This window comes from Caenimonas soli, assembly GCF_013155545.1.
In the GTDB taxonomy this organism is placed as follows: Bacteria; Pseudomonadota; Gammaproteobacteria; order Burkholderiales; family Burkholderiaceae_C; genus Ramlibacter; species Ramlibacter soli.
Map to the genome: position 1 here is coordinate 1 of NZ_JABJVV010000016.1, position 55,838 is coordinate 55,838.

Consider the following 55,838-nt stretch of genomic DNA (forward strand, 5'->3'; position numbering starts at 1 on the left):
GCGCAAACATCATGCACAGCAACTGATCCCAATGCGAGAACTTCAGCGGCGCGTGCGAGCCCGAGTAACGCGCCACGCACCGATCAAAAACGGACCGCGGCAGATGCTCCTTCAATTGAGCAAATACCAGCTTGCCTTTGTGCATGGCCGCACCCCCGCAAATCCATACGAGTGTGCGGCTTCGGGAAGCTGAAATTCAAATCGACCCGGCCACGCCCGGCCGTTTAAATCAATCAAATCAACGACTTGCGATCCAAATGAGAACGCTTCTCCGGACAGTAGTGGGCTTGACCCGCAATTCAGGATTGTCGCGCCGGGCTTTGACCCGGCATCTATATCGAAACGCGCGCCAACACCTCGCGGCAAGGCTGTGCGCCGGTCGGCTGCGGCGCGCGGACCAGCCGTTCGGCGCTGGGAGCGCCGAAACGATGCGGAGGTCGAGTTTGCGGCCTTCGGACTAATCGTGGTCTGTCCCCGCGCTCCGGAGACGTCCTGCGCGCTGATCGCGCGCAAACGGCCGCAAACTCGACCTCCGCATCTCACCTGGTCCCGATTGCGCGCCGCAGCCGACCGGCGCACAGCCTTGCAAAAGCGTGGTTGGAGTGCAGAAGCCTCCGGCGCGCCAACCAAGTCCGAGCGAAGCCGCGTGTGGGCGGGCTGGGGCGCGCAATCAGGGCTGCCCGAGGCGTCGGGGAATGGACTTGCGGGCGTTGCGCGCGATCAGCGCGCGGGCCTCTCCGGGGTGCGAGGACAGTCCACGATGAGTCCGAAGCCCGCAGGTCCGTTCCCCGGCGCCGCTTCCGCGCCTTGAAAAGGCGCGGAACGGGCTGACCGCGCGTCACAGCCCGCCCGCACGCGGCTTCGCCGCCCACACGCAGGCCTGCAATGACTACGCCGCCAGCTTTTCGCCACCACGCTCCCGACCCCGGAACAGGTTGTTGAGTTTCAGGGTGAGGCAATAGGCCGCGCCGCCCGAGCGGTTGAACGACCCGAGCGGCACCACGTGCACGCGATAGCCGCGCCGCTCCAGGCTTTGGCGCAGGGCCTGGGAGCAGTAGCACATGACGATGTCGCGGCCCAGGCACACCGAATTCACCGCCAGGTGCTGCGCATCCTCCTGCGGCGCCTCGATCAGCTTGCCCGCGGCGAGGGCTAGGATCCGCTCGCGGCCTTCCTCTGTGAAAGCAGCCGGGTGATACAGGATCTCGCCGCCGGAGAGCAGGCAGAAGGCCGTGTCCAGGTGATAGAAATGCGGGTCGACCAGCTCCAGCGACAGGGTGGGAATACCGAACACCTGCTCCACCGTGTGGTGTGCGGCGCGGCTGGAGCGCTGGCCCCAGCCCATCCACATCAGTTTGCGCACCGGGTCGTAGATCGCATCGCCCGCGCCTTCGAAGTAGACGCCCTCCGGGGTGCGGAAGATGGCATCGATTTCGCCGCGCGCCTTGAGCTGCTCGAACATGCGCTGGCCGTGCAGTTCTTCGCCGGCTCGCTCGGACTTCAGGTAGCGCGCCAGGATGGCCTTGCCGTCCAGCACCACGGCGCAGTTGGCGGTGAACACCAGGTCGGGCCAGCCCTGGGCCGCCGGTTTCACCAGCACCCTGGCGCCCAGCGCCTCGTAGGTGGCGCGCAAGGCGTCCCATCCCGCCAGCGCGTCGCGCCGCAGGCGCTTGGCATCCAGCGACCATTGCTGCGGATTCATCCACGGATTGATGGCATAGGCCACCTCGAAGAAATCAGGCGGGCTCATGAGCAGCTGCGGCGCCGGCAATGCCGAATCGAGACCCAGTTCTTTCTGCTTGCCTTGCACGACTTGCCGGAAGATATCCACCGCTTTGTCGACCAGCGCCTTGCTGATGGTCAGGGGCGGCGCAAACCGGATCACGGTCTCATGCGTCTCCTTGGACAGCACGCCCTGGGCCGCCATGCGTTCCACCAACTCACGCGCGCTTGCATACGCCGGCTCGACGTCGACGCCGACCCACAGGCCGCGCCCGCGCACGCCGCGGATCAGCCCGCCACTGGACTGCATCACCTCGCGCAAGCGGGCGTTCAGGTACTCGCCCATTGCCGCGCTGCGGGCGACCAGGTTCTCGTCTTCGATCACCTGCAGCGCTTCGAGCGCAACCGCCGCCGCCAGGGCATTGCCGCCGAAGGTCGATCCATGGCTGCCGGGATTGAAGACGCTCATCACGCTGTCGTCGGCCAGGAAGGCGCTGACCGGCAGCAGGCCGCCGCCCAGGGCCTTGCCCAGGATCAGCCCGTCGGGCCGGATGCCCTCGTGCTCGAAGGCGAACCAGCGCCCGGTGCGGCCCAGGCCCGCCTGCACCTCGTCGATGATCAGGAGGATGTTGTTGCGGCTGCACCATTCGCGCAGTTCGGGGAAGAAGCCTTCGGGCGGCACGATGACACCGGCCTCGCCCTGGATCGGCTCGACGATCACGGCGCAGGTATTGGCGCTGGTGCCCGCGCGCACGCTGGCCATGTCGCCGAAGTCGAAGTGCACGAAGCCGGGCGCGAACGGCCCGAACCCGTCGCGGTAGTCGTCCTCGCTGGAAAAGCCGACGATGGTGCTGGTGCGGCCATGGAAGTTGCCCCGGGCCACCAGGATTTCGGCCTGGCCGTCGGCGATGCCCTTGACGCGATAGCCCCAGCGCCGCGCGCACTTGATCGCCGTTTCCACCGCCTCGGCCCCGGTGTTCATCGGCAGCGCCCGCTCGAAGCCCGTCACATGGCAGAGCTTCTCCAGGAACGGCCCCAGGGTGGTGCCGTGGTACGCGCGGGAAGTGACCGCCACCCGTTCCAGCTGCCGATGCGCTGCCGCCACCAGGCGAGGATGCAGGTGGCCGTGGCTCACGGCCGAATACGCACCCATCATGTCGATGTATTCGCGCCCCTCCACGTCCCACACCAGGCAATCGCGCGCGTGGTCGACGACCACCGGCACCGGCTGGTAGTTCCTGGCGCCAAAGCGCGCCTCTTTCCCAATGAAATCCTGAGTGGAAACTGTCGTTGTGGCGTTCATGGCTGCATCCCCGGTTGATGAGGTAAGTCTAGGCCGGACCCTGCTGCCGTGAACGTGAATCCGGCGTGCACACACAGCGGCAACGGCATGATTGAAGGTGCGGCACTTCCGAAACGGAAGTGGCGTAGGACGCGTTTTCTCGCCCTTGCAGGCGCAAGCGCCGTCTCAGGACTTGCCGGCGGCGGGCCCGAGCAACGGAAAGCCCGCGAACTCCTTGATGGTTTGGAGTTCGATGTTGGTGACGATCTTTTCCACGCCCAGGGAGGCATCGTCGAGCCAGGCGCTGATAAGCCGGTGGTAGTGCGCCAGGTGCGGGCAGGCAACGCGCACGAGGTAGTCGTAGCGCCCGCTGATCACGTAGCAGGCCACCACTTCGGGAGCGGCGGCCATCCGCTTTTCGAAGCGCTGCACCGACGCCTGCCGTTGGTCCTTGAGCGCGATCTCGGCGAACACGCAGATCTGCTCGCCCAGCACGGCGCGGTTGATCAGCGCCCGATAGCCCTCGATCAGGCCTTCGGATTCGAGCTTGCGCACGCGATTGAGCGTGGCGCGCGCCGACAAGTGGATCGCTTCGGACAGCGCCTGCACCGTGGTGCGGCCATCGCGCTGGAGCAGCTCGAGCAGCTTCAGGTCAGCGCGGTCGAGCTCCATGCTCTAGATAGTTTTGACCGCGGCCAGCCGCCGCATCAGCTGCTGCACGATGTCGGTCTGCATGTCGCGGTACATCAGGCCTTCCTCGGCCTCCTTGGCCAGCACCGCCGATTCGTTGAAGCTGATGTCGCGCTGCTGCAGCAACTCGGTTTCCGGGATCAGTTCCTTGCCCTGGGGCGTGCGCAGCTTGAACTTGAAGCGTGTGCGAAGCTGGAACTCGCGGACCTGTCCCGAGGCATTCAGCCCCACCACCACTTTCTCGCGCTGCTCCGTCACCACGTCCAGCACCACCTGCGCCGCGGTGATCGCGCCCTTGTCGATCACCGTGACGGCGTCGCCGGACGCGATGCTGCGCTTGAGTTCCCGACCCACCGGGGAATCGACGGCGATGTAGATCGAGCTGAAGGCGAACTTCGGCGCCTGGCGCAGCTGGAAGCCGCAAGCGGCCAGAAGCGATGAGGCGCTGGCCAGGACCAGGAGGTTTCGTCTTTTCATCAGACCACCACGTTGACGAGCCGGCCGGGCACCACGATCACCTTCTTGGGTGACGCGTCGCCGGCGTGTTTGATGAAGTCCTCGCTGGCGATCGCCAGCTTCTCGATCTGCTGCCGGCTGGCCGCGGCCGGGACCGTGACGGAACCGCGGTGCTTGCCGTTGATCTGCAGCACCAGCTCGATCTCGTCCTGCAGCAAAGCCTGCTCATCGATGCGCGGCCAGGGCGCGTCCAGCAGCTCGCCATGCGGCATGGAATAGCCCAGCGCCTTCCACAGCTCCTGGGCGATATGGGGCGTAGCGGGATAGAGCACCCGCAGCAGTATGCCGAAGCCCTCGCGCACCGCCGCGTCGGCACCCGCCTCCGATGCGCCCTTGAAGTCTTCCAGCGCATTGAGCAGCTTCATCGCACCCGAGACCACCGTGTTGTACTGCATGCGCTGGTAGTCGTAGTCGACCTGCCGCAGGACGGTGTGGATCTCCAGGCGCAGCGCCTTGGCCTGCTTGCCCGGCGCAGGGGCGGCGATGGCCCGGCCGGGGCCGAGCTTGTTCCCGAAATTCCAGACCCGGCGCAGGAAGCGGTAAGAGCCTTCCAGCGCGGCGTCGTTCCACTCCAGCGTGGCTTCCGGCGGCGCCGTGAACATGGTGTACAGCCGGGCCGTGTCGGCGCCGTACTTCTCGATCAGGTCCTGCGGATCGACGCCGTTGTTCTTGGACTTGGACATCGTGGTCCAGCCCTCGTAGGTGACCGGCTGGCCGTCGGACTTGGCCGTGGCCGAGAGCACCTTGGCGTGCTCGTCGCGCGCGATGTCCAGGTCGTGGGCCCAGTAGTACTGCTTGCCCGCCTTGTCGCCCACCCGCACGAAGGCCTCGTTGAGCACCATGCCCTGCGTCAGCAGCTTGGTGAAGGGCTCATCGACCTTGACCAGGCCGAAGTCGCGCATCACCTTGGTCCAGAAGCGGGCGTACAGCAGGTGCAGGATGGCGTGCTCGATGCCGCCGATGTACTGGTCCATCGGCATCCAGTAGGCGGCGCCCGCGGCCACCATCGCCATGTCGTTCTTGGGATCGCAGTAGCGCATGTAGTACCAGGCCGAATCCACGAAGGTGTCCATGGTGTCGGTCTCGCGCCGCGCGGGCTTGCCGCAGACGGGGCACTTGCACGCCAGGAAATCCTCGCGCTTGTTCAGGGGGTTGCCGGACCCATCGGGCACGCAGTCCTGCGGCAACACCACCGGCAGGTCTTTCTCGGGCACCGGCACGGCCCCATGCTCCTCGCAATGGATGATCGGGATGGGCGTGCCCCAGTAGCGCTGGCGGCTGATGCCCCAGTCGCGCAGACGCCAGGTGGTCTTCTTCTCGCCCAGGCCCTTTTGCTCCAGTGCATGCGCCACTGCATTCACGGCGTCCTTGTACGAGAACCCGCTGAAGATGTCGGAGTTGATGGTGACGCCATTTTCCTTGTCGGAGTACCAGTCGTGCCAGTGCTTGTAGTCGTAGTGCTCGCCGTCGACATGCACCACCTCCATGATCGGCAGGTTGTACTTGAGCGCGAAATGGAAATCACGCTCGTCGTGGCCGGGCACGCCCATCACGGCGCCGTCGCCGTAGCCCATGAGCACGTAGTTGCCCACCCACACGTCGATGGGCTCCTCGGTCAGCGGATGGAACACGACCAGGCCGGTGGACATGCCTTCCTTCTCGCGCAGCGCGAGCTCGGCCTCGGTGGTGCCGCCCTTCTTGCAGTCCTCGATGAAGTTGGCCAGCCGCTGGTTGTTGCGCGCCGCATGCACGGCCAGCGGGTGCTCGGGCGCGACGGCGCAAAAAGTGACGCCCATGATGGTGTCGGCGCGCGTGGTGAACACGTACATCTTGCCGCCGCCGATCAGCTCGCCGTTGAAGTCGCGGATGCCGTGGGTGAAGGCGAAGCGCACGCCTTCGCTCTTGCCGATCCAGTTCTCCTGCATCAGCTTGACGCGCTCGGGCCAGCCCGGCAGCTTGTGCTGCACGTGGTCCAGCAATTCCTCGGCGTAGTCGGTGATCTTCAGGTAGTAGCCGGGGATCTCGCGCTTCTCGACCTCGGCGCCGGTGCGCCAGCCCTTGCCGTCGATCACCTGCTCGTTGGCCAGCACGGTCTGGTCGACCGGGTCCCAGTTCACCACCTGGGTCTTGCGGTAGGCGATACCCTTCTCCAGCATCTTCAGGAACAGCCACTGGTTCCACTTGTAGTACTCGGGATCGCAGGTGGCGACTTCGCGGCTCCAGTCGATGGCCAGCCCCATCGCCTGCATCTGCTTCTTCATGTAGGCGATGTTGTCGTAGGTCCACTTGGCCGGCGGCACGCCGTTCTTCATGGCCGCGTTCTCGGCCGGCAGCCCGAAGGCATCCCATCCCATCGGCATGAGCACGTTGTAACCGTTCATGCGCAGGTAGCGCGTGAGCATGTCGTTGATGGTGTAGTTGCGCACATGGCCCATGTGCAGCTTGCCGCTCGGGTAGGGCAGCATGGAGCAGGCGTAGAACTTCTTCTTGCTCGCGTCTTCGGTCACGCGATAGGCGTCGTTCGCGTTCCAATGCGCCTGCGCCGCACGCTCTACCTCGGAGGGGTTGTATTTCTCTTGCATAAATGAGTGTGCCGGGAAGTAAGCCCCGGCCTGCGGCGATTTTACGGGCGGCTTCAGCGCGCCGCGGGCGGTTCGGCGACGAAACCGATACGGTTCAAGCCTGCTTTCTGCGCCGCGCCCATCACTTCGACCACCCGGCCATAGGGAACGGCCTGGTCGGCCCGCAGCTGGATTTCGGTTTCGGGGTTGTCCCGGGCAGCCTGGACCAGCCTTTCGGCCAGCTGGGCTGCGGTCACCGGCTTCTCGTTCAGGAAGGTCCCGCCCGTCTTGTCGAGGACCACGGTGACGAATTTGGGGGCGTCGTTGGGCTTGGCGGCGTCGGTGCGCGGCAGGTCCAGCCGGATCGAGCTGGCCAGGAGGGGCGCGGTGATGATGAAAATCACCACCAGCACCAGCATGACGTCCACCAGGGGCGTCATGTTGATCTCACTCATGGGCTGCGGCCCCTGGGTGCGCTCCAAGCGGCCGAAAGCCATCAGCTTGCCTTGTGAGTCAGAAGTTCGCGCAGATCGCGGGCGAAGCCTTCCAGGTCGGCCTCGATGCGGCCGATCAGCCGGCCGAACACGTTGTAGCCGAGTACCGCCGGGATGGCGACGGCCAGGCCGGCCGCCGTCATGATCAGCGCTTCACCCACCGGCCCGGCGATCTTGTCGATGGTGATCTGGCCGGCCGTGGCGATGCCGATCAGGGCGTGGTAGATGCCCCAGACGGTTCCGAGCAAACCCACGAATGGCGCCGTGGAACCTACCGTCGCCAGCAGAACCTGGCCGAATTGCAGCTTGTCCAGCACCAGGTGCAGGGCGTCGCGCAGCAGCCGCGTCAGCTGTTGGGAGCGGTCGCCGGCGGCTGCCAGCGAGCCCGGCGCGTCCAGCCGGGTGGCCGCGATCAGGGGCAGCACCAGGCGCTCGCGATCGAAGGCGCCCACCTTCTGCTGGGCCTCATCCACCGAGGGGGACTGCCAGAACGCCGCGGTGCTGCGGCTCACGTCGCCGGTCGCCCGGCGCAGCAGCCAGGCTTTCCACAGGATGACGACCCAGCTGGCCACCGACATCGCCAGCAGCAGCACCGCCACCACCTTGGTGACGGCATCGCCCTGGCTGAACAGTTCGTAAAAGCTCATCCGGGCTGGCTTACCGCAGGCCCAGCACGTCGAACATGTCGAACAGGCCGTTGCGCTTGCCGGCCAGGAAGCGCACGGCGCGCAGGCTGCCCTGGGCATAGGTGGATCGGCTGGCTGACTTATGGGTGATCTCGATGCGCTCGCCGGTGCCAGCGAACAGGACCGTATGGTCGCCCACGATATCGCCGCCGCGGATGGTGGCGAAGCCGATGGTGGAAGGGTCACGCTCGCCGGTGACGCCTTCACGCGCATACACGGCGCAATCCTTGAGGTCGCGGCCGAGCGCCTCGGCGATCACTTCGCCCATCTTGAGCGCGGTGCCCGAGGGCGCATCGACCTTGTTGCGGTGATGCGCTTCGACGATCTCGATGTCATAGCCGGTGGCCAGCGCCTGGGCCGCCATTTGCAGCAGCTTGAGCGTCACGTTCACGCCGACGCTCATGTTGGGCGCCATGACGATGGCGATGTCGCGCGCCGCATCGGCGATCTGCGCTTTATGCCCTTCGCCGAAACCGGTGGTGCCGATCACGGCATTGATGCCGAGTTCGCGACACACCTTGAGATGCGCCATCGTCCCCTCGGGACGGGTGAAGTCGATCAGCACCTGGGCATTGGCCAGGGCCGCGCGCGGGTCGGCGGAAACCGCAATGCCGCTGGCCATGCCGAGAAAGGCCGCGGCATCGTTGCCGATGGCGGGGCTGGACGGGATATCCAGCGCGCCGGCCAGTTCGCAATCGCCGGCGTCGCGGATCGCCTCGATCAGCATATGGCCCATGCGGCCGGTGGCGCCAGCCACGGCGACTTTGTGCAGGGATTTCCCGGTATCAGCCATGCCTGAACCCGCTCAACGAGCCGGCGCTTCGAGCGGCGGATAGCTAGTGGCGGGCGGCGGCTCGGCCGATTCCGGCTGCGCGGCCGCGGCGGCCGGGCGGCCCGACGAGAACTGCTTGAGCCTTTCCTCGCTGGCTTCGAGCACGGGCACCTTGGCATCCTTGCGCTTGTTGTCCAGCGTGGCCACGAACTCGGCCTCGCTGGGCATCTCGTCGCCTTCGAAGCGCTCCAGCTCGCTGCCCTTGAAGAACACCGCCAGCTTGCGCGCCTGCGGCGCCACACCCTGGCGTTTGATGGTGAAGACGTAATCCCAGCGGTCCTGGTGAAACACGCTGCTCACCAGCGGCGTGCCCAGGATGTCGCGCACCTGCTGGCGGCTCATGCCGGGCTTGAGGGCCTCGACCTGCTCCTTGGACACGAAATTGCCCTGCACGACCTCGACCTTGTACGGCGTGATCGAATCGGCCAGGCGGTGCGTGGCATTGTTCACCGTGCCGCAGGCGCCCACGGCCGCGCAGGCGGCCAGCGCCAGGACCAGGCGGGATGCGCGGGAGGGAGAAGCGGACATTGGGAAACCGGGTAGCGATATGATCAAACCATTGTAGCGGCTGCCCCGCCCCGGGGCCCCGCGGGGAAGACCATGGCCAACATCGACGAACTCAAGAGCACCGGCCTCAAAGCCACGCTGCCGCGGCTGAAGATCCTGGACGTGTTCCAGAAGGGATCGCAAAGGCACATGACTGCCGAAGACGTGTTCCGGGTGCTGCTGGAAGAGCGCTCGGACATCGGGCTGGCGACCGTGTATCGGGTCCTCACCCAGTTCGAGCAGGCCGGCATCCTGAGCCGCAGCCATTTCGAGAGCGGCAAGGCCGTCTACGAACTCAACGAAGGCACCCACCACGACCATATGGTCTGCCTGGATTGCGGAAAGGTCGAGGAGTTCTACGACGCCGAGATCGAGAAGCGCCAGCAGGCCGTGGCCAAGGCCAAGGGGTTTTCCATCGCCGATCACGCGCTGAGCCTGTACGCCCATTGCACCAAGAACCCCTGCCCCAACCGGCCGGAAGGGCACTCGTTCGTCCACCACCCCGACGGGCACCGGAGTTAGGTTGTCATTGCGGGCTTGACCCGCAATCCATGACTTCGGTCACTTGTCCTGCTCCATCGCGCGCCGGTGGCGCTCGACGAATTCTTGATAGGTATCCACGCCGCGCAGCTGCAGGATGGTGTTGCGCACCGCGGCTTCCACCAGCACGGCGATGTTGCGGCCGGCCACCACCTGGATCACGGCCTTGCGCACCGGCACGCCCAGCACGTCCTGGGTCAGCGGTTCATAGGGCAGGCGCTCGTATTCGCGCTCCAGGGTTTCGCGGCGCACCAGGTGGACGATCAGCTTGAGCCGCATCTTGCGGCGTACCGCCGTCTCGCCGAAGATGCCGCGGATATCCAACAGGCCGATGCCGCGCACTTCCAGCAGGTTCTGCAGCAGCTCGGGGCAGCGGCCCTCGATGGTGGTCTGGTTGATGCGGTACAGGTCCACCGCGTCGTCGGCCACCAGGCCATTGCCGCGCGAGATCAGCTCCAGGCCCAGCTCGCTCTTGCCGAGGCCCGATTCGCCCGTGATCATCACGCCCAGCCCCAGGATGTCCATGAACACGCCGTGCATGGAAGTGCGCTCGGCGAAATGCTTGGACAGGTAGGCGCGCAGCACGTCGATGACGAAGGCCGAGGGCTCATGGGTGGCGAACATCGGGATCTGCGCCCGCTCGCACATCGACAGCAGCGCGTCCGGCGCCACCTGGTTGTCGGTGAGGACCAGCACCGGCGGCTCCAGCGTGACGATGCGGGCAATGCGCCGGGCACAGTCTTCCGCCGTGGCGTTGGTCAGGTAGGCGATTTCCCGCTCGCCCAGGATCTGGACGCGATAGGGATGGATGTAGTTGAGGTAGCCCACCAGGTCGGCGCCGGAGCGCGCGGCGCGCACCGCGATCTCGTCGAAGCGGCGCTCGGAAGCCCCTAGGCCGGCTACCCATTCCCACTTGAGCTGCGCCCGATGGTCTTCGAACAGGACGTCGGCGCTGACGACGGTTGGTTTCACGCGGGTTGCGCGGATTGCCAGGTGGCGATCAGGCGGTGCAGTTCGGCCGCGTCGGTGCTGGCCTTGATCTTCTCGCGCAGCGGTGCGTCGCTGAGCAGCTCGGCGATCTCGGACAGGATTTCCAGGTGCTTCTGGGTGGCGGCCTCGGGCACCAGCAGGAAGATCAGCAGGACGACCGGCTGTTCGTCCGGCGCGTCGAAGCCGATCGGCTGGGCCAGCTGAAACAGGGCGGCCATCGGCGCCTTCAGGCCCTTGATGCGCCCATGGGGAATGGCGACGCCGTGGCCCAGGCCGGTCGAACCCAGGCGTTCGCGGGCGAACAGGCTGTCGGTGATCAGCGCGCGCGACAGGCCGTGGAGGTTCTCGAAAAGCAGCCCCGCTTCTTCGAAGGCGCGCTTCTTGCTGGTGGCGTCGACGCTCACGAGCACTTGAGCGGCGGGCAGGATGGACGCGAGGCGGTTCATGGTAGGGGTTTACGATTATGCACCTTGATGCAGCTTGGACGGGGTACCGCACCAAAACGCCGCCGAGCAGTGTTGCGCCGACACTCCCCAAATGACAAAGCGCCCCTGGGGGCGCCTTTTACTATCCGTTCACCTTACATCACTCGCTTGGGGGCGTCGTGATGGTGGTCCTGCAGCCGGGTCTTGTGGCGGCCGACCTGCCGATCGAGCTTGTCGACCAGCTCATCCAGGGCGGCGTAAAGATCCTCGTGGGAGCTTTCCGCGAACATGTCGTTGCCCTTGACGTGAATCTTGCACTCCGCACGCTGTCGTCGTTCCTTTTCCTTTTGCTTTTCCACTGTGAGCAGCACCCTGATGTCGACGACTTGGTCAAAGTGCCGTGTGATCCGATCAAGCTTGGTGGTCACGTAGTTGCGAAGTGCCGGGGTGACTTCGAGATGGTGACCGCTGATCGTCAAATTCATGAATGACCTCCTGTTTCACGCTGGGTTGAAATGGCCGCCCTGTTGAGCCTGCGGCCGGCGAATTGGATTCTTGGAAGGTCGAATCACTATGCTCGTGTTGACCTTGAAAAGCAACGCATTTCAGTCACGCCGCCGGCCAAAGTGAAACCCTTTGTCGGGCTGGCTCGCAAGTGCTTGAAAAACCTGGGTTTTCCTCTCGGCAGGACAAAAAAAGCGGCCCCTACGGGGCCGCCTTGCCACCTTCAGTGGCTTCAAGGCTCAGCGAGTGCGCCAAGCCATGATCGGGTCGGTGTAGCTGCTCCAGTTACGGGCGCGCGGGTGTGCCTGGGCTCCGGGCCGCTCGAGGTTGGCGTGCTCCGTGCGCTCGCCCATGGGCTTGTCGCGGGGGGTGTCCGAAAACTTGTTCGGGGTCTTGGATTCCTTGGCCATAAATGCTCGCTCCGTATAGGGGTGCCGGCTGTCAGCTTCCGCTGTTGCTTGCGGCAGGTTTCTGGGTGTCCTGCGGGGCGGGCCGCTCGGCATACTTGCTCAGGAAAGGCCAGGCGTGTCCGGTGCGGCCACGCTTGGCGCTGAAATCCGATCCCTTGGCTTCGCTGTGCTCAGGGCGGTAACTTGTCTTGCTTGCGTTCGGATCGTTCGCCAGCTGGATCATGAAAGCTCCTTGGGGTCCCGGCTTGTGGATGGGCCGGGAAGACAAATCGAATTTAGGGGCCTTGCCTCATCGGGTATGTCGGACAGGTCGGCCCAGATTTGTAGGACGCGTCCTGCCTCAGCGGTGTGGGCCCGGGCTTGCTCTACCATGGCCGGGCATGAGCCTGACCCGCCCCGCCCGACCCGTCCACGCTTTGGTGCTGATGGGCGGGGGCGCCCGCACGGCCTACCAGGTGGGCGTGCTGCAGGCCATGGCCTCCATGCTCCGGCTGCAGGCCCCGCACTCGGCCGCGTTTCCTTTCCAGGTGCTGGTGGGGACCTCGGCCGGAGCGCTCAACGCGGCCTACCTGGCCAGCGCCGCGACGTCGGGATTGCAGGCCTTCGACCACCTGGGGCAGTTCTGGAGCCGGCTGCGATCGTCCGACGTGTACGAACTGGACGTGCCGCGCTGGGTCCGCTTCAGCCGCCTGGCCACCGCCTACAGCCTGTGGCGCAACGCCCGCGGTCGGGGCGCCATCCTCAACAACATGCGGCTGGTCGACACCCTGCATCACGCGGTCTCGCTGCCGGGGATCGAGGAGGCGCTGCAGGCCAAGGCCATCGACGCCGTGGCGGTGACGGCCTCCAGCTACACCAGCGGCGTGCACTGGACCTTCTGCCATACCGCGCGCGACCGTCCGCCCGGCGGCTGGAACCGCCCGGGGCGGCGGTCCGAGTTCCAGCCGCTGACCATCGAGCACCTCATGGCCTCCAGCGCCCTGCCCTTCCTGTTCCCGGCGACGCCGCTGTGGGTGGACGGGCGGCGCGAATACTTCGGCGACGGCTCGATGCGCCAGGCTTCGCCGCTGTCGCCGGCGGTTCACCTGGGCGCGGACAAGATCCTGGTGCTGGGCGCCGGCCAGCCCCAGCGCGCCGGCCTGGTGGGCGGAACCCTGACCCTGGAGCGCGAGCCGACCCTGAGCGGCATCGCCGGCCACGCCATGGCCAGCGTATTCCACGACACGCTGCAAGCCGACGTGGAGCAGGCCCAGCGCGTCACCCGTACGCTGCAACAGCTGCCGCGCGAGGTCGCGGGCGTGCTGCCGTATCGCAGCGTCGATGTGCTTTCCATCCAGCCCACGCAGTCGCTCGATGCCCTGGCCCAGGCCCATGCCCACGAATTGCCGCTCTCGGTGCGGCGCGCCCTGGGGGGCCTGGGCGCGCTCAAGGGCGGCGGCGGCGCGCTGGCCAGCTACCTGCTGTTCGAGCCGGGCTTCGTGCAGGCCCTGATCGGTCTGGGCGAGCAGGATGCCTACGCGCGCAAGGAAGAATTGCTGGCTTTCTTCGGTACCGCCACGGCATAATCGCGCGGTCGCAATAGCTGGAGAGCGCTCCTTGGAAACCTACCCTAGTCGGTAGCTTTCAACGCCCGGACTCGGGGTTGAAAGCATCACCTGCCACAACGCCGAATCGAATAGTCACGGGAGTGAGCCATGCTCAACATCTTCACGCTCGCCAATGGGCGCCTCTTCCAGGAAGAGATCGAATCGCTGGAGGAGCTCTCCAAGTTCCAGCCTATCTGGGTCGACCTCGAGTCCCCCACCATCGAAGAAAAGCGCTGGGTCAAGCAGTACTTCGGCCTGTCCATCCCCGAAGACGCGATGGACGAGGACATCGAGGAATCGGCGCGCTTCTACGAGGAAGACAACGGCGAGCTGCACATCCGCAGCGACTTCCTGATCGCCGACGACGAGGAGCCGCGCACGGTGCGCGTGGCCTTCATCCTGAACCTGGTGAACGACGCGCTCAAGAGCAAGGGCGTGCTGTTCTCCATCCACGACGAGGACGTGCCGGTGTTCCGGCTGCTTCGCTTGCGCGCGCGCCGGGCGCCCGGCCTGATCGAGGACGCGAAGGAAGTGCTGCTCAAGCTGTTCGACGCCGATGCCGAGTACTCGGCCGATACGCTGGAAGGCATCTACGACGAGCTGGAGAAAGTCAGCAAGCAGGTGCTGGCCGGCGAAGTGACGGACACCCTGGCCGGTGAAGTGCTGGGCGCGATCGCCCGCCAGGAAGACTTGAACGGCCGCATCCGCCGCAACGTCATGGACACCCGCCGGGCCGTGAGCTTCATGATGCGCAGCCGCATGCTCAACGCCGGGCAGTTCGAGGAAGCCCGGCAGATCCTGCGCGACATCGAATCGCTGGACAACCACACGGCCTTCCTCTTCGACAAGATCAACTTCCTGATGGACGCCACGGTCGGCTTCATCAACATCAACCAGAACAAGATCATCAAGATCTTCTCGGTGGCCAGCGTGGCGCTGCTGCCGCCGACCTTGATCGCCAGCCTTTACGGCATGAACCTGAAGTTTCCGGAGCTCGAGCTGATGGGCCCCGGCGCTTACCCCTATGTGCTGACGATGATGGTGGCCAGCGCCCTGGTGCCGATGTGGTACTTCAGGAAGCGCGGCTGGCTGAGGTAGGCGCCAGCAAGGCCGCCACGATCGCGGCCGAATAGCGGCTGGCGACCTCCTGGATGAAGCGCGTGAAATCTCCGTGGGCCGCGTCGTCGGCGCGGTCGGAGATCGTGCGCACCGCGGCGAACGGCAAGCCGTAGTCGTGGCAGACCTGGGCGATCGCCGCGCCCTCCATCTCGACCGCGAGCGCCTCGGGCAGTGCCAATTGCAGCGCACGGCTTTCCGCCGTGGTGGCGACGAAGCGGTCGCCGCTGATCACCAGGCCGCGGTGCAGGGTGACGCCGGGCAGGGCCTCCTTGGCCGCAGCCGCGAGCTGGGCCGACAGTTGGGGGTCGGTGGCGAAGCGGCTTTGGCCATAGAGGGGCACTTCGTATCTGGGGAAGATCGGCGAGGCGTCCAGGTCGTGCTGCAGGAAGCTGTCGGCGACCACGATATCGCCCACCTTGACGCCGGGGCCCAGGCCGCCGGCCACGCCGGTGAAGACGATGCGCTCGACCCCAAAGCGCTCGACGAGCACCGTGGCCGTGGTCGCAGCCGCCACCTTGCCGATACGCGACAGCACGGCCACCACTTCCCGGCCATGCAGGTGGCCGCGCCAGAACTCACGTCCGGCGACGACTTCCTTGTGCTCATCAGGCATCAGCGCGAGGACTGCGGCCAGTTCCTCGTGCATGGCGCTGACGACGGCAATGGTCATGTGCTCCCCAGAAAAGAAAAAGCCCCGGCGCCGCAACAGCGCCAGGGCCGAGGATAAGCGAGGCCCGCCTATTCCTTGATGTCGACGCCGTAGAAGTTGTGGCGGCCGAACGGGCTGAGCTTGAAGTCGACCACTTCCTTGCGCACCGGCTTGAGCTGCACGGCGTGGGCGATGGTGAACCAGGGCGCCTGGGCCTTGAAGATCACCTGGGCCTGCTTGTACAGCGCGTCACGGTCCGCCGGCTTGGAAACCGTCTTGGCCTTGAGCACCAGGTCCTCGAACGGCTGGAAGCAGAACTTCGCGACGTTGGAGCCGTTGCCCTTGGTCGATTCGCAGCCCAGCAGCGTGTAGAGGAAGTTGTCCGGGTCGCCGTTGTCGCCGGTCCAGCCCAGCATGCCCATCTGGTGTTCGCCGGCCTGCATGCGCTTGCGGTACTCGCCCCACTCGAAGGTCTTGATCTCCGCCTTCACGCCGATCTTGGCCAGGTCGGCCTGCATCAGTTCGGCGATGCGCTTGGCATTGGGGTTGTACGGGCGCTGCACCGGCATGGCCCACAGGTCGGTCTCGAAGCCGTTCGGGTGGCCGGCTTCCGCCAGCAGCTTCTTGGCGGCGGCGGGATCGTAGGGATCGTCCTTGATCGCGTCGTTGTAGGCCGACATCGAGGGCGGCAGCGGGTTCTTGGCGGCCACGCCGGTGCCCAGGTAAACGCCGTCGATGATGGCCTTCTTGTTGATCGCCATGTTGATGGCCTTGCGCACGCGCGCGTCGTCGAACGGCTTCTTCTGCGTGTTGTAGGCCAGGTAGCCGACGTTCAGGCCGGGCTGCTCCAGCACTCGCACGTTCGGGTCCTTGCGGATCGCTTCCAGGTCGGCCGGGTTCGGATACGGCATGACGTGGCACTCGCCTTTTTGCAGCTTGGCCCAGCGCACCGATGCATCGGGCGTGATGGCGTACACCAGGTCGTCGATCTTGGCCTTGCCACCCCAGTACTGAGGGAACGCCTTGTAGCGGACCACGGCGTCTTTCTGGTACTGCACCAGGTAGAAAGGGCCGGTGCCGATGGGCTCCTGGTCGATCTTCTCGGGCGTGCCGGCCTTGAGCATGGCGTCGGCGTATTCCTTGGACTGCACGGCCGCATAGGGCATGGCCAGGTTCGAGAGGAACGGGGCTTCGGGCTTGTCCAGGGTGATGCGCACCGTGTAGTCGTCCACCTTCTCCACGGCCTTCAGGAGCTTGGGCATGCCCATGTCGTTGAAGTACGAGTGGTTGGTGCTGGTGACCTTGTAGTACGGGTTGTCTTCCTTCCACTGGCGCTCGAAGCCGAAGACGATGTCGTCGGCATTGACATCGCGGGTCGGCTTGAAGGCGCGGTGGCTGTGCCACTTGACGCCTTTGCGCAGATAGAAGGTGTAGGTCTTGCCGTCCGGCGCGATCTCCCAGCGCTCTGCCAGGCCGGGCACGACCTTCGTGCCGCCGCGCTCGAACTCGACGATGCGGTTGTAGATGGGCTCGTTGCCGTCGAAGGAGGTGCCGGTGGTGTTGACGCCGGGGTAGAAGTTTTCGGGGCTACCTTCGGAGCAGAACACCAGCGTCTTGGCGCCGGCGCCCGCGGCGGCCGCCAGCGCCAGCGCGGTGATCGCAAAGTGCTTGCGATATTTGGAAAGGTTCATGCGAGACTCCTTCAAAAAGTGGGTTCGGCCTCAGCCGGAGAGTGACGCATTATCAACAGACGCAACTCGGGGAAAACCCGCTTCCAGAAACTGCTCGGAAAAGTGGCAGGCAGCGATGCGCCCATCTACCACGCGGGGCAGCGGCCGCTCGGCCCGGCAGCGTTCCACCGCATAGGGGCAGCGGCTGGAGAACACGCAACCGCTGGGCGGATTGAGCGGCGAGGGCAGCTCGCCCTTGAGCACGATGCGTTGCACGTTGCGCGCGCCGACACCGGGCGTCGATGCAAGCAGGGCTTGCGTGTACGGATGTGCCGGGCGCGCGAAGAGCTCGGCCTTCGGCCCCTGCTCCATCACGTGCCCCAGGTACATCACCAGCACCTCGTGCGCGATATGGCGCACCACCGCCAGGTCGTGCGAGATGAACAGGTAGGCCAGCTTGAACTCATCCTGCAGGTCCGACAGCAGGTTGAGCACCTGGGCCTGGATCGATACGTCCAGCGCCGACACCGGTTCATCGGCGACCAGCAGTTTGGGGTTGAGCATCAGCGCGCGCGCGATGGCGATGCGCTGGCGCTGGCCGCCCGAGAACATGTGGGGGTAGCGGTTGGCGTACTCGGGCCGCAGGCCGACCTGGGCCAGCATGGCACGGGCCCGCTCGCTGCGCTCAGCCTGGTTCATGCTGGTGTTGATCGTGAGCGGGTCTTCCAGCACGGCGCTGATCTTCTTGCGCGGGTTCAGGGAACCATAGGGGTTCTGGAACACCAGCTGGACCGCCTGGCGCAGGCGCCGCTTGTCGGACGCCGGCGTGTCGACCGCGTCGGTGCCGTCGAGCATCAGGCTGCCCTCGGTCGGTTTCTCGATCAGGGACACCATGCGTGCCAGCGTGGACTTGCCGCAGCCCGATTCGCCGACCACGGCCAGCGTCTTGCCGGCCTCGATGGCAAACGACACGCCGCCGACGGCCTGCAGGTGCGCGGGGGCACGCAGCAGCCCGCGGCGGATCTTGTAGACCTGGCGCAGGTTCTTGGCTTCGACCACCACCGTCATGCGCTCACCTCGATCGGCACCGGCGTGTCGCGCTTGATGGCCTCCACACGCTGCGGATCGCCCAGCGGGTAGTGGCAGCGCACCTGGCCATCCTTCCAGGGGCGCAGCTCGGGCCGCACCGCCATGGAATGCGCCGTGGCATAGGCGCAGCGCGGCGCGAACAGGCAGCCGGTCGGCCGGTCGAACACGCCGGGCACCACGCCCGGTATGGTGGCGAGGCGATGCCCCGCGGGGCCGCGTTCGGGCAGCGCCGCCAGCAGGGCTTCGGTGTAAGGGTGCTGCGGATCGGCGAAGAGCTCGGCGACGAGACGCTGCTCCATCACCTGGCCGGCGTACATCACCGCGACGCGGCGCGCCATTTCGCTCACCACGCCCATGTTGTGGGTGATCAGCACCAGCGCCATGCCGCGCTCTTTCTGCAGGTTGCGCAGCAGGTCCAGGATCTGCGCCTGGATGGTCACGTCCAGCGCCGTGGTCGGCTCGTCCGCGATCAGGAGGCGCGGGTTGCAAGAGATCGCCATGGCGATCATCACCCGCTGGTTCATGCCGCCCGACATCTGGTGCGGGTAGTCGTTCAGCCGCGTGTGAGCGGCGGGAATGCCGACCTGCTCCAGCAATTCGATGGCGCGCCGCTTGGCGCTGGCCTTGTCCAGCGGCGAATGCAGCGTCAGGGCCTCGACCAGCTGGTAGCCGATCGTGAAGCAGGGATTCAGGCTGGTGGTCGGTTCCTGGAAGATCATCGCCATGTCCTTGCCCACCAGGCGGCGACGTTGCTTGTCCGAGATGCCCAGCAGGTCGTTGCCGGCGAAACGCAGCTTCTTGGCGCGCACGCGGCCCGGGTAGGCGATCAGGCCCATCAGGGCCATCATGGTCACGCTCTTGCCCGACCCGGACTCGCCGACGATGCCCAGCACCTCGCCTTCGTCCAGCGTCAGGCTCACGCCCTCCACCGCGTGCATCACGCTGCCCTGGGTGGGGAACTCCACGTGCAGGTCCTCGATTTCGAGAAGCGGTGTGCCCATTCGCTTATCTTTTCAGTTTGGGATCGAGCGCGTCACGCAGGCCGTCGCCCATCAGGTTGAACGCCAGCACGGCCACCAGGATCGCCAGGCCCGGGAAGGTCACGACCCACCAGGCGCGCAGCACGAATTCGCGGGCATCGGCCAGCATCGTTCCCCACTCCGGCGAAGGCGGCTGCGCGCCCAGCCCGAGAAAGCCCAGGGCGGCGGCGTCGAGGATGGCGGTGGAAACGCCCAGCGAGGCCTGCACGATCAGCGGCGCCGCGCAGTTGGGCAGGACCTCGCTGAACATCAGCCGCAACGTGCCGGCGCCGCTGATGCGGGCCGCTGTCACATAGTCCTTGGACACTTCGGCGATCACCGCGGCGCGCGTGATGCGAACATAGTGCGGCAAGACCACGACCGCCACCGCGAGCATCGCGTTCATCAGCCCGGGGCCCAGGATGGCAACGATCACGATCGCCAGCAGCAGGCTGGGCAGCGTCAGGATGATGTCCATCAGCCGCATGATCGTGATCTCGACGATGCCGCGCGCGAACCCGGCGATGAGCCCCAGCGCGATGCCGGCCGCCAACGAGATCAGCACCACGGCCACACCGATCGACAGCGACAGGCGCGCGCCGTAGATCAGGCGCGAAAGGATGTCGCGTCCGATCGCGTCCGTTCCCAGCAGGAACTGCGACGATCCGCCCGCCTGCCACGACGGCGGCCTGAGAAAGGCCGCGCTGTTGGTCTGATCGGGCACGTGCGGGGCGAGCCAGGGCGCGAACAGCGCCACCAGCAGCAGCCCGACCACCACCAGCAAGCCCATCACCGCGCCCTTGTTGGCGGAAAACGAAATCCAGAATTCGCGCAGCGGGCCGGGCGGCGATGCGGCCACTACGGTCGGTGCGGTCGCTGTCTGCGCCATCTCAATGCCCTCCCTGGCGGATGCGCGGGTTGATGATGCCGTAGGTGACGTCGACCAGCAGGTTGACCAGCATCACCACGCCGCCCAGGAGCAGCATGCCGCCTTGCAGGATCGGGTAGTCGCGCCGGTTGATGGCCTCGATCAGCCACTTGCCGACGCCCGGCCAGGAGAAGATGGTCTCGGTCAGGATGGCGCCGGTGAACAGCACGCCCACCTGCAGGCCGATCACGGTGACGACCGGGATCAGCGCGTTGCGCAGCGCGTGCACGCCCACCACGCGAAACGGCGGCAGGCCCTTGGCGCGGGCCGTGCGGATGTAGTCCTCGCCCAGCACCTCGAGCATGGCCGAGCGGGTCATCCGCGCGACCACCGCCAAGGGGTTTGTTCCCAGGACGATGGTGGGCAGGATCAGGTGCTTGACGGTCGACCAGAACGCGCCCTTGTCGCCGGTCAGCCACGAGTCGATCAGCAGGAAGCCGGTGGTCGGCTCTATGTAGTGCTGCACGGCGATGCGCCCCGACACCGGCGTGAGCCCCAGCTGCACCGAGAACAGCAGGATCAGCAGCAGGCCCCACCAGAAGATCGGCATCGAATAGCCGGTGAGCGACGTCGCCATCACCCCGTGATCGAACACGGAGTTGCGCTTGACGGCGGCGATGATGCCGGCCGGGATTCCCAGCAGGAGTGCGAACAGGATGGCGCACGTCGCCAGTTCCACGGTCGCCGGAAACAGCGCGAGGAATTCGCTCAGCACCGGCTCCTGCGTGATGATGGACTTACCCAGGTCGCCGCGCAGCACCCGGCCGATGTAGATGCCGTACTGCACCAGCACCGGCTTGTCCAGGCCGTACTCCTTGAGCAGCTGGGCATGGCGCGTCGCGTCGATGCCGCGCTCGCCCGCCAGGGTTTCGATCGGGTCGCCCGGCACCAGGCGAATGAGGAAGAACGCCAGCAGCGTCATCCCGATGAAAGTCGGGATGATCAGCGACAGGCGCGTGAGAATGAACCTGAGCATGGAAAAGCCGGCAGGACCCGGGCGCGGGTGTCGACCTGCCTTGCTATTACTTCTTGTCGCGCAGCTCGCGGCGCAGGATTTTTCCAACCGGCGTCTTGGGCAGGTCGGTGCGGAACTCGATCACCTTGGGCTGCTTGTAGCCGGTGAGGTTGACCTTGCAGTACTCGCGCACCTTTTCCTCGGTCAGGCCCTGGTCTTTCTTGACGATCACCAGCTTGACGGCCTCGCCGGTCTTCTCGTCGGCCACGCCGACGACGGCGCATTCCATCACGCCGTCGAGCTTGGCCACGACCTCTTCCACTTCGTTCGGGTAGACGTTGAAACCGCTGACCAGCACCATGTCCTTCTTGCGGTCGACGATCTTGAAGTAGCCGCGCTCGTCCTGCACGCCGATGTCGCCGGACTTGAAGAAGCCGTCGGGGGTCATGACCTTGGCGGTCTCGTCGGGGCGCTGCCAGTAACCGGCCATGACCTGCGGGCCCTTGATGGCGATCTCGCCGGGCTGGCCCAGCGGCACCTCGTTGCCGTCGTCGTCCAGGCACTTCATATAAGTACTGGGAAGCGGAACGCCGATAGTGCCCGTGTACTCTTTGTTGGTGGTCGGGTTGCAGCTGGCCGAGGGCGAGGTTTCCGACAGGCCATAGCCCTCGCAGATCGGGCAGCCCGTCTTGTCCAGCCACAGCTTGGCCACGGCGCCCTGCACCGCCATGCCGCCGCCCACGGACACCTTGAGGTTCCTCCAGTTGACAGTGTTGAAGTCGGGGTGGTTGGCCAGGCCGTTGAACAGCGTATTGACCGCCGGGAAGCTGTGAATGGTTTCCTTCGACAGCGTCTTGAGCACGGCCGGCAGGTCGCGCGGATTGGGGATCAGGATCAGCTTGCCGCCCGTGCGCATGGACAGCATCATGCCCACCGTGAACGCGAAGATGTGATACAGCGGCAGCGCGCAGACGCCGGTGGGCTGTTCGCCGGCAGGCACCTTGTCCATCACGGGCTGGTTGAAGGCCTCGGACTGGAGCACGTTGGCGATGATGTTGCGGTGCAGGAGCACGGCGCCCTTGGAGACACCGGTGGTGCCGCCGGTGTACTGCAGCACGGCCACGTCTTCGGGCCTGATCTCGGGCTTCTTGAAGCTGCCGCGCGTGCCCTGGGCGATCGCGTCATTGAAACGGACGGCGCCCGGCAGTTTGAAGGCCGGCACCATCTTCTTGACGTTGCGCACCACGTAGTTGACCAGCGCGCCCTTGAGCAGGCCCAGCTGGTCGCCCATGGAAGCCAGCACCACATGCTTGATCGGCGTGTTGGCGATGCACTGCTCCAGGGTATTGGCGAAGTTCTCGACAATGATGATGGCCTTGGAGCCGGAGTCCTTGAGCTGGTGCTCGAGTTCGCGCGGCGTGTACAGGGGGTTGACGTTGACCACCACGTAGCCGGCGCGCAGGATGGCGGCAACGGCCACCGGGTACTGCGGCACGTTCGGCATCATGATCGCCACGCGGTCGCCCTTGGCCAGGCCCAGGCCCTGCAGGTAGGCGGCCAATGCGCGGCTGAGCGAATCGGTCTGGGCAAAGCTGACTTCCTTGCCCATGAAACTGTAGGCCGGGCGGTTGGCGTACTTCTGGAAGGCTTCTTCCATCAGCTGCACCAGCGAGGCGTACTGCGTGGGGTCGATGTCGGCGGGAACGCCGGGTGAATAGGAACTCAGCCAAGGGCGGCCGGCTACGAGATCGCTCATATCGCTCATTTTGTCTTCTCCAGTTCCCAATAGCGGGGCTCGCGGATTGTGTCGCCCGGTTGTTGCAGGCGTTATTGTGTTTTCCCTAGGGTTTCCGAGAGTGGGCGCTCTAAACAAAAAGCGACCAATTGGTCGCTTTTTGTATTACTCGATCGCCTTGCCCATGTCCTCGACCACCTTCTTGGCATCGCCAAAGACCATCATGGTCTTGTCCATGTAGAACAGCTCGTTGTCCAGGCCGGCGTAGCCCGCGGCCATCGAGCGCTTGTTCACGATCACGGTCTTGGCCTTGTAGGCCTCCAGGATCGGCATGCCGTAGATCGGGCTGCCCTTGGTCAGCGCGGCCGGGTTGACCACGTCGTTGGCGCCCAGGATGATGGCCACGTCGGCCTGGCCGAACTCGCCGTTGATGTCCTCCATCTCGAACACCTGGTCGTAGGGCACCTCGGCCTCGGCCAGCAGCACGTTCATGTGGCCCGGCATGCGCCCGGCCACCGGGTGGATGGCGTACTTCACCGTGATGCCCTTGTGTTTGAGCTTCTCGGCCAGTTCGTTGACCGCGTGCTGCGCGCGAGCCACCGCCAGGCCGTAGCCCGGCACGATGATCACGGTCTCGGCGTTGGCCAGCACGAAGGCCGCGTCGTCGGCCGAGCCGCTCTTGACGGGGCGCTGCGCCGTGCTGCCCGTCGCGGCCTGCCCGGCCTCGCCGCCGAAGCCGCCCAGGATCACGTTGAAGAAGCTGCGGTTCATCGCCTTGCACATGATGTACGAGAGGATCGCGCCGGAGGATCCCACCAGCGAGCCGGCGATGATCAGCATGGAGTTGTTCAAGGAGAAGCCGATGCCCGCGGCCGCCCAGCCCGAGTAGCTGTTGAGCATGGACACCACCACCGGCATGTCGGCCCCGCCGATCGGGATGATGATCAGCACCCCCATCACGAAGGACAGCGCCAGCATGGCGAAGAAGGCCGGCCAGTTGCCGGTCGCCATGAACACCAGGCCCAGGCCGATGGTGAGCAGGCCGAGGGCCAGGTTGAGCTTGTGCTGGCCGGCAAACACCACCGGCGCGCCCTTGAACAGGCGGAACTTGTAGGTGCCCGAGAGCTTGCCAAAGGCGATGACCGAGCCGCTGAAGGTGATGGCGCCGATGGCCGCGCCCAGGAACAGCTCGAGGCGGTTGCCCGCCGGGATGGGCTGGCCCTTGGCCACGATGCCGAAGGCATGGGGCTCGGCCACCGCGGCCACGGCGATGAAGACGGCGGCCAGGCCGATCATGCTGTGGAAGAACGCCACCAGCTCGGGCATCTTGGTCATCTCCACGGTCTTGGCGCGCCAGGCGCCGTAGCCGCCGCCCACCAGCAGGCCCAGCAGCACCCAGACCATGCCGGCGCCGCTGCCGGAGAGCTCCACGATCAGCGCGGCGGTGGTGAGCATGGCAATGGCCATGCCGACCATGCCGAACAGGTTGCCGCGGATCGACGTGGTGGGATGCGACAGGCCCTTCAGGGCCTGGATGAAGCAGACGGAGGCGGCCAGGTACAGCAGCGTGACGACGTTCATGCTCATTTGGCCACCCCCTTGTCGGCGGCCAGCGCGGCGGGCGTGGCGGGGGCTTTCTTTTCTTTCTTCTTGAACATCTCCAGCATGCGTCTAGTCACCAGGAAGCCGCCGAAGATGTTGACGGCGGCCAGCGCCACGGCCAGCACGCCCATGGTCTTGCCCAGCGTGGTTTCGGTCAGGGCCGCCGCCAGCATGGCGCCGACGATGACGATGGCCGAGATGGCGTTGGTCACGGCCATGAGGGGCGTGTGCAGCGCCGGCGTGACGGTCCACACCACGTGGTAGCCCACGTAGATGGCCAGCACGAAGATGATCAGGTTGATGACGGTGTGTGAGACTTCCATATCTTCTCCAGTTGGGGACAGAGCTGAAGGTCTGTCCCGCAAAGTTACTTAGCTTTCTTGACTTCGCCGTCTTTGGTCATCAGGCAGGCCGCCACGATGTCGTCGTTCAGGTCGATGTTGAGCGCGGCTTCCTTGGTGACGATGAGCTTGAGGAAGTCCAGCACGTTGCGCGCATACAGCGACGAGGCGTCGGCGGCCACCAGGGCCGGCAGGTTGGTCTCGCCCACCAACGTGACGCCGTGCTTCATCACCGTCTTGCCCGGTTCGGTCAGCGGGCAGTTGCCGCCCTGCGGGGCGGCCAGGTCGACGATGACCGAGCCGGGCTTCATGGCCCGCACCATCTCTTCGGTGACCAGCACCGGGGCCGGCCGGCCGGGGATGAGGGCGGTGGTGATGACCACGTCGGCCTGGGCCACCCGCTTGGCGACCTCGGCCTTTTGGCGGTCCAGCCAGCTTTGCGGCATGGGCCGGGCGTAGCCGCCCACGCCTTCGGCGGCTTCCTTTTCTTCCTGGGTCTCGTAGGGCACGTCGATGAACTTGGCGCCCAAGGACTCGACCTGCTCTTTGACCGAAGGACGCACGTCCGAGGCCTCGATCACGGCGCCCAGGCGCTTGGCGGTGGCGATGGCCTGCAGGCCGGCCACGCCCACGCCCAGGATCACCACGCGGGCGGCTTTCACCGTGCCGGCGGCCGTCATCAGCATCGGAAAGAAGCGCTGGTAGAGGTTGGAGGCGATCATCACGGCCTTGTAGCCGGCGATGTTGGCCTGCGAGGACAGCACGTCCATGCTCTGGGCGCGGGTGGTGCGCGGGGCCGCCTCCAGCGCGAAGCCGGTCAGGCCCGCCCCGGCCAGGCGCTGCAGGCCTTCGGCGTCGAAGGGATTGAGCATGCCCACCACGGTGGTGGCCGGCTTCATCAGCGCCGCCTCACTGGTTGAGGCATTGCGCACTTTGAGCACCAGCTCGCAGCCGAAGGCGCCGGCCGCGTCGGTGATCTCGCAGCCGGCCGCCTGGAAGGCCTCGTCGGTGATGCTGGCCGAAAGGCCCGCGCCCGACTGGACCCGCAAGGTGTGGCCCTGGGCCTTCAATTTCTTGGCCGTCTCGGGGGTGACGGCAACACGGGTTTCACCCGCCGTGGTTTCGGCGGGAACGCCAATCTGCATGGACGTTGCTCCTCGGGGTGATTGAAACGGTTGTAAGTGGTTGCTGACCGCGAGCTTACATGAAAGAAAGGCGAGTCCCTGTTGCCTGGGTGCCAGCAAAAGCAAAACTACCCGTAGCGCTGCGCGCCCGCGCCGCGGCCATCACTCTTCCCTAAGACAAATCCGGCACCATCTCCCTTCCATGCCCCTTACCTACCTCCTCGGCCTGTCGGCCGCACTCCACCTGTACATCGGCGCGCGCATCGTCCCGCCCTTTCCCGGCGCGGGAATGGCGACCCTCTTCGCCCTGCTGCTGGTGGCTTCGGCGTTGATGGTGCCCGTCGGCATGCTTTCGCGGCGGCTGGCCAAACCGCCCGTGTCGGATACGCTGGCCTGGGTCGGCCTGCTGTTCCTGGGCCTGTTCTCCTCGCTGTTCGTCTTCACGGTGCTGCGCGACGCCGTGCTGTTGCTGGCCTGGATCGCAAGCCTGATCGCTCCCGCAGGCTTGGCCCTGGACGGCTTGCGCATGCTCACCGCCGCCGCCGTACCCGTGCTGGGCATTGCCGTGACGTTCGTTGGCTTCCTGAACGCGCGCCGGACCGCCCAGGTGAAGAGGGTGGAGATCCCGCTGGCCGGACTGCCGGCGGGGCTGCACGGCTTCACCATCGTCCAGATCAGCGACGTCCATGTCGGCCCGACCATCCGAGCGCGCTATGTGGAAGGCATCGTCGAAGCGGTCAACCGGCTCAACCCGGACCTGGTCGCCATCACCGGTGACCTGGTCGATGGCTCCGTGCTCGAGCTGGGCGCCCAGGTTGCGCCCCTCTCCCGGCTGGTGTCCAAGCACGGCAGTTACTTCGTGACCGGCAACCACGAGTACTACTCGGGTGTGGAGCCGTGGCTGGTCGAGCTGCACCGGCTGGGCATCAAGGTGCTGCACAACGAGCATGTCGTGATAGAGCGCGGCGGCGCCAAGCTGGTGCTGGCTGGAGTGCCGGACTACAGCGCCGGCCACTTCGATGAGGCCCACCGCAGCGATGCCCGGGCTGCGGTGGCCGGGGCACCGGCCGGGGCGGTGAAATTACTGCTGGCGCACCAGCCGCGCAGCGCCCCGGCAGCTGCCGAGGCAGGGTTCGATCTGCAACTGTCAGGCCACACCCATGGCGGGCAGTTTCTGCCTTGGAGGTTTTTCGTGCAGTTCCAGCAGCCTTTTACTTCCGGGCTGCATAAGGTGGGCCGGATGTGGATCTACGTCAGCCGTGGAACGGGCTACTGGGGCCCGCCCAAGCGCTTCGGTGCACCATCCGAGATCACCGAATTGCGCTTGGTGGCCTCCGCCGTCTGATTCCTACACGGACCCGGGCACTTGTCTGACATGGCTGAGGTTGGGGCGGGCCAAAAACTGCCTGTATGGCACGCCCAGCATCCCTCTCCACCCCCCTCACCGGCGCCCGCGCCGGCAACGTCAACTACCTCGGAGCCGCGCGTTCACGACGCAAATTCGAGCTGTTCTACCCTGATGGTTTCCAGGACGAGACCTATCAGATCGCCGAGCGCTCGTACAAGGAGCGCGCGCACCTGGAGTGGCAGGGCGAACTCGGCGCGGCCGACTTTCGCAAGCTGCTGGCGCGTGGCGAGTTCCGCCAGATCGCGGATGCCGCCGTGCGCATCGAGTCCCGCACCAACCTGCTGTTCTCGTTCGAGAAGATGGCTTTGCGCGACGCGGTGAAAACCCCGGCGGGGGCCCGCCTGTTTGCTACCGAGCTGTATGCCTTTCTCTGGGGGCGCGGCTCGCCCCAGAGAAAGTTCGAGGACTGGATCCAGGCCGTGGCCGATCTGCCGCGCAGGCAGACGCGGGTGCTGACCTGGCCGCTGGTGACGGTTTTTGGCTTCATCGCCCGGCCCGACAAGCACCTGTTTCTCAAGCCGATGGTGACCCGCAAGGCGGCCCAGGCCTACGGTTTCGATTTCCAGTACCGCTCGCAGCCGTCGTGGGCGGTCTACCAGTCGCTGCTGACCTTCGCGGCCATCATCCGCCGCGACCTGGACCGCAGGCCCGGCTTCAAGGCCCGCGACATGATGGACGTCCAGTCCTTTATCTGGGTGCAGGGCTCGGAGGAGTACGAGCCGTAGCCGCCGTCATCGCGGGCTCCGCCACGGGTTCCACGGCGGGCTCCAGCGTGGGTTCGATGGCCGGTTCATTGGGTTGATTGCCAGGCTGTCCGTCGGGCTGGGCCCTGGCCTTCGCCCTGACCCGGGGCTGCGGACTGCGCGCCCTGAGGCAGGAAAAGGTTTCCTGCAGCAGCGGCAGGGCGTTGAACACCCCGACCAGCAGCAGGCCGGCCAGGACGTAATTGCCCGGCAGCGGCTGCTCCTTCAGGCGCAGCGACCAGTCCGCCGGCCCTTCGCTCGCAGCCACCGCCATCAACAGCGCCAGGGACAGCAGCGGGAGCATCTCCAGGAAGCTGTGCACCATCTGCTCGAAGGGGCCGACGTCGCGGACCAGGGTGCTGTAGTTCAAGTCCCAGTAGACGGTGAGCTCGTGCACCACGAACACGATGAACACCAACAGCAGCACGGCGGCATTGATTTCCAGCAAGACCACCGCCGCGACGCCCACCCCGATCTCGCCGAACATCAGCAGGTGCAAGAGGTTTTCCTTCAGGCCGCTGGTCTGGGCGAGGCCGGTGCGCAGGTGGCAAATCCAGTCGGCGAAGCCCGCTGCCACCCACAGCGGGAACGCAACGTAGGCAAGGAAAAGACTGGCCGGCTCCTGCATGGGTAAGAGCTTACGGCCAATCGCCCGCGAACTGGTATCGCGATAATCGAGCCCATGCAAACACCCTGGAAACCCAGCGTCACGGTCGCGGCCATCATCGAAAAGGATGGCCGGTTCCTGCTGGTGGAAGAGGAAACCACCGACGGCCTGATGCTCAACAATCCGGCGGGCCACCTGGACCCGGGCGAAACGCCGGCCGATGGCTGCGCCCGCGAAGTGCTGGAGGAGTCGGCCTATGCGTTCCGGCCCACCGCCCTGGTCGGCATCTATCTGGCGCGCTCCAGGCGCTCCTCGACCGGGCTGGACACCACCTACCTGCGCATTGCGTTTTGCGGCGAACTGGGTACCCATGACCCGACTCGCCCGCTGGACAAAGGCATCGTGCGGACCTTGTGGCTCACGGCCGAAGAAGTGCGCGCCAGTGCGGCGCGGCACCGCAGCCCGCTGGTGCTGCAATGCATCGAGGACTACCTGGCCGGGGCGCGCCATCCCTTGTCCGCGATCTACACGCATCCCAGCGTGATGGTCGGGCGGGCATGAGCCGGAAGCCGCGCGTCGTCGTCGGGCTGAGCGGAGGGGTGGACTCCGCGGTTACCGCGCACCTGCTCAAGGCGCAGGGCTTTGACGTGGTCGGCATCTTCATGAAAAACTGGGAAGATGACGACGACAGCGAGTACTGCTCATCCAACGAAGATTTCATCGACGCCGCCAGTGTCGCCGACGTGATCGGCATCGAGATCGAGCACGTCAACTTTGCCGCCGAGTACAAGGACCGGGTTTTCGCCGAGTTCCTGCGTGAGTACCAGGCCGGGCGTACCCCCAACCCGGACGTGCTGTGCAATGCCGAGATCAAGTTCAAGGCCTTCCTCGACCATGCGATGCGCCTGGGTGCCGGGAAGATCGCCACCGGGCATTACGCGAGGGTTCGCGAGCACCAGGGAAAATTCCAGTTGCTCAAGGGCCTGGATGAAACCAAGGATCAGAGCTACTTCCTGCATCGCCTGAACCAGGCCCAGCTGTCCAAGACGCTGTTCCCGGTGGGCGAGCTGCGCAAGAGCGAAGTGCGGCGCATCGCCGAGGAGATCGGCCTGCCCAACGCGAAGAAAAAGGACTCGACAGGCATCTGCTTCATCGGCGAGCGGCCGTTCCGCGATTTCCTCAACCGCTACATCTCCAAGGAGCCGGGGCCGATCAAGGACGAGCGCGGCCGGGTGATCGGCCAGCACCAGGGCCTGTCGTTCTATACCCTGGGCCAGCGCCAGGGCCTGGGCATAGGCGGCGTCAAGGAGAAGGGCGCGCAACGCGGCGGCGGCGAGCACGAGCCCTGGTTCGTGGCGCGCAAGGACATGGAGAAGAACACCTTGTGGGTGGTGCAAGGGCATGACCACCCCTGGCTGCTGTCGAAGTCGCTGGAGGCGGATGACGCCAGCTGGGTGGCGGGCGAGGCGCCCGCGCCGGGAGCCTACGCGGCCAAGACACGCTACCGGCAGGCCGATGCGCGCTGCACGCTGGCTTCCTCAGCCAGCGCCGCCTTCGAACTCGATTTCAGCGAGCCGCAATGGGCGGTGACGCCCGGGCAGTCGGCCGTGCTGTACGACGGCGAGGTGTGCCTGGGCGGTGGGGTGATCGCGGCGGCCCGTTAGGCGCGCGAAAGCCGGCCTTCCGGTTGCCGCTTGGCGCGACCGAGACTGGCGGCGATCAGCGCGGCGCCCAGCGTGACGAGCCACGAAAAGTACACCCACAGCAGGAAGACGAGGAAGGGGGCAAATGCGCCGTACACCGTCTTGTAGGTCGGCACCTGAAGGAGGTAAGCCGCGAAGGCATGCTTGCCGAGCTCGAACGCGATGCTGGCCAGCAAACCGCCCGCGATCGCCTCGCGCCGCCGCACCTTGGCATTCGGCACGAAGTAGAACAGGCTGGCGAATCCGGCCGTGCCGAGAATGACCGGTCCCAGGTTCAGCACGAAGCGGGCCGACGGCGGCAGGCCGCCGAGCAGGCCGGCCGATGCCGCCATCAGGTACGAAGTCGCCCACAGGCTCGCACCCAAGAGGGCGGGGGCCACCGCCAGCATCAGCAGGTAGAGGCCCAGGCGGGCAAAGATAGTCCGGTTCTTCCTCACCTGCCAGATCCGGTTGAGCACGGTCTCCACGCTGAAAAGCATCGACAGGGCCGTGGCGAGGATGAAGAGCGACCCTACCAAGGTCAGGCCGCTGGTGTTCGCAGCGAACTGGCCAAGGTACTTCAACACTATCCGGGAGATGTCGGCGGGCAGCAGGCCCTTCAACAGGTGTGCCCTGATCGCTTCACCAGCGCCCCGGAACACCGGAAACCGGGTGAACAGCGCGAAGCTCACCGCCAGCAGCGGCACGACGGAAAGCAAGGTCGTGAACGTCAGGCTCCCGGCCACCTGGGCCAGGCGCTCTTCCCTGGCCCGCCGGACCGTGAGCCGAATCAAGATTTGCGCTCGTTAGAACGGATATTCGGACAAAAAGCCGTGGGTTGACGGCTCAGTGTGAGTGAGTGGAGTCATGACCGGTCCTTGCATTTGTGGGTACATCGGGGTTTTGGGCGGAAGTGGCCCTGCGGTTCCGATTCTGACCGAAATTGTGGGTAGGCCTACGCTGACGCGTTCGAGGAGCGTGGGGCTCGCCTCCCCGCGTTGCGCAACTCAGGCGGGCAGGACCTTGCCCGGATTCAGGAGTCCGCGTGGGTCCAGCGCGTTCTTCAGCAGGTGCATCACACGCAACTGGTGGCCGTCCTTGTAGCGTCGCATCGCGCCGAGCTTGAGCTGGCCAATGCCGTGCTCGGCGCTGAAGCTGCCGCCGTGTGAGGAGACCAGGCCGTACACCAGGTCATCGAGGAATTCGACTGCGCTGTCCGCGGTGCCCGTGGGCGCCACGACGTTGACGTGGAGGTTGCCATCGCCCACATGCCCGAAGACGAACAGACGCAGCGATGGCTCGCGCGTGAGGCCCGGCGCCAGCTCGGTCAGGAACTGCGGGATGCGCCGCAGTGGAAGCGAGACGTCGAACTTTTGCACTCGTCCGATGCCGCGCAGCGACTCGGTGATGTTTTCGCGCAGTGCCCACAAGGCCTGGGCCTGGGCGCCGCTCTGTGCCACGCAGGCGTCATTGCAGATGCCGTCTTCCAGCAACTGCATCACCAGCGCCTCGGCCTGCGAGGCAAGTGACGAAGTCGCCAGCGTGTCTTCGAGCTGTACGAGCACAGCGAAAGGAGTGGCGTGCTCGAAGGGCACGCGCGCGCCCGGGATGTGATGGACAACCGCATCGACCGACGCTGCATCGAGCAGCTCAAACGCCACCACGCGGGCGCCGAACGTACCGGCGATTCTCTCGAACGCGGCCATCGCACTACCCGCCGATTCGACGGCCGCCATCAGTGTCACCGTTTCAACGGGCAGCGGATGCAGCGCGAGGCTGACCTGGGTGACGATGCCGAGCGCGCCCTCGCTGCCGATGAAGAGCTGCTTGAGGTCGAAGCCGGTGTTGTCCTTGCGAAGCGGTGACAGCATGTCGAGCCGCGTGCCGTCGGCCAGCACGACTTCCAGGCCGAGCACGAGTGAGCGAATCGAGCCGTAGCGCAGCACCGACACGCCACCTGCATTGGTGGCGACATTGCCACCCACCTGGCAACTCCCTTCCGCCGCAAGCGACAAGGGGAACGTGCGTCCGGCTTCGGCCGCCGCCTGCTGCACCTGCTGCAGCACACAGCCGGCTTCCACCAGCATGGTGTTGGCGACAGTGTCTACATCGAGAATGCGCCGCATGCGCGCCAGCGATACCACCACTTCACGATCAGGCTGCGACGGCACTGCGCCACCGCATAGCCCGGTGTTGCCGCCCTGCGGCACGATCGGGAGTCCCTCCCGCGCGAGCACGCGCACCACGGCGCAGACTTCCTCCGTGCTGCCCGGTCGCACGACCAGTGCGGGAACCTGCTGAACCCTGCCCGGCCAGTCCGTTCCGAACACCACGAGACGTTCGTCGCCGGGCACGATGACATTGGCCGCCCCGACCACGGCAGCCAGCTCCCGGACAACGTTCGGGGATACCGCGGGCGGCATGCTACCGCTCGCCGGAAACGTTGCCGACAATGCGCTCCACGCTGCAAGCCAGGGACAGGAAGCGCGGGTCTTCCTTGACGAAGCCCACCAGTTGCAGGCCAACGGGCAGGCCGTTCGGCCCGCGCGCCACCGGCAGGCTGATGGAGGGGTTGTGCAGTAGCGACCAGATGCGGATGAATGCCGAGCTGCCGGTCGAAGATGCCGGCGGCGCTTCGCCCAGGCATGCAGGCATGGCCAGCACGTCCACACCGCGCAGTTCGTCCGGGAACGCTCGGCGGCACGCGTCCGCCAGGTCCAGCGCGCGTGCGTAGTCCTTGTCGGTGTAGGTTGCGCCCAGGTCCAGGTAGGCAATCAACTCGGGATCACATTTGTCCGCGTGGTAGCGGCGCAGTTCCGCGTATTCACGTGCCAGGTCGTACGCCATGATCACGTCCTGCGCTTCACCGATCTCGTCGAACATGCCGGGCAGGCGCAGTTCGCGCAGCTTTACACCCGCGCGCGACAGGCTTTGCAGATTGGCCTCGAAGGCATGCTGCACGCAAGGCTCAGCGTCCTTCCAGTGGGCGGAGCGCCAGACGCCCGCGGTGAAGTCCGTGCGGTGCGCCGCCTGGCTGTCATATCGTGGGTCCGACATGAATACGCGCATGAACAGCGTCACGTCTTCGACGGATCGTGCCAAAGGCCCGACCACGTCCAGCGGCCGCGAGTAGGTGCGGATACCGAAGTAGGGAATCGCATCCAGCGTGGGCTTGAAGCCTACGGCGCCGTTGAAGGTTGCGGGCCGTAGGATGGAGCCGGCCGTCTGCGTGCCGATCGAGATCGGCGTCATGAAGTCGGCCACGGCCGCACCCGAACCGGCCGACGACGCGGCCGGTGTGCGCGTGATGTCGTGCGGATTGCGGCAGGGTCCGGGCAACATGATGGCGTGGCGCGACACCGTGTTCTTGCCGAGGATGGAAAAGCCGAGGCGGCGCGCCATCGTCACCACAGGCGCATCGATCGTCGGCTGCCTGCCATTGAAGATCTCCGGCTCGCCCAGTTCGGTGGGCATGTCCGCGGTGTCGATCGTATCCTTGACGCCCAGCGGCACACCGTCGAATATGCCTCGACGCCCCTGCTTGTCGACAGCACGCGCATGGGCCAATGCGGAGTCGGCGGCGACATGTACCCAGGCCTTGACGTCGCCGTTGCGTTCGGCAATGCGTTCGAGGCAGGCTTGCACCCACGCTTCGCACGTCAGGTTGCCGGTGTCGAGGGCGCGGATGCCTTCAGCTGCGGACAGTGCCGCCAGGCGCGAGGGCGCGGGTCGGCGGGGGGAAAGAAGGGGGGTGGACGACAGGACCGTGCTCACGAATCGACTCCTTGGGGATGGGGTGTTTCGGCCTTGCGGCCGCGACCGATGTAGAGATCGGCCATGTTCTTGTTGCTCAACAGGTTCTGGCCGGTATCGGTCAGCACGATGCGGCCCTGGTCCAGGATGTAGCCGCGGTCGCTGAAGGCCAGCGCCTGGCGCGCACGCTGTTCGACCATGAGCACGGCGACGCCGAGTAGCGGCAACTTGCGCACTTCGCCGAACACCTGCTCGGTGAGCCCGGGCGACAGTGCCGCCGACGGCTCGTCCAGCAGCATCAGCCGCGGCGACGACATCAGGGCGCGCGCAAAGGCGAGCTGCTGGCGTTCACCGCCGGAAAGGTTCTCGGCATTGGTCTTGCGGCGTTCGGCAAGCGCCGGGAACAGATCAAACATTTCGCGGATGCGCTCGGGCAGCCGCTTCACATGCTCGACCACCTGCAGGTTCTCCAGCACGGTGAGCGAGCCGAACACGTTGCGCACCTGCGGCACGTAGGCAATGCCTTCCCCGACGCGCCGCTCGGGCGGCGTGCCGACCAATTGCTTGCCCTCGAAGTCGATGCTGCCGGACAGGCGCGGCAGCAGCCCCATAACAGCCTTGATCAGCGTCGACTTGCCTGCGCCGTTGGTGCCCGCAATGGTGACGATTTCGCGGTCGTTCACGTGCATCTCGATACCCGACACAATGTCGACCTCGCCATAGCCGGCGCTCAGGCCGGAAAGACGCAGCACGCTCAAATCACACCTCCCATGTAAGCTTCGCGTACCTTCTCGCTCTCCAGCACTTCGTCGGGCGTTCCATGCGCGATCACCTGTCCGCGATCCATCGCGTACATCTCGGGGACGATGCGCGACAGCTCCTCAAGGTTGTGCTCGATGACCAGCACGGCCATGCCCTGCCGATTGAGTTCGACAATGCGCTCGGACAGCTCTTCGATCAGGACCGGGTTGACACCCGCGAATGGCTCATCCAGCAGGATCGCGGCGGGCTTGAGCATCAGCAAGCGGCCGAGCTCCAGCAACTTCTTCTGCCCGCCGGAGAGCCGCCCTGCGCGTTCATCGGCCACGCGTTCCAGATTGAGGAACCGCAGCAGCTCGCGCGCACGCTGGCCGACTTCATCTTCTTCGCGCCGCACGCGGCTGCGCGCGAACACGAGTGCCGCAAGATATTCGCCCGCCTGCCCGGGGGCTGCGGCCATCATGTTGTCGAACACCGTCAGTTCGGAAAACTCGCGCGGCACCTGGAATGTGCGCGCGAGGCCGCGCTGCACCCGCTTGTGGATCGGCAGGCGTGACACGTCTTCACCGCGAAAAGAGACTGAGCCCGAGTGCAGCGGGATGTAGCCGGTGATGGCGGAAAACAGCGTGCTCTTGCCTGCGCCATTCGTGCCGATCATTCCCACCAGCGCGCCCTCGTTGAGCGTGACGTCGACGTTGTCGAGCACCTTGAAGCCACCGAAAGCGGCGCTCACGCCCTGGACGGAAAGGAGCGCCATCTCAGCGCTCCTTCCCGGCGCTCTTGGCGCCGAATAGGCCCTGCGGGCGATACAGCATCACGCAGATCAGGCACATGCCGATGATCCAGAAGCGCACGCTGGCCAGTTGTACTTCGGACACGCCGACGACGAAGTCGCGCAGGAAGCGTGAGCCTTCCAGGAAGCCGAGCAGCACGACGGTGCCCAGCACCACGCCGCTCAGCCGCCCGACGCCGCCGACGATGATGGCAATCCACACGTAGAAGGTGATCAGCGGCACGAACTGCTCCGGGCTGATGAATGTGAGGTAGTGCGCCTGGAAGGCGCCGGCCAGGCCGGCAAGCCCCGCGCCGATCATCAGCGAGCGGGTCTTGAAGCGCGCCGGGTCCTTTCCCAATGCCTGCACCGCGACTTCGTTGTCGCGGATGGCGCCTATCAGGCGGCCGAACGGGCTGCGGATCAGGCCCAGCGACAATGCCAGCACTGCTGCGTTGACAACGATCAGCGTGATCAGAATCCAGAAGTCCGCCGACGTGCCGGCCACTTCGCCATAGAGCCGCGGGATGCCGGGCACACCGTGCACACCACGCGTGAGCCACTCTTCCTTCTGCAGCACCATTCGCACCGATTCGGAAAAGCCTAGCGTGACGATTGCCAGGTAGTCGCCGCGCAGCCGCAGCGCGATCATGCCCAGCGGCCAGGCGCAGGCGGCGGCGAGCACCACCGCCACGGCCATCGAGATGCCAATCGGCACGCCTTTGAGGGCCAGCAGCGCGGAGGTATAGGCGCCGATCGCGAGAAAGCCGACGTGGCCGAAATTGATCAGCCCGGTAAAGCTGTATTGCAGCGAGAGGCCTGCCGACAACAGCAGGTACGTGAGGATGGCGATCCCGATGGTTACCAGATAGGCGTCCATGCTTTACCTCGCAGCCAGCAGTTGCCCGCGAATTCCCTGGGGCCGCACCAGCAGCACGCCCAGCAGGACCGCGAAGGCGAGCACGATCTTGTAGGCCGGGCCGACGTAGAGCGTTGCCACTTCCTGCGAGATGCCGAAGACCAGCATCCCGATCACGGCGCCCACAGGGTCCCCGATGCCACCCAGGATGACGGCAGCGAAGATGGGAAGCAGCAGTTCCCAGCCCAGTTCGGGCACCACCACCGCCTTCACCCCGAGCAGGTAGCCGCCCAGGCCGCAGAACAACCCGACGATGGTCCATAGCAGCAGCATGACCCTGCGTGCATTGATGCCGCTGGCGCTGGCCAGCTCGGGGTTGTCGGCGACTGCGCGCATGCGGCGGCCCACAGGCGTGAAGTGCATCATGTAGAAGACGGCCGCGAGCGCAAGCGCCGCCGTGAGCACGATCCAGACATCGGTCGGCAGGATGCGGATGCCCCCGAAATTCCATGCGCGCACGATAGGCGTCTCGATCGTGTACTGGGACTGACCCGCAAAGAACGTGATCGTGCTGCGCACCGTAAAGGCCACGCCGATCGAAGCTATCAGCCGGCTCACCAGCGGCCGCGATGCCAGCGCCCTGAACACCCACATGTAGAAGAACAGGGACAGCAAGGCCGTTGCGAGCGATGCGGCAATTCCGCTGAGGATCAACGCTGCGCCGCCAAACGACTGCGCGAGCACCGCGGTGTAGGCGCCGAACGTCATGTAGTCGCCGGTGGCGGCGTTGGGGAAGCGAGCGATCCCGAACACCAGGGTCACGGCCAGTGCCGGCAAGGCCAGCAGCAGGCCGACCACGACCCCGTTGATGGAAGCGTTCGCGATGGCGATCCAGTCCATGGAAATATCTGCGTTGGATAAATCAGGTTGCAGAAGTGCGGCCGGGAATCACTTCCTTGGCGACCAGCTGTCCCTTGCGGATTTCGTAGACGCCGAAGTCCGGCACGGTCTCGCCGTAGGTCCCGAACTCCAGTGCCGAGGAAGCGCCGTCGTAGTCGATCTTGGCTTTCTTGCGCAGCAGGTCGCGGCCTTCGACAAACGATGCAACCTTGGTGCCGGGCGCGTTTGTCACGGTGCGAATCTTGGCATTGATTGCCATCGTGTCGGCCGTGGGGCCAGCTGCCTCGATTGCCAGTGCCAGGCTGATGACCATGTCGTAGGCCTGGGCGGCGAAGATCTCCGGGTCCTTACCTGTCGCCTTGCGGAACGCGGCGTCGAAACGCTTGTAGGCCGGCTGCGTGGTGGCTGCGACGTTGGACACCGCGATGATGCCCTCGGTCACTTGCGGGCCCAGCGCTTTCACCAGTTCCTGGTTGGCCGACCAGCCCGGCATGATGAACGTGCAGTCCTGGCCCGACTGATACCACTCCTTGAGGATGATGGTGGCGTCCGGTGTGTAGGCGCTCAGCGAAATGATGTCCGGCTTGGGAGCCAGTGCTCGGCCCAGTTCGGTGCGGTAACTGGTCTGGTTGGGCTCGTAGATCACGAAAGCCTCGACCTTGCCGCCGCCCTGTTCCCAGGCGCGCTTGAAGTAGTTGGCCTGCCCGACGAAGGTGGAGTTGTTGAAGGCCATCACGGCCGGGCGCTTGAAGCCGCGGCGGCGTGCGATCTCCGCGAATGCGTTGCCGAACACCGCGTTAGATGCCTGGTATTGCCACGCCAGGTCGCGCTTGTCCTCGGTCAGCAGGTCAGGCGAGCCGCATGTGTTGAGCGAGATCACGCCGGCGGCGTTGGTGATCGGAAGCGTGGCCAGCGCCACGGACGACGACCAGATGCCGATGACGGCTTCGACCTTGGTGATTTCCACCAGCTTCTTCGCTGCCAGCACTGCCGCATCCGGGCGAGTCTGGTCATCTTCGGCGTAGAGCTGGAGTTGCCGTCCGGCGGCGCCTCCAGCTGCGTTGACCTCGGCGACCGCCAGCTTGATGGCTTCGAGCATGCCCGGGCCGTAGGTGCCGCCTGTGCCAGTGATCGAGTTCAGCGAGCCGATCTTGAAAGGCGCACTGGGTTGTGCAAGGGTCAGCCCCGGGAGGGCCGCGCCAGCCAGGCCGGCGGATGCCGCGAGGGCAAATTGCCGGCGGCCGATGTTGATGGGTTGTTCCATGATCGTGTCCTTCCGTGGTGAGATGTCGCTGGGGTTGGTATACGCTTGCTGCGACAGTTTGCAAGTGGGGTGGGTGAATTGGAGTCCGTCCGCGGGCGGTCTATTGGACCGCGCCGCGTGAGCGCATTTCGCGGATGGTGTCTTGCGGCACGCCGAACTCGCGCAGGACCTCATCGGTGTCCTGCCCGAACGTGGGCGCCGCGCGGTGGATGCGCCCGGGTGTCTTCGAGAATCTGGTGGGAATGCCGATCATTTTCATGCGGCCCAGCGTGGCATGGTCGACCTCGGCCACCATGCCGCGAGCGAGGTAGTGCGGATCTTGCATCGCCTGGCCGAAGTCATTGACCGGCCCGCACGGAACATTGGCCGCCTCGCAGCGCGCAATCCACGTGGCCGCGTCGGTCTTGCGGAATTCTGCTTCGAGCAGGGACTCGAGTTCTTCGACATGATCGAGCCGGTCCGAGTTTGTGATGAAACGCGGATCGTCCATCAGCTCGGCGCGGCCCAGCACGTCGGCGCACAGCCGCTCCCAGGTGCGCTGGTTGGCTGCGCCGATAACAATGTAGCCCTCGGCGGTGTTGAACACCTGGTAGGGCGCCGACACGCGATGCCGGCTGCCCGTTGCCTGCGGTACCGTGCCCTCGCTAAAGTAGGCGGCGGCCTCCCAGATGAACCACGGCAGGCCGCACTCGGCCAGCGAGATGTCAATGTGCTGGCCTTCACCCGTGCGCATCTGGTGCATGCAGGCCGCCAGGATGGCGTAGATCGCCGTCAGTCCCGCGCCCACGTCATAGATGGCGATGCCCGACTTCAGGGGCCGCCCTCCGGGTTCTCCAGTCATGCTCATGATGCCTGTCATCCCCTGTGCAACCAGGTCGAAGCCGCCTTTCCCGGCGTACGGGCCGGTTTGTCCGTAGCCGGAAATCGAACAGTACACGAGGCGCGGGTTGATGCGGCTCAGGGTGTCGTAGTCGACTCCCAAGGACTTGGTGACGCCCACCCGGTAGTTCTCCACCACCACATCGGCCCAGTGCACCATGTCGTACAGGATCTCCCGCGACTCGGCGTCCTTCAGGTTGAGAACGATGCCGCGCTTGTTGCGGTTGATGTGGGCGAAGCAAGTCGATTCGCCATTGACGTACGGCCCCATTTCACGCGAGTCGTCGCCGGTTCCGGCCTTCTCGACCTTGATCACTTCCGCGCCCAGGTCGGCCAGCACCATCGTGCAATAGGGCCCGGCCATGATCTGCGACAGGTCCAGGATCTTCAGGCCGGCCAGCGGCGTATTGGCGTGCGTGTTGTTGCTTGTCATGGTGTTCTTCAGCGTCCGGTGAAGACGGGCCTTTCCTTGCTGGCGAAAGCGGCGCGGCCTGCCTTGTAGTCCTGCGTGTCGAAGCACGCGTAGGCTTCGTCGCGCTCTTCGAGCGTGAGCGGGCGAGGGTCACGCAGCCGCGTGACGAACTTCTTGTGCCAGCGGTTGACCAAGGGGGCGCCGGCGACGATGCGCCCTACAGTCTGGGCGACGTTCTGCTCGAACTCGCCGTCATCGACGACTCGCGTCACGAGTCGTTTCGCGAGGGCTTCCTCGGCACCGAACACGTGGCCTTCGAGCAGCATTTCCAGCGCCGCGGTGTGGCCGGCAACCTGGATCAGGTCGCCCAGTTCGTCGTGGTCGACAGTCAGGCCGATGCGATTGATTGGCAGCCCAAAACGGGAACTGCGTGCGGCGATGCGGATGTCGCACATGGCCGCGATCTCCAGGCCGCCGCCGACGCAGGCGCCCTCGATCGCAGCCACTGTGGGATGCCGTGTGTTCTTCAGGCGGTCAGTCATCGCTAGCGTGAAGCGGGCGTACTCGCGCGCCTGCTCGCGGCCGCTGCGGCTCTCGTCGAATCCGCCGATGTCGCTGCCCGCGCAGAAGGTGCCGCCTGCGCCACGCACCACGATGCAACGGATGCTGTCGTCGGCATCGAGCGCGGACAGTGCCTCGCCGAATGCGCCGTACATCTCCATCGTGAATGCGTTGCGCCTGGCCGGCCGGTCCATCAGCACTGTGGCCAGCCCCGATGCTTCGCGGGTGGTGCGGATCGTCATGCCGCGGCCCCTTCCAGCAGCAGCTCGGTGCCCTGGAGCACGGCGCGACCGTCGAGCTCCAGCGTGGCATCGGTGACGATGGTGTCGTAATGCGCTGCGGCCTTCACCTTGCCGCCGATATAGGCGCTGGTGCCCAGTGCGAGCTGGATCGAGCCATAGACACTCTCGTCAGACAGCATGGTTCCGTCGAGCGTGCACTTCGGGTTCATGCCCACGCCAAGTTCACCCAGGTTGTAGACCAGCGGGTCGCCGAAGGAGGCCAGCAGTTCGCGGAAACGGCGCGCTTCCTCGCCGCCCTCGATGGCGACCGCCATGCCGTCAACGAAACGGATGCGCACCGGCTCATCCTTGATCAGGCCCAGCCCCGGGATGCTGGCATTGACGACGATCAGCCCGTTGGCCGTGCCCTCCACCGGCGCCAGGCTGGACTCCAGGCAGTAGCCGGCCGATATGTCGACCGTGTTGGCGAAGCCGTGCAGCGCCCTGCCGCGGCGCTCGGCGATGCTCATGCTGATGTCGGTACCCAGCGCCGTAGTGACGCGGGCGTGGCTTGCGTGGGTGAACGCATTGGCCAGCCCCTCGATCTGCGGCTTGAGTGCGGCGAAGTCGGCACTCCAGCCTTCGGCGAGGAAGAAGTCGTCGGCCGTGGACTCCGGCAGCACGATCACGCCGACACCCGCGCGAGTGGCGCGCTGCCGCGCCTCGGTGTGTGCGGCATTGGTGCGCATCAGGGCGATGACCAGGTCGGCTGCGCACATGGCCTGTGCCACCACCTCGGTGAAGCCACCTCCATGGTGGGCGCTGCCGGCCACCTGCAACAGGTGAAGCGTCGCGCCGGATTCCTGCACTGCAATGGCGAGCGGCTGGACGTTGTGCTCGGTGTACAGGTCGTACAGGACGAGCACGTTCATCCCTGGCCGCGCGGCGCCCAGCAGCTGGACAACCTTGCGGGCGTTGGGGAGCTTGAGCAGCGTGTTCACGGCAGTTTCTTTCAGGCCGCGACGGCGCTGCGCGAGTGCACCGCCGTCATGGCGTCGCCGAGGATGTCGAGGCCGCGTTCGATCTCGTCTGCTTCGGCAGCGATCGGTCCGAGGAAACGGATCACGTTGCCATGGAAGCCTGCCTTCACCAGCAGCAGGCCCTGCTGGTAGGCCTCATTCACGATGGCCGCGCCGATTTGGCCATCCGGCAGGTGCGTGTCGCGGTCTTGCACGATTTCCATGGCGACCATGGCGCCGACACCGCGCACGTCGCCCACGAACGGGAACGAACGCGCCCAGGCGTTGAAGCGGCTGCGCACGGCCTCGCCGATCAGGCGGGAACGGCGCGCATAGTCTTCGCGCTGCATCACTTCGATGGTTGCTAGGGCTGCCGCGCATGCCAGGGGATTGCCGCCATAGGTACCGCCGAGTCCGCCCACCGCAGGCGCATCCATCAGGTCGGCGCGGCCAACCACCGCGGCGATCGGCATGCCGCCGCCCATGGACTTGGCCAGCGTGTACAAGTCAGCCTCGACACCGGAATGCTCGGTGGCGAACCAGCGACCCGTGCGGCAAAAGCCCGACTGGATCTCGTCGGCGATCAGCACGATGCCATGCTGCGTGCAGTACTCGCGCAGGCTGCGCAGGAAGGATGCCGGCGCGACGTGGAAGCCGCCCTCACCCTGCACCGGCTCGATCACCACTGCGGCGATGTGCTGCGGCGTCGCCTCCGACTCCACAACGCGGCGGAACTCCGCGAAAGCCGCTGCGGAGCATGCGGCTTCGTCCGGCGCGCCGCTGCGATACAGCACGGGAAAAGGCGCGCGAAAGACCTCTGACGCAAAGGGGCCGAAGCCGGTCTTGTACGCCGGCGCCTTGGCGGTCAGCGACAGCGCCATCATCGTGCGGCCGTGGAAGCCATTGGTGAACGCCACGATGCCCGGCCGACCGGTGGCCTTACGCGCAATCTTCACGGCGTTTTCGACCGCCTCGGCACCGGTGGACTGAAGCATCACCTTCTTGGGCCAGCTGCCGGGGACGATTTCCACCAGCTTTTCCGCCAGGTCGATGTATTGCGGATACATGACGATGTTGAAGCAGGTGTGCAGGAACCGGTCGGCCTGATCCTTGACTGCCTGTACCACAGCGGGATGGGCGTGCCCGACGTTCAGCGTTCCGATGCCACCGGCGAAGTCTATGAAGCGATGACCGTCCAGGTCTTCGACCGTGCAACCCTGGGCCGTACGGGCGAACACCGGGGCGCCGTTGGCGACCCCTCTGGCCACGACCTTGTCACGGCGGTCCTTGTAAGCCTGGCACTGCGGGCCGGGGAGCATGGGTTGCTGTTGCATTGCAATCTCTCCTTGGATCTGGGTACTGGTTGCGATGTACTTTATCTTGTCTCATTTTCTGTGTCAATCATTGTATTGTTGATTGATCTTTATTTTGTTCTCTAATTTGTGTACAATCCTGCCCATGATGCTGCTTCCAGTGAGTTAGATTCCGTGCTCCACCGCTACTCCCAGCTGCCACCCATGGACAAAGCCCAGTCAGAAGAAGCCGGCTCCCCGAGCGCTCGCGCTGTTCTGGTCGACCTGCGCGAGCGGATTTCGTCGCAGACGCTGCTGCCCGGTGCCCGCATCACGGAGGAGGAAGTGGCCAAGGCCTACAACATCACCCGTGCCAAGGCGCGGGAGGTGCTGGCCACCCTGGAGGACCGCAATCTGATAGAGCGCATCCCGAACAGGGGCGCGGTCGTGGCGTTCGTCGACATGGAGGCCACCTACAAACTCTATGAAGTCCGCGAGGCGCTGGACGGGCTAACGGTCCGGCTCGCCACGCAGAACACCAAGCCGGAAGACTGGAAGGACATGCAGGAGTCGCTTGGTGAACCGTTCGAGCGCAGCCTTCGGGAAGGCGACATCGATGGTCACATCGCGACGATCGAGCGCTTTCGTGGCCGCCTGCGCCAAGCGGCCGACAACGACACCCTGACCGACCTGAGCGAACGGGTCTATGAGCGCACGCGGGTCACGATCCGGCGCGTGGCACTGCTGCCCGGCCGCGCCGAGATGGGCATCACGCAATACCGGGCTGTGCTTGCCGCCATCGTGAAGGGTGACGCGGACGAAGCGGAACAGAAAATCCGCGAGCTCAATCGCAGCGCCCGCGAGTACATGCTGCGGTACAAGAATTTCGTCCTATAGGGAACGCGACCCTGTTCCCTCTGGAACTTGGGTCGCTATCCACAAAAAAGTGGCCTTATCCGATTTAGAACGGGATGTCGTCGTCCATGTCGTCGAAGCCGGTCGAGGGCTTGGACGCGGCAGGACGCTGTGCCGGAGCCGAGGGGCGCGAAGCGGGCGCCGGCGCGCGGCGGGGTGCGCCACCGCCGTCTTCATCGCCACCACCGGGGCTGCCCATGCCTTCACGGCCGCCCAGCAGCTGCATTTCGGTGGCGACGATATCGGTCGCGGTCTTCTCGACGCCGTCCTTGTCGGTGTACTTCCGGTAGACAAGGCGGCCCTCCACGTAGATCGGACGGCCCTTCTTGACGTACTCGCCCACGATCTCGGCCAGGCGGTCGAAGAAGGTGACGCGGTGCCACTGCGTTTCCTCGATCGATTCACCGCTGGTCTTGTCCTTGCGCTTGCTGGTGGTGGCGACGCTCACGTTGGCCACGGCCGAGCCCGACGGCAAGTAACGGATTTCGGGGTCCCGGCCGCAATTGCCGACCAGGATGACTTTGTTGACGGATGCCATGGGGAATGTTCCTCCGGTAATTTGATGATTATGTCGCCTGGGCCTCGTCGGCCAATACCTGCTCCGCCGACCCGCCCGACGCCGGCGCCCTCATGGGCCAGGCCACGGCCAGCCAAAGCAGCATCAGCCCGGCGCAGGCCGCGAACAAGCCTTGAGTACCAACGTTCTTGGCCAGCCAGCCGCCGACCGCCCCGCCTGCGAAGAAACCCAGGGATTGCAGGGTGTTGTACACACCCAGCGCCGCGCCACGGGCATGCGGCGGCGCGATGCGCGAGGCCATGCTGGGCTGGCTGGCCTCCAGCACGTTGAAGCCGCAGAAAAAGACGAACAGCAGCGCCGCCAGCGCGCCGATTCCGGGTCGGCCGGCGGCCAGCAGCAGCCCCACCTGGACCAGGGCGACCACGGCCACCGAGGCCAGGAATACCGCCCGCAGGTAGCCGCGCCGCTCCAGCGGAAACAGCGTCATGCCCATGACCACGAACGAAGCCAGCACGGCGGGCAGGTACACATACCAGTGCTGCTCCTTGGGCAGGCCGGCCTGCACCAGCAGCGCGGGGATGGCCACCCACATCGCCAGCTGCACCGCGTGCAGCACGAAAACCCCCACGTCCAGGCGCAGCAGGCCGGGATGACTGAGCACTTCGGACAGCTTGCCGCGGGGCACGTTCTTGTGCTGGACCGGCTCAGGCGGGGTCCACCACGCGATCACGGCAATGCAGCCCAGGGCCAGGGCGCCGGTGACGGCAAAAAGCCCTCCCAGGCCCACCTGGGTGACCAGCAGAGGCGCCACCACCAGCGACAGGGCGAACATCAGGCCGATGCTGGCGCCCACCAGGGCCATCGCCTTGGTGCGCACTTCGTCGCGGGTCTGGTCGGCCAGCAAGGCGGTCACCGCGGCGGATACCGCGCCGGCCCCCTGCAAGGAACGGCCCGCGATCAGCCAGCCCAGGGTTTCGGCGCCGGCGGCGACAAAACTCCCGGCCGCGAACACGATGAGCCCGAAGATGATCGTCCGCTTGCGGCCCAGCCGGTCCGAAGCCATGCCGAAGGGGATTTGCAAAATGCCCTGGGTCAGGCCGTAGATGCCCATGGCCAGGCCGACCAGGGCGGGGTCGCCGCCGCCCGGGTACCGGGCCGCCTCCAGCGCAAACACCGGAAGAACCAGGAACAAGCCGAGCATGCGAGCGGCAAAAACGGTGGCGAGCGAGCCACTGGCGCGGCGCTCCAGGGGCGTCATGCTGGCGGAAGCGAGGGAAACGGGGACTGTATTCACGAAGCGAGGGGTAGCAGGAATCGGGCCGCCTGGCGGGCCGGCAAACCAGGGATTGTCCGGCATTCCGCCGGGCCGGGTGCGCGGCATGGCCCGGCGCTCTATCATGTTGGGTTTTCCTGGGCGTACCCCGACTTGAACAAATCGACCGACGGCAAATACCTGGGGACCCTGGCGGCCCAACGGATCAGCATCCGTGGGGCGCGCACGCACAACCTCAAGAACATCGACCTGGACATCCCGCGCAACCAGCTGGTGGTGATCACCGGGCTGTCGGGCTCGGGCAAGTCCTCGCTCGCCTTCGATACCTTGTATGCGGAAGGCCAGCGCCGGTACGTGGAGAGCCTGTCGGCCTATGCGCGCCAGTTCCTGCAGCTGATGGACAAGCCCGACGTGGACATGATCGAGGGCCTGTCGCCCGCGATCTCCATCGAGCAGAAGGCCACCTCGCACAACCCGCGCTCCACCGTGGGGACGGTGACCGAGATCCACGATTACCTGCGCCTGCTGTTCGCCCGCGCGGGCACGCCCTACTGCCCGAACCACAACATTCCACTGCAGTCGCAGACCGTGTCGCAGATGGTCGACGCGGTGCTGGCCTTGCCTGAAGAGTCGCGCCTGATGATCCTGGCGCCCGTGGCGCGCGACCGCAAGGGCGAGTTCGTCGATGTCTTTGCCGAAATGCAGGCGCGCGGCTACGTGCGCTTCCGCGTCGATGGCCAAGCCTATGAATTCGACAACCTGCCCAAGCTGAAGAAGGCGGAGAAGCACGACATCGACGTGGTCATCGACCGGCTCAAGGTGCGACCCGATGTGCAGCAGCGGCTGGCCGAGAGTTTCGAGGCGGCCTTGCGGCTGGCGGACGGCCGCGCCATTGCCGTGGAGATGGAAACCGAGAAGGAGCACTGGTTCAACGCCAAGTTCGCCTGTCCCATCTGTAATTACTCGATCACCGAACTCGAGCCGCGACTTTTTTCTTTCAACTCACCGGTCGGCGCCTGCCCTTCGTGCGACGGCCTGGGCCACATGGAGTTCTTCGATCCGACGCGGGTGGTGGCCTTCCCCACCCTGTCGCTGGCCAGCGGCGCGATCAAGGGCTGGGACCGGCGCAACAGCTATTACTTCAGCCTCATCGAAAGCCTGGCCAAGCACTACAAGTTCGACGTCGACGCGGCCTTCGAGGACCTGCCGGAGCCCGTGCGCCATGCAGTGCTGCAGGGCTCAGGCGAGGAAGAGATCCGCTTCAACTACACGCTGGAATCGGGCAACTCCGCCGGCCGCAAAGTCACCAAGAAGCACCCTTTCGAAGGCGTAATTCCCAACATGGCGCGGCGCTATCGCGAGACCGATTCGGTGGCGGTGCGCGAAGAGCTGGCGCGCTATCGCAGCATGCAGCCCTGCCCCGAGTGTCACGGCACCCGCCTGCGCAGCGAAGCGCGGCACGTGAAGGTGGGCGAAGGCGACCAGGCCCGCGCCATCTTCGAGATCGGCCATGCCACGCTGCGCGAGAGCTTCGAGTATTTCGACAGCCTGAAGCTGCACGGCGCCAAGGCCGAGATCGCCGACAAGGTGATTCGCGAGATCGGCCTGCGGCTGAAATTCCTCAACGACGTGGGTCTGAACTACCTCAGCCTGGATCGCAGCGCCGAGACCCTGTCGGGCGGCGAAGCGCAGCGCATCCGCCTGGCCTCGCAGATCGGCTCGGGCCTCACCGGAGTGATGTACGTGCTGGACGAGCCCAGCATCGGCCTGCACCAGCGCGACAACGACCGGCTGATCGGCACGCTACGGCATCTGCGCGACATCGGCAACAGCGTGATCGTGGTCGAGCACGACGAGGACATGATCCGCGCCGCCGACCACCTGATCGACATGGGCCCGGGTGCCGGCATCCACGGCGGCCGGGTGATGGCGCAGGGCAGTTACGAGGACGTGAAGGCCACGCCCGCCTCACTGACCGGGCAGTACTTGTCCGGCGGGAAATCGATCGCCGTCCCCAAGCGGCGCACGCCCTGGCTGCCCGTGCTGGATGCAGCGCCCATGGAGCGAAAAGCCTCGCGCTTTCCGCCCAGCGACGCGGCCGTGCGCAGGGCTGCGCGCGAAGCGGAGCACCTGGCCACCCGCGGCGCCGTGCAGGAGATCCGCGTGCTGGGTGGGACCGGCAACAACCTGAAGAATGTCAGCGTGGCGTTCCCCGTCGGCCTGTTCACCTGCGTCACAGGCGTTTCGGGTTCCGGCAAGTCGACACTGGTCAACGACACGCTGTACGCCGCCGTGGCGCGCACGCTCTATCGGGCCCATGAAGAGCCGGCAGCGCACGAGGCCGTGGAAGGCATCGAGCATTTCGACAAGGTCATCAATGTCGACCAGTCGCCGATCGGCCGCACGCCGCGCAGCAACCCCGCCACCTACACCGGCCTGTTCACGCCGATCCGCGAGCTGATGGCCGAGGTGCCTATGGCCAAGGAACGCGGCTACGGGCCCGGGCGCTTTTCCTTCAACGTCGCGGGCGGGCGCTGCGAGGCCTGCCAGGGCGACGGCGTGGTGAAGGTGGAGATGCACTTCCTGCCCGACGTCTATGTGCCCTGCGACGTCTGCCATGGCCAGCGCTACAACCGCGAGACGCTCGAGGTGCAGTGGAAGGGCCGCAACATCGCGCAGATCCTGGACATGACGGTGGAGGACGCCCACCTGTTCCTCAAGGCCGTGCCGACCATCGCGCGCAAGCTGCAGACCTTGCTGGACGTGGGCCTGTCCTACGTGAAGCTGGGCCAGGCCGCCACCACGCTGTCCGGCGGCGAGGCGCAGCGGGTGAAGCTGGCGCTGGAATTGTCCAAGCGCGACACCGGCCGCACGCTGTACATCCTGGACGAGCCGACCACCGGCCTGCACTTCGCCGACATCGACCTGCTGCTGCACGTGCTGCACCAGCTGCGCGACGCCGGCAACACCATCGTGGTGATCGAGCACAACCTGGATGTGATCAAGACGGCCGACTGGATCATCGACATGGGCCCCGAAGGCGGCGCCGGCGGCGGTGAAGTGGTGGGGGTGGGAACGCCGGAGGATATTGCGGCGAATCCGGCGAGTCATACCGGGAGGTATTTGAAGAGGTTGTTGTGAGGCGGAGGTGCGCAGCGCTGATCCGCCATTAGCGGGAGCAGGAACGCAACCGAAACGACCGGGCTAAGGCGAAGCTCAATTGCGCAGTACGTTCTCGAGTTCGGTGAGCAGGCGATCGGTATCGGCCAACGAGAACACCAGCGGGGGCCGAATCTTGAGCACGTTGGCGTCTGGCCCGGTGGCTGAGATCAGAACCCGGCGTGCGCGCAGGCCGTTGACGGTCGCCAGGGCCGCGGCGGGGTCCGGGGTCTTGCGCTCACGGTCTGTCACCATCTCGACGCCGATGTACATCCCCGCGCCGCGAACGTCACCGATGCCCTCGAACTTCTGCGCAAGCGCGCGCAGGCCATCACGGATCGCCTCGCCCACCACCTGCGCGTTTTTCTGCAGGCCTTCTTCCTTGATCACGCGCAAGGTGGCCTGGGCCGCCGCGATCGCAACCGTGTTGCCGCCGAAGGTGTTGAAGTAGCGCGTGTCCTGGCCGAACTGCTGGATCACCGCCGGGTTCATCGCGACGGCGGCAACGGGGAAACCGTTGCCCATCGGCTTACCCATCGTCACCAGGTCCGGCACCAGGCCGTGGCGCTGATAGCCCCAGAACCGGTCCCCGGAGCGCCCGAATCCCGATTGAACTTCGTCGGCGATGAACAGGCCGCCGGCCGCGCGCACGACTTGCGCCACGGGAGCCAGCAGGTCGACCGGGTGTGAATAGACGCCGTCGGACGAGAAAAGCGAATCCGCGATGAAGGCGGCGACACCCTGCCTGCGCCGGCGCAGATCGTCGATCTGTTCCTGCACCCGATCGGCGAACCAGCGTCCGAGCTGTTCGGGCGCCAACCGGTACGAGTCGGGCGCCGGCACCCGGCGGACCCAGGTGCCGAGCGGCGAATATTCGCCCAGCGAGGGCGAGAGGCCCGAGGTCAGGTCGGAGTTGCCGTGGTAGGCCTCCGACGTGATGATAATCCCCTGGTGGCCGGTGTGGTGCTTTGCGATGCGCAGCGCCAGGTCGTTCGCCTCTGAGCCGGTGCAAGTGAACATCACGTGCTCGATCGCGGGCTCGAAGGTCGACAGCAGTTCCTCGGCGAATTCCAGGATGCCCGGGTGCAGGTAGCGAGTGTGCGTGCACAGCGTGTTGAGCTGGGCCGTCGTCGCCGCCACGACGGCGGGATGGCAGTGGCCGACCGAGACGACGTTATTGTACGCGTCCAGGTAGTCGTTGCCTTCGGGGTCGTACATGTGCACGCCGCTCGCGCGGCTGACTTCCACCGGATGCCCGTAGAAAAGGCGATAGGCGGGGCCGAGCAGCCGCTGGCGCTTCCCGATCATCTCCCGCTGCGCGGGCGGCAGCGTGTCCAGCACGCCGGGGTCGAAGGAGTTCACCATCTTGCCGCGCGAAGCCGCGGGCACGGGGGTCTGTTTTTTTGTCATGTATTGAAAGAATTGGGACCAGGCGAGGCCTAGCGGAAAAACTTCTCGCGGACCTCGCTGTCGCTGACCGCGGTGCGCACCGGCCCTCGCCAGGCTTCGCGGCCCGCCGAGAGGACGATGCAATCGTCCGTCAGCGCCTCGGCGATGTCGAGGTTCTGCTCCACGACGATCAGCATCAGCCCGGACGCGCGGATGCGCTTCAGCGCGCCGATGACGCCGGCCACGACGCCCTGCGAGAGACCCGCGGACAGCTCATCGAGGATCAGCGCCTTCGGGCGGGTCACCAGCGCCCGGCCGATCGCCAGCATCTGCTGCTCGCCGCCGGAGAGGTTGCCTGCCAGCGAGCCGCGCCGCTCGGCGAGGCGCGGGAACAGCTCGTACACCTCCTCGGACGGCAGCGGCTTGCGGTCGCCCGCGCCGCGCCGGCCCGCGGCCAGGGTTTCCTCCACCGTGAAATTCGAGAAAAGTTCGCGGCCCTGCGGCACCAGCGCGATCCCCCGGCGCGTCACCGCGCTGGCGGCAAGGCGGCTGATGTCCTCGCCCTCGAAATGGACCGAGCCGGCGGCTCGCGCCTGCAGTCCAATGATGCCTTCCACGCACGAGGTCTTGCCCGCGCCGTTGGTTCCCAGCACCGAGACCGCCTCTCCCTGGCGCAGGTGCAGGTTGAAGCCTTGCACGGCGACCACCTGGCCGTAGGTGACGCGCAGGTCCTGAACGACGAGATCGGGCTGCGCGCTCATGTCGTCTTTCCGAAGTAGATATGCTGGACTTCCGGCATGCCGATGACCTGTTGCGGGCTGCCGTGCGCGACAACGGCGCCCTCGTGCATCACGCTCATGGTGTGGCTGCAGCCGACGACGAATCGAATGTTGTGTTCGATCAGCAGCATGGTCAGGCCCCATCCACGGTTGAGCGTGCGCAGCAGCTGCATCAGGCGCTCCTCGTCCTCGGGATCGACGCCGGAGACCGGCTCGTCCAGCAGCAGCAGCCGCGGCCGCGAGGCGATCGCGCGGGCGATCTCCAGCCGCCGCTGGTCCCCGACGGACAGGGCGCCGGCACGGTCCCAGGCACGCGATTGCAGGCCGACGGCCGCCAGGGCGTCCATCGCGGCGGCCTGTCGCGCGCGCGACTGCCCGCGCTCCAGCAGGTCGCTGACGCAGGTGGCGAAGCTCTCGACCACCCCATTGCGGCCCAGGCCGATCAGTACGTTGTCCAGGCAACTCAGCTGGCTGAACACCGCCAGATGCTGGAAGGTGCGGGTCACGCCGATGCGGATTCGTTCGTCCGCGGGGCTCGCCGCGGACGGCTGCCCGAACAGGCGCAGCTCGCCCGCGTCGGGCATCGTCAGGCCCGAAACCAAGTTGAAGAATGTCGTCTTGCCAGCGCCGTTCGGGCCGATGACGCCGTGAATCTCGCCCTGTTCGACGCGCAGTGAGACATTGTCGACGGCGACTAGGCTGCCGTACGTCTTCCTCACCCCCGTAGCCTCCAGTGCGGGACCGTCGAACGGGGGCCAAAACTTCTCGGGCGCGGCGACGCGGGCCGGCGTCGAAGGGTGGGTCGCTGCCGCGGGCGTTTCGTCCCTGTGCTTCGCCGGGCGGAAGCGCGCGGTCAGATCGGCAGCCGCACCCACCAGGCCGTTGGGCAGGCGCAGGATAATCAGCAGTGCCAATGCTGTGAAGGCGACTTCCGAATACTCCGCAAAGGACCGCAGCGCCTCGGGCAAGGCCCGCAGCAGCACCCCGCCGACGAACGCGCCCCAGATGGAGCTCATGCCGCCGACCAGGGCGTAGGCGACCGCGTTGATCGATTGCGTGAAGCCGAAGCTCTCCGGATCGATGATCCTCAGCTGCGGCGCCAGCACCGCGCCGCCGATGGCCAGCATCATCGAAGACAGCACGAAGACGGCCACCTTCACGCGCCCGATCTTGATGCCGAAGGCCACCGAAGCGACTTCGCTCGCCGTGATGGCGCGCAGCAGGCGGCCGAAGCGTCCGCGCAGCACGACCCCCATCGCGAGCACCGCCAGCGCCGCGAACACGCCGAGCAGCAGCAGGCTGCTCGCGTCGTCCTTGAACTCGTAGCCGGAGATCGACGCGCGGGGCACCCGGATGCCTTCTGCGCCGCCGGTGACGCTCTTCCACTCGCGCAGGATGATGATGCCCAGCGACTGGAACACCAGCGTGACCATGGCAAGGTGGTGGCCGCGGAACCGCGTCGCGGGCAGGCCCGCGATGAAGCCGGCGCAGGCGCCGAACACGCCGGCCACCGCGACAGCGAGCAGGAACGGCACCTTGAAGTTGATGATCAGCAGCGACGAGGAGTAGGCGCCTATGCCCATCATGGCGCCGCCGGCCAGCATCACGATCTTGGCGTAGCCGACCAGCGGCACGAGGGCCACCGCGGCGATGACCGCGACCATACACAGGCAGAACACGTACTGCACGTAGTTGTCGAAGGCCAGCCCCAGCACCGCGAGGCCCATAACGGCCGCGCTGGGGGCAAGCACGGCGAGGATCGAGGTCCGCTTACGCATTGCGCCGGGTTCCTTCCGTGAAGATGCCTTCCGGCCGGACCATCAGCACGAGGAACACCAGCACGAAGCTGGCCGCGCTCTTGGCGGCGCTGGAGATGTAGGCCGCCGCCAGCGTCTCGATGATGGCCAGGATGAAGCCGCCTATCAGCACGCCGCGCAGGCTGTCGAAGCCGCCGATGACCGCGGCCACGAAAGCGGGAACGATCAGCGCTGTCGCCAGGTCGGGCGTGATGCCCATGGCCGGTGCGGCGAACACCCCGGCCAGGCCGGCCAGGACGCCCCCGAGGAACCAGGCGGCGGCGTAGGTGACGGGCACCGAGTAGCCGCAAAGCTGTGCGCCGCGGTAGTTCGCCGCCATCGCCCTCATCCCGCGGCCGAGGGCCATGCGTTCGAAGACCGTGATGCCTGCCAGCGCCACCAGGGCGGCGCCGCCAATGATCCAGGCGGTTTCCTTCGTCAACGTCAGCGTGGGCGTTATCTGCCACAGCGTGCCGCTCATCACCGGAGGGATCGAGAGCAGCTCCGTCTCGTAGACGAGGCGGATGATCTCGGTCACGGCGACGCCGAGGAAGACCGTGGCCAGCACGACGGAAAACACGTCGGCGCGGCGGATGGGCCGCAGCAGCAGCCACTCGATGGCGGCGGCCAGTAGGCCGACCACGAAGGGCACGAGGGTGTACGCCACCACCATCGGCCACTTCAGCAAAGTGACCACCGCGAAGGCGCCGTAAGCGCCCAGCATGCAGAAAGCGCCATGCGCGAAATTGACGGTGCGCGTGGCCTTGTGGATCACCACGAAGCCGCACGACGCCAGACTGTAGATCGCACCGATCTTGAGCGCGCCGATCAGCAACTCGAAAAGTTCATCCATGCTTGCAGCGGCTCATTCAAGCCCCTCCTTGAACTCGACTCCGGTCATCAACTGGGTACGCTGGGCGGCGATGTAGCCCGCCTCCGCGGCCCGCTGCGCATACGCCTGCCACTGTGGATCGGCGTTCAGGCGCCCGCGGCGCTCTTCCCGGTCCGCCGCATCGCGGTAGGCCCACACGTGCACATAGGTATTGAGTTCGCCCGTTTCGGCCGTCATGAAGACGACCGGCTTGCCCAGGTGGCGCCACTGGGCGGCACGGCCGAACTCGGTGTATAGCGCGATCTGCAGGGCCAGCGTGCCGGGCTTGACGTGATAGACACGGTGATCGAAGAGCATCGTCCGCTCGGCCGTCGGTCAGCGCAGGACCTGCCAGGTGCCGTCCTTGACGATCACGTTCACCGTCCGGTTGTTGCCCTGGCGCTGAGTAGGCCCGTAGGTCTCCGGAAAGATGACGTCGGCGGCCCAGGGTCCGAAATCGGACGGCTTGGCTTCCTTCAGCGTCTCCATCTGGCGGATCAGGTTGGCCCAGGACAGGTCGTTGCCCGCCTTCTTCATCGCCAGCGCCAGCACATACATGTCGCCATAACCCATGACGTCGGTGTAGGCGGGGCGGCCTTCCGGCGGCGTGCCGAATCGCTTGATCCAGGCCGTTTCGAACTTGGCGTTGTCGGGCGCCTTCTCGCCATGGTAGTAAGGCAGCAGCCAGACCGAGCGCACGCCATCGGCGGCCGCGCCGGCGACGGTCGGGAAGGAGCGGGTCACCACGCCGGCGCCCACCCACCACGGTGCGGAGGCCGCGCCGCGCTCCTTGGCCTGCTTGACGGCCAGCGCGCCTTCCTGAACCTGACCGAAGAACACGACGAGGTCGGGCTTGGACCGCGCGATCGCGACGATCTGCGCAGTGTAGTCCTTGTCGCCCAGGTCGTAGGTCTGGACCGTGGTGAACTTCACACCCGCCTTTTCCAACGCCGGCTTGGTGGCGTTCCACTCGGCTTGCGGGAATGCGTAGGTGCCCACCAGCACGGCGATATTCTTTGCCGCCGGGTTGGCCGCCAGGATGCTCTTGACGTTGTGGTCGTTCAGCTGGTTGGCCGCCGGCGGCGCGCCGTTGAAGACGTTCTTCGTGAAGGGCTCGCGCATCTTCATCGTGATGCTCACCGGATTCATCACGGGCATGCCCATTTCGCGGAAGTAGTCCGCAGCCGCCTCAGCGCCGGTGCTGCCGGAGCCGGAGAACACGGCGTAGACCTTCTGCTGCTCATGCAGTTTCTTCACGGCCGCGAGACTCTCGGCAGGCGATGCCGCGGGCTGGTGGACGAAGCGCAGCTTCCTGCCGTTGATGCCGCCGTTCGCGTTGATCTCGTCGACGGCGAGTTGCGTTCCGTCGCGCGATCCCTGGCCGAGCCAGCTGAGCGGGCCGGTCAGCGGGCCGAAGCCGCCGATGAGGATCTCCGTCGGGGTGACACCCTGCTGCGCATGCGCGGCGGTGGACGCTAGGCCGAAAGCGCACGCCAGCGCGAGCGCCGTGCCGGCGGCTTTTGTCGTGAAACGGGCCAAAGTGCTTCTCATTGCTTTCTCCAGGAAGAGAGGGGGTTGGGAGGGGACCGGTGCGCAGGGAGCGGGAGCTCTAGCCCCAGGTCTTCGAAGCGATCGCCCACAGCCGCTCGGCTCGGCGCTGCGTTTCCTTCAGCGTGGCCTTGCGGTCTATGGTTGTCATCTCCCCGTTCTTGACCACCTGCACGCCGTCGACGAATACATCGGTGACGTCGCTGCCGTTAGCGTTGTAGACGAGGTTGGTGATCAGATTGGGCGTGTAGATCGGGTTGCACCAGGGCGTTTCCAGATCGACCAGCACGATATCGGCCTTCTTGCCGGCTTCCAGCGAGCCGATCTTGTCCGCCATGCCCACGGCACGCGCGCCACCCATGGTCGCCATCCGCAGCGCGTCGTAGCCATTGAGCATGCCGACGTCGCCGGTCTTCACGCGCGGGATCAGGATGCCAAAGCGCAT

General features: G+C 66.0%; 55 protein-coding genes (1 of these 55 running past the window's edge). 9 read left to right on the forward strand and 46 right to left on the reverse strand.

Features of this window, described 5'->3' with window-relative positions; translation table 11 throughout:
• The 9 genes from HNE04_RS21465 to HNE04_RS21505 all read right to left on the reverse strand — a co-directional run.
• On the reverse strand, window positions 1-145 hold a 145-nt coding region (locus tag HNE04_RS21465; protein WP_172223826.1), incomplete at its 3' end, for a DUF4372 domain-containing protein.
• 744 nt (window positions 146-889) lie between these two features.
• A complete protein-coding gene (gene rocD / locus HNE04_RS28450; protein WP_172223829.1) occupies window positions 890-3,025 on the reverse strand; it encodes an ornithine--oxo-acid transaminase in 2,136 nt (711 codons plus the stop codon).
• A gap of 165 nt (window positions 3,026-3,190) precedes the next feature.
• Window positions 3,191-3,676 (reverse strand): Lrp/AsnC family transcriptional regulator, encoded by a 486-nt coding sequence (locus tag HNE04_RS21475; RefSeq protein WP_172223831.1) that lies wholly within the window; start codon window positions 3,674-3,676, stop codon window positions 3,191-3,193.
• A gap of 3 nt (window positions 3,677-3,679) precedes the next feature.
• Complete coding sequence (locus HNE04_RS21480) at window positions 3,680-4,171, reverse strand: LPS-assembly lipoprotein LptE (RefSeq protein ID WP_172223833.1); 492 nt, start codon at window positions 4,169-4,171, stop codon at window positions 3,680-3,682.
• Window positions 4,171-6,792: a leucine--tRNA ligase gene (gene leuS, locus HNE04_RS21485; protein WP_172223836.1), complete on the reverse strand. Its 2,622-nt coding sequence runs from the start codon at window positions 6,790-6,792 to the stop codon at window positions 4,171-4,173. Before leuS ends, HNE04_RS21480 begins: the two co-directional genes overlap by 1 nt.
• A 53-nt stretch (window positions 6,793-6,845) precedes the next feature.
• Window positions 6,846-7,268, reverse strand: a complete 423-nt coding sequence (locus tag HNE04_RS21490) for an ExbD/TolR family protein (RefSeq protein ID WP_172223838.1) — start codon at window positions 7,266-7,268, stop codon at window positions 6,846-6,848.
• The gene (locus HNE04_RS21495) at window positions 7,268-7,912 is read right to left on the reverse strand and encodes a MotA/TolQ/ExbB proton channel family protein (RefSeq protein ID WP_172223841.1); all 645 of its coding nucleotides are present in this window, start codon (window positions 7,910-7,912) and stop codon (window positions 7,268-7,270) included. The genes HNE04_RS21490 and HNE04_RS21495 overlap by 1 nt, the downstream gene beginning before the upstream one ends.
• 10 nt (window positions 7,913-7,922) lie before the next feature.
• The gene (gene dapB, locus HNE04_RS21500) at window positions 7,923-8,744 is read right to left on the reverse strand and encodes a 4-hydroxy-tetrahydrodipicolinate reductase (protein ID WP_172223843.1); all 822 of its coding nucleotides are present in this window, start codon (window positions 8,742-8,744) and stop codon (window positions 7,923-7,925) included.
• A gap of 12 nt (window positions 8,745-8,756) precedes the next feature.
• Entirely contained in the window at window positions 8,757-9,311 is a 555-nt protein-coding gene (locus HNE04_RS21505; RefSeq protein ID WP_172223845.1) for an outer membrane protein assembly factor BamE, read from the reverse strand.
• A gap of 72 nt (window positions 9,312-9,383) precedes the next feature.
• Here HNE04_RS21505 and fur point away from each other — a divergent pair, with 72 nt between their 5' ends.
• Window positions 9,384-9,851: a ferric iron uptake transcriptional regulator gene (gene fur, locus HNE04_RS21510; RefSeq protein ID WP_172223848.1), complete on the forward strand. Its 468-nt coding sequence runs from the start codon at window positions 9,384-9,386 to the stop codon at window positions 9,849-9,851.
• A gap of 39 nt (window positions 9,852-9,890) precedes the next feature.
• On the opposite strand, the gene hprK is transcribed toward fur, so the two are convergent.
• The 5 genes from hprK to HNE04_RS21535 all read right to left on the reverse strand — a co-directional run bounded on the left by hprK (window position 9,891) and on the right by HNE04_RS21535 (window position 12,421).
• Window positions 9,891-10,841 (reverse strand): HPr(Ser) kinase/phosphatase, encoded by a 951-nt coding sequence (hprK, locus tag HNE04_RS21515; protein ID WP_172223850.1) that lies wholly within the window; start codon window positions 10,839-10,841, stop codon window positions 9,891-9,893.
• Entirely contained in the window at window positions 10,838-11,305 is a 468-nt protein-coding gene (locus HNE04_RS21520; protein WP_172223853.1) for a PTS sugar transporter subunit IIA, read from the reverse strand. The genes hprK and HNE04_RS21520 overlap by 4 nt, the downstream gene beginning before the upstream one ends.
• Window positions 11,306-11,439: 134 nt before the next feature.
• A complete protein-coding gene (gene hpf, locus HNE04_RS21525; RefSeq protein ID WP_172223856.1) occupies window positions 11,440-11,769 on the reverse strand; it encodes a ribosome hibernation-promoting factor, HPF/YfiA family in 330 nt (109 codons plus the stop codon).
• 258 nt (window positions 11,770-12,027) lie between these two features.
• On the reverse strand, window positions 12,028-12,198 hold the full coding sequence (locus HNE04_RS21530; protein ID WP_172223858.1) for a hypothetical protein: 171 nt from the start codon (window positions 12,196-12,198) through the stop codon (window positions 12,028-12,030).
• A gap of 31 nt (window positions 12,199-12,229) precedes the next feature.
• Window positions 12,230-12,421: a hypothetical protein gene (locus tag HNE04_RS21535; RefSeq protein ID WP_172223861.1), complete on the reverse strand. Its 192-nt coding sequence runs from the start codon at window positions 12,419-12,421 to the stop codon at window positions 12,230-12,232.
• Between the two features lie 157 nt (window positions 12,422-12,578).
• Here HNE04_RS21535 and HNE04_RS21540 point away from each other — a divergent pair, with 157 nt between their 5' ends.
• Entirely contained in the window at window positions 12,579-13,763 is a 1,185-nt protein-coding gene (locus tag HNE04_RS21540; RefSeq protein WP_172223864.1) for a patatin-like phospholipase family protein, read from the forward strand.
• 129 nt (window positions 13,764-13,892) lie between these two features.
• Window positions 13,893-14,882, forward strand: a complete 990-nt coding sequence (gene corA / locus HNE04_RS21545) for a magnesium/cobalt transporter CorA (protein ID WP_172223866.1) — start codon at window positions 13,893-13,895, stop codon at window positions 14,880-14,882.
• Here corA and HNE04_RS21550 read toward each other — a convergent pair.
• The 10 genes from HNE04_RS21550 to HNE04_RS21595 all read right to left on the reverse strand — a co-directional run bounded on the left by HNE04_RS21550 (window position 14,857) and on the right by HNE04_RS21595 (window position 26,036).
• Window positions 14,857-15,573 carry a 5'-methylthioadenosine/adenosylhomocysteine nucleosidase gene (locus HNE04_RS21550; protein WP_172223868.1) on the reverse strand — a complete coding sequence of 239 codons (717 nt, stop codon included), beginning with the start codon at window positions 15,571-15,573 and terminating at the stop codon, window positions 14,857-14,859. The two genes, corA and HNE04_RS21550, sit on opposite strands and share 26 nt — an antisense overlap.
• Before the next feature lie 68 nt (window positions 15,574-15,641).
• Window positions 15,642-17,243, reverse strand: coding sequence for an ABC transporter substrate-binding protein (locus tag HNE04_RS21555; protein WP_172223870.1), 1,602 nt, complete (start codon window positions 17,241-17,243; stop codon window positions 15,642-15,644).
• A 30-nt stretch (window positions 17,244-17,273) separates the two neighbouring features.
• Complete coding sequence (locus HNE04_RS21560; protein ID WP_172223873.1) at window positions 17,274-18,290, reverse strand: dipeptide ABC transporter ATP-binding protein; 1,017 nt, start codon at window positions 18,288-18,290, stop codon at window positions 17,274-17,276.
• A complete protein-coding gene (locus HNE04_RS21565) occupies window positions 18,287-19,312 on the reverse strand; it encodes an ABC transporter ATP-binding protein (RefSeq protein ID WP_172223875.1) in 1,026 nt (341 codons plus the stop codon). Before HNE04_RS21565 ends, HNE04_RS21560 begins: the two co-directional genes overlap by 4 nt.
• Before the next feature lie 4 nt (window positions 19,313-19,316).
• Window positions 19,317-20,219, reverse strand: a complete 903-nt coding sequence (locus HNE04_RS21570) for an ABC transporter permease subunit (RefSeq protein WP_172223878.1) — start codon at window positions 20,217-20,219, stop codon at window positions 19,317-19,319.
• A gap of 1 nt (window position 20,220) precedes the next feature.
• Entirely contained in the window at window positions 20,221-21,234 is a 1,014-nt protein-coding gene (locus HNE04_RS21575; RefSeq protein WP_172223879.1) for an ABC transporter permease subunit, read from the reverse strand.
• 46 nt (window positions 21,235-21,280) lie between these two features.
• A complete protein-coding gene (locus HNE04_RS21580; protein WP_172223882.1) occupies window positions 21,281-22,969 on the reverse strand; it encodes a long-chain-fatty-acid--CoA ligase in 1,689 nt (562 codons plus the stop codon).
• 144 nt (window positions 22,970-23,113) lie between these two features.
• Window positions 23,114-24,535 (reverse strand): NAD(P)(+) transhydrogenase (Re/Si-specific) subunit beta, encoded by a 1,422-nt coding sequence (locus HNE04_RS21585; RefSeq protein ID WP_172223883.1) that lies wholly within the window; start codon window positions 24,533-24,535, stop codon window positions 23,114-23,116.
• On the reverse strand, window positions 24,532-24,873 hold the full coding sequence (locus HNE04_RS21590; protein WP_172223886.1) for an NAD(P) transhydrogenase subunit alpha: 342 nt from the start codon (window positions 24,871-24,873) through the stop codon (window positions 24,532-24,534). The genes HNE04_RS21585 and HNE04_RS21590 overlap by 4 nt, the downstream gene beginning before the upstream one ends.
• Window positions 24,874-24,917: 44 nt before the next feature.
• A complete protein-coding gene (locus HNE04_RS21595; RefSeq protein ID WP_172223888.1) occupies window positions 24,918-26,036 on the reverse strand; it encodes a Re/Si-specific NAD(P)(+) transhydrogenase subunit alpha in 1,119 nt (372 codons plus the stop codon).
• Window positions 26,037-26,217: 181 nt separating this feature from the next.
• Between HNE04_RS21595 and HNE04_RS21600 the strand changes: the two genes are divergently transcribed.
• Window positions 26,218-27,360 (forward strand): metallophosphoesterase, encoded by a 1,143-nt coding sequence (locus tag HNE04_RS21600; protein ID WP_172223891.1) that lies wholly within the window; start codon window positions 26,218-26,220, stop codon window positions 27,358-27,360.
• Between the two features lie 65 nt (window positions 27,361-27,425).
• Window positions 27,426-28,148, forward strand: coding sequence for a hypothetical protein (locus tag HNE04_RS21605; protein ID WP_172223893.1), 723 nt, complete (start codon window positions 27,426-27,428; stop codon window positions 28,146-28,148).
• Here the strand turns inward: HNE04_RS21605 and HNE04_RS21610 are convergent.
• On the reverse strand, window positions 28,111-28,794 hold the full coding sequence (locus HNE04_RS21610; protein ID WP_172223895.1) for a diguanylate cyclase: 684 nt from the start codon (window positions 28,792-28,794) through the stop codon (window positions 28,111-28,113). The two genes, HNE04_RS21605 and HNE04_RS21610, sit on opposite strands and share 38 nt — an antisense overlap.
• Before the next feature lie 54 nt (window positions 28,795-28,848).
• On the opposite strand from HNE04_RS21610, the gene HNE04_RS21615 reads away from it, so the two are divergent.
• Together HNE04_RS21615 and mnmA are read left to right on the forward strand one after the other, a co-directional pair.
• A complete protein-coding gene (locus HNE04_RS21615; RefSeq protein ID WP_172223898.1) occupies window positions 28,849-29,334 on the forward strand; it encodes an NUDIX hydrolase in 486 nt (161 codons plus the stop codon).
• Complete coding sequence (mnmA, locus tag HNE04_RS21620) at window positions 29,331-30,437, forward strand: tRNA 2-thiouridine(34) synthase MnmA (protein WP_172223900.1); 1,107 nt, start codon at window positions 29,331-29,333, stop codon at window positions 30,435-30,437. Before HNE04_RS21615 ends, mnmA begins: the two co-directional genes overlap by 4 nt.
• On the opposite strand, the gene HNE04_RS21625 is transcribed toward mnmA, so the two are convergent.
• The 12 genes from HNE04_RS21625 to gabT form a co-directional block, all read right to left on the reverse strand.
• A complete protein-coding gene (locus HNE04_RS21625; protein ID WP_207717680.1) occupies window positions 30,434-31,249 on the reverse strand; it encodes a YihY family inner membrane protein in 816 nt (271 codons plus the stop codon). The two genes, mnmA and HNE04_RS21625, sit on opposite strands and share 4 nt — an antisense overlap.
• A 213-nt stretch (window positions 31,250-31,462) precedes the next feature.
• A complete protein-coding gene (locus tag HNE04_RS21630) occupies window positions 31,463-32,878 on the reverse strand; it encodes an FAD-binding oxidoreductase (protein ID WP_172223902.1) in 1,416 nt (471 codons plus the stop codon).
• A 1-nt stretch (window position 32,879) separates the two neighbouring features.
• The gene (locus tag HNE04_RS21635; RefSeq protein ID WP_172223905.1) at window positions 32,880-34,229 is read right to left on the reverse strand and encodes an amidase; all 1,350 of its coding nucleotides are present in this window, start codon (window positions 34,227-34,229) and stop codon (window positions 32,880-32,882) included.
• Complete coding sequence (locus HNE04_RS21640; RefSeq protein WP_172224119.1) at window positions 34,226-34,897, reverse strand: ABC transporter ATP-binding protein; 672 nt, start codon at window positions 34,895-34,897, stop codon at window positions 34,226-34,228. The genes HNE04_RS21635 and HNE04_RS21640 overlap by 4 nt, the downstream gene beginning before the upstream one ends.
• Window positions 34,898-34,962: 65 nt before the next feature.
• Window positions 34,963-35,724 carry an ABC transporter ATP-binding protein gene (locus tag HNE04_RS21645; protein WP_172223907.1) on the reverse strand — a complete coding sequence of 254 codons (762 nt, stop codon included), beginning with the start codon at window positions 35,722-35,724 and terminating at the stop codon, window positions 34,963-34,965.
• 1 nt (window position 35,725) lies between these two features.
• Entirely contained in the window at window positions 35,726-36,619 is an 894-nt protein-coding gene (locus HNE04_RS21650; RefSeq protein WP_172223910.1) for a branched-chain amino acid ABC transporter permease, read from the reverse strand.
• 3 nt (window positions 36,620-36,622) lie between these two features.
• A complete protein-coding gene (locus HNE04_RS21655) occupies window positions 36,623-37,498 on the reverse strand; it encodes a branched-chain amino acid ABC transporter permease (protein WP_172223911.1) in 876 nt (291 codons plus the stop codon).
• A gap of 22 nt (window positions 37,499-37,520) precedes the next feature.
• Complete coding sequence (locus tag HNE04_RS21660; RefSeq protein WP_172223914.1) at window positions 37,521-38,762, reverse strand: ABC transporter substrate-binding protein; 1,242 nt, start codon at window positions 38,760-38,762, stop codon at window positions 37,521-37,523.
• Between the two features lie 100 nt (window positions 38,763-38,862).
• Entirely contained in the window at window positions 38,863-40,074 is a 1,212-nt protein-coding gene (locus HNE04_RS21665) for a CaiB/BaiF CoA transferase family protein (RefSeq protein WP_172223916.1), read from the reverse strand.
• A gap of 8 nt (window positions 40,075-40,082) precedes the next feature.
• Window positions 40,083-40,856 carry an enoyl-CoA hydratase/isomerase family protein gene (locus HNE04_RS21670; protein ID WP_172223919.1) on the reverse strand — a complete coding sequence of 258 codons (774 nt, stop codon included), beginning with the start codon at window positions 40,854-40,856 and terminating at the stop codon, window positions 40,083-40,085.
• Entirely contained in the window at window positions 40,853-41,836 is a 984-nt protein-coding gene (locus HNE04_RS21675; RefSeq protein ID WP_172223922.1) for an aminopeptidase, read from the reverse strand. The genes HNE04_RS21670 and HNE04_RS21675 overlap by 4 nt, the downstream gene beginning before the upstream one ends.
• Before the next feature lie 11 nt (window positions 41,837-41,847).
• Window positions 41,848-43,188 (reverse strand): 4-aminobutyrate--2-oxoglutarate transaminase, encoded by a 1,341-nt coding sequence (gene gabT / locus HNE04_RS21680; protein WP_172223924.1) that lies wholly within the window; start codon window positions 43,186-43,188, stop codon window positions 41,848-41,850.
• A gap of 183 nt (window positions 43,189-43,371) precedes the next feature.
• Here gabT and HNE04_RS21685 point away from each other — a divergent pair, with 183 nt between their 5' ends.
• Window positions 43,372-44,043 (forward strand): GntR family transcriptional regulator, encoded by a 672-nt coding sequence (locus tag HNE04_RS21685; protein WP_172223927.1) that lies wholly within the window; start codon window positions 43,372-43,374, stop codon window positions 44,041-44,043.
• 64 nt (window positions 44,044-44,107) lie between these two features.
• On the opposite strand, the gene ssb is transcribed toward HNE04_RS21685, so the two are convergent.
• Together ssb and HNE04_RS21695 are read right to left on the reverse strand one after the other, a co-directional pair.
• A complete protein-coding gene (gene ssb / locus HNE04_RS21690) occupies window positions 44,108-44,599 on the reverse strand; it encodes a single-stranded DNA-binding protein (protein WP_172223930.1) in 492 nt (163 codons plus the stop codon).
• 28 nt (window positions 44,600-44,627) lie between these two features.
• On the reverse strand, window positions 44,628-45,836 hold the full coding sequence (locus HNE04_RS21695) for an MFS transporter (protein ID WP_172224122.1): 1,209 nt from the start codon (window positions 45,834-45,836) through the stop codon (window positions 44,628-44,630).
• A gap of 168 nt (window positions 45,837-46,004) precedes the next feature.
• Here HNE04_RS21695 and uvrA point away from each other — a divergent pair, with 168 nt between their 5' ends.
• A complete protein-coding gene (uvrA, locus tag HNE04_RS21700; RefSeq protein WP_172223932.1) occupies window positions 46,005-48,992 on the forward strand; it encodes an excinuclease ABC subunit UvrA in 2,988 nt (995 codons plus the stop codon).
• A 75-nt stretch (window positions 48,993-49,067) separates the two neighbouring features.
• Here the strand turns inward: uvrA and HNE04_RS21705 are convergent, their stop codons facing one another.
• The 7 genes in view from HNE04_RS21705 to HNE04_RS21735 are tightly spaced (at most 58 nt apart) and all read right to left on the reverse strand, a layout consistent with a single transcriptional unit that may run on beyond the window.
• Window positions 49,068-50,420: an aspartate aminotransferase family protein gene (locus tag HNE04_RS21705; RefSeq protein ID WP_235965285.1), complete on the reverse strand. Its 1,353-nt coding sequence runs from the start codon at window positions 50,418-50,420 to the stop codon at window positions 49,068-49,070.
• A 29-nt stretch (window positions 50,421-50,449) separates the two neighbouring features.
• A complete protein-coding gene (locus tag HNE04_RS21710) occupies window positions 50,450-51,160 on the reverse strand; it encodes an ABC transporter ATP-binding protein (protein WP_172223935.1) in 711 nt (236 codons plus the stop codon).
• Window positions 51,157-52,956, reverse strand: a complete 1,800-nt coding sequence (locus HNE04_RS21715) for a branched-chain amino acid ABC transporter ATP-binding protein/permease (RefSeq protein WP_172223936.1) — start codon at window positions 52,954-52,956, stop codon at window positions 51,157-51,159. Before HNE04_RS21715 ends, HNE04_RS21710 begins: the two co-directional genes overlap by 4 nt.
• The gene (locus tag HNE04_RS21720; RefSeq protein WP_172223939.1) at window positions 52,949-53,827 is read right to left on the reverse strand and encodes a branched-chain amino acid ABC transporter permease; all 879 of its coding nucleotides are present in this window, start codon (window positions 53,825-53,827) and stop codon (window positions 52,949-52,951) included. Before HNE04_RS21720 ends, HNE04_RS21715 begins: the two co-directional genes overlap by 8 nt.
• Before the next feature lie 12 nt (window positions 53,828-53,839).
• Window positions 53,840-54,163, reverse strand: a complete 324-nt coding sequence (locus HNE04_RS21725; protein ID WP_172223941.1) for an NIPSNAP family protein — start codon at window positions 54,161-54,163, stop codon at window positions 53,840-53,842.
• 18 nt (window positions 54,164-54,181) lie between these two features.
• Window positions 54,182-55,396: an ABC transporter substrate-binding protein gene (locus HNE04_RS21730; protein WP_172223944.1), complete on the reverse strand. Its 1,215-nt coding sequence runs from the start codon at window positions 55,394-55,396 to the stop codon at window positions 54,182-54,184.
• A 58-nt stretch (window positions 55,397-55,454) separates the two neighbouring features.
• On the reverse strand, window positions 55,455-55,838 hold the 3' portion of the coding sequence (locus HNE04_RS21735; protein ID WP_172223947.1) for an amidohydrolase family protein. The gene runs 981 nt beyond the window's last position; the window shows 384 of its 1,365 coding nt (coding positions 982-1,365); its start codon lies off the right edge, out of view; its stop codon occupies window positions 55,455-55,457.

Excerpts from the sequence above, each read along its gene's own strand:
- rocD (WP_172223829.1), bottom strand. The coding sequence starts at position 3,025 with ATGAACGCCACAACGACAGTTTCCACTCAGGATTTCATTGGGAAAGAG.
- HNE04_RS21475 (WP_172223831.1), bottom strand. The coding sequence starts at position 3,676 with ATGGAGCTCGACCGCGCTGACCTGAAGCTGCTCGAGCTGCTCCAGCGC.
- HNE04_RS21480 (WP_172223833.1), bottom strand. The coding sequence starts at position 4,171 with ATGAAAAGACGAAACCTCCTGGTCCTGGCCAGCGCCTCATCGCTTCTG.
- leuS (WP_172223836.1), bottom strand. The coding sequence starts at position 6,792 with ATGCAAGAGAAATACAACCCCTCCGAGGTAGAGCGTGCGGCGCAGGCG.
- HNE04_RS21490 (WP_172223838.1), bottom strand. The coding sequence starts at position 7,268 with ATGGCTTTCGGCCGCTTGGAGCGCACCCAGGGGCCGCAGCCCATGAGT.
- HNE04_RS21495 (WP_172223841.1), bottom strand. The coding sequence starts at position 7,912 with ATGAGCTTTTACGAACTGTTCAGCCAGGGCGATGCCGTCACCAAGGTG.
- dapB (WP_172223843.1), bottom strand. The coding sequence starts at position 8,744 with ATGGCTGATACCGGGAAATCCCTGCACAAAGTCGCCGTGGCTGGCGCC.
- HNE04_RS21505 (WP_172223845.1), bottom strand. The coding sequence starts at position 9,311 with ATGTCCGCTTCTCCCTCCCGCGCATCCCGCCTGGTCCTGGCGCTGGCC.
- fur (WP_172223848.1), top strand. The coding sequence starts at position 9,384 with ATGGCCAACATCGACGAACTCAAGAGCACCGGCCTCAAAGCCACGCTG.
- HNE04_RS21520 (WP_172223853.1), bottom strand. The coding sequence starts at position 11,305 with ATGAACCGCCTCGCGTCCATCCTGCCCGCCGCTCAAGTGCTCGTGAGC.
- hpf (WP_172223856.1), bottom strand. The coding sequence starts at position 11,769 with ATGAATTTGACGATCAGCGGTCACCATCTCGAAGTCACCCCGGCACTT.
- HNE04_RS21530 (WP_172223858.1), bottom strand. The coding sequence starts at position 12,198 with ATGGCCAAGGAATCCAAGACCCCGAACAAGTTTTCGGACACCCCCCGC.
- HNE04_RS21535 (WP_172223861.1), bottom strand. The coding sequence starts at position 12,421 with ATGATCCAGCTGGCGAACGATCCGAACGCAAGCAAGACAAGTTACCGC.
- HNE04_RS21540 (WP_172223864.1), top strand. The coding sequence starts at position 12,579 with ATGAGCCTGACCCGCCCCGCCCGACCCGTCCACGCTTTGGTGCTGATG.
- corA (WP_172223866.1), top strand. The coding sequence starts at position 13,893 with ATGCTCAACATCTTCACGCTCGCCAATGGGCGCCTCTTCCAGGAAGAG.
- HNE04_RS21550 (WP_172223868.1), bottom strand. The coding sequence starts at position 15,573 with ATGACCATTGCCGTCGTCAGCGCCATGCACGAGGAACTGGCCGCAGTC.
- HNE04_RS21555 (WP_172223870.1), bottom strand. The coding sequence starts at position 17,243 with ATGAACCTTTCCAAATATCGCAAGCACTTTGCGATCACCGCGCTGGCG.
- HNE04_RS21560 (WP_172223873.1), bottom strand. The coding sequence starts at position 18,290 with ATGACGGTGGTGGTCGAAGCCAAGAACCTGCGCCAGGTCTACAAGATC.
- HNE04_RS21565 (WP_172223875.1), bottom strand. The coding sequence starts at position 19,312 with ATGGGCACACCGCTTCTCGAAATCGAGGACCTGCACGTGGAGTTCCCC.
- HNE04_RS21570 (WP_172223878.1), bottom strand. The coding sequence starts at position 20,219 with ATGGCGCAGACAGCGACCGCACCGACCGTAGTGGCCGCATCGCCGCCC.
- HNE04_RS21575 (WP_172223879.1), bottom strand. The coding sequence starts at position 21,234 with ATGCTCAGGTTCATTCTCACGCGCCTGTCGCTGATCATCCCGACTTTC.
- HNE04_RS21580 (WP_172223882.1), bottom strand. The coding sequence starts at position 22,969 with ATGAGCGATCTCGTAGCCGGCCGCCCTTGGCTGAGTTCCTATTCACCC.
- HNE04_RS21585 (WP_172223883.1), bottom strand. The coding sequence starts at position 24,535 with ATGAGCATGAACGTCGTCACGCTGCTGTACCTGGCCGCCTCCGTCTGC.
- HNE04_RS21590 (WP_172223886.1), bottom strand. The coding sequence starts at position 24,873 with ATGGAAGTCTCACACACCGTCATCAACCTGATCATCTTCGTGCTGGCC.
- HNE04_RS21595 (WP_172223888.1), bottom strand. The coding sequence starts at position 26,036 with ATGCAGATTGGCGTTCCCGCCGAAACCACGGCGGGTGAAACCCGTGTT.
- HNE04_RS21600 (WP_172223891.1), top strand. The coding sequence starts at position 26,218 with ATGCCCCTTACCTACCTCCTCGGCCTGTCGGCCGCACTCCACCTGTAC.
- HNE04_RS21605 (WP_172223893.1), top strand. The coding sequence starts at position 27,426 with ATGGCACGCCCAGCATCCCTCTCCACCCCCCTCACCGGCGCCCGCGCC.
- HNE04_RS21610 (WP_172223895.1), bottom strand. The coding sequence starts at position 28,794 with ATGCAGGAGCCGGCCAGTCTTTTCCTTGCCTACGTTGCGTTCCCGCTG.
- HNE04_RS21615 (WP_172223898.1), top strand. The coding sequence starts at position 28,849 with ATGCAAACACCCTGGAAACCCAGCGTCACGGTCGCGGCCATCATCGAA.
- mnmA (WP_172223900.1), top strand. The coding sequence starts at position 29,331 with ATGAGCCGGAAGCCGCGCGTCGTCGTCGGGCTGAGCGGAGGGGTGGAC.
- HNE04_RS21630 (WP_172223902.1), bottom strand. The coding sequence starts at position 32,878 with ATGCCGCCCGCGGTATCCCCGAACGTTGTCCGGGAGCTGGCTGCCGTG.
- HNE04_RS21640 (WP_172224119.1), bottom strand. The coding sequence starts at position 34,897 with ATGCACGTGAACGACCGCGAAATCGTCACCATTGCGGGCACCAACGGC.
- HNE04_RS21645 (WP_172223907.1), bottom strand. The coding sequence starts at position 35,724 with ATGGCGCTCCTTTCCGTCCAGGGCGTGAGCGCCGCTTTCGGTGGCTTC.
- HNE04_RS21650 (WP_172223910.1), bottom strand. The coding sequence starts at position 36,619 with ATGGACGCCTATCTGGTAACCATCGGGATCGCCATCCTCACGTACCTG.
- HNE04_RS21655 (WP_172223911.1), bottom strand. The coding sequence starts at position 37,498 with ATGGACTGGATCGCCATCGCGAACGCTTCCATCAACGGGGTCGTGGTC.
- HNE04_RS21660 (WP_172223914.1), bottom strand. The coding sequence starts at position 38,762 with ATGGAACAACCCATCAACATCGGCCGCCGGCAATTTGCCCTCGCGGCA.
- HNE04_RS21665 (WP_172223916.1), bottom strand. The coding sequence starts at position 40,074 with ATGACAAGCAACAACACGCACGCCAATACGCCGCTGGCCGGCCTGAAG.
- HNE04_RS21670 (WP_172223919.1), bottom strand. The coding sequence starts at position 40,856 with ATGACGATCCGCACCACCCGCGAAGCATCGGGGCTGGCCACAGTGCTG.
- gabT (WP_172223924.1), bottom strand. The coding sequence starts at position 43,188 with ATGCAACAGCAACCCATGCTCCCCGGCCCGCAGTGCCAGGCTTACAAG.
- HNE04_RS21685 (WP_172223927.1), top strand. The coding sequence starts at position 43,372 with ATGGACAAAGCCCAGTCAGAAGAAGCCGGCTCCCCGAGCGCTCGCGCT.
- ssb (WP_172223930.1), bottom strand. The coding sequence starts at position 44,599 with ATGGCATCCGTCAACAAAGTCATCCTGGTCGGCAATTGCGGCCGGGAC.
- HNE04_RS21695 (WP_172224122.1), bottom strand. The coding sequence starts at position 45,836 with ATGACGCCCCTGGAGCGCCGCGCCAGTGGCTCGCTCGCCACCGTTTTT.
- HNE04_RS21705 (WP_235965285.1), bottom strand. The coding sequence starts at position 50,420 with ATGACAAAAAAACAGACCCCCGTGCCCGCGGCTTCGCGCGGCAAGATG.
- HNE04_RS21710 (WP_172223935.1), bottom strand. The coding sequence starts at position 51,160 with ATGAGCGCGCAGCCCGATCTCGTCGTTCAGGACCTGCGCGTCACCTAC.
- HNE04_RS21715 (WP_172223936.1), bottom strand. The coding sequence starts at position 52,956 with ATGCGTAAGCGGACCTCGATCCTCGCCGTGCTTGCCCCCAGCGCGGCC.
- HNE04_RS21720 (WP_172223939.1), bottom strand. The coding sequence starts at position 53,827 with ATGGATGAACTTTTCGAGTTGCTGATCGGCGCGCTCAAGATCGGTGCG.
- HNE04_RS21725 (WP_172223941.1), bottom strand. The coding sequence starts at position 54,163 with ATGCTCTTCGATCACCGTGTCTATCACGTCAAGCCCGGCACGCTGGCC.
- HNE04_RS21730 (WP_172223944.1), bottom strand. The coding sequence starts at position 55,396 with ATGAGAAGCACTTTGGCCCGTTTCACGACAAAAGCCGCCGGCACGGCG.